53 protein-coding genes and 2 pseudogenes (1 of these 55 running past the window's edge) are annotated in these 57671 nt (G+C 38.1%); 15 read left to right on the top strand and 40 right to left on the bottom strand.

Going from position 1 to position 57671, the window contains the following annotated elements; translation table 11 throughout:
- On the top strand, positions 1 to 468 hold the end of the coding sequence (locus BLT_RS0110040) for an AbgT family transporter (protein ID WP_017727664.1). Its footprint begins 1074 nt before the window's first position; only the last 468 of its 1542 coding nucleotides appear in the window; its start codon lies beyond the left edge, outside the window; it ends in the stop codon at positions 466 to 468.
- A 25-nt stretch (positions 469 to 493) separates the two neighbouring features.
- Positions 494 to 1789 carry a Zn-dependent hydrolase gene (locus tag BLT_RS0110035; RefSeq protein WP_017727663.1) on the top strand — a complete coding sequence of 432 codons (1296 nt, stop codon included), beginning with the start codon at positions 494 to 496 and terminating at the stop codon, positions 1787 to 1789.
- A 40-nt stretch (positions 1790 to 1829) separates the two neighbouring features.
- On the opposite strand, the gene bioC is transcribed toward BLT_RS0110035, so the two are convergent.
- The 12 genes from bioC to BLT_RS0109975 form a co-directional block, all read right to left on the bottom strand.
- Positions 1830 to 2660: a malonyl-ACP O-methyltransferase BioC gene (gene bioC / locus BLT_RS0110030; RefSeq protein ID WP_017727662.1), complete on the bottom strand. Its 831-nt coding sequence runs from the start codon at positions 2658 to 2660 to the stop codon at positions 1830 to 1832.
- Positions 2653 to 3399, bottom strand: a complete 747-nt coding sequence (locus BLT_RS0110025; protein WP_017727661.1) for an alpha/beta fold hydrolase — start codon at positions 3397 to 3399, stop codon at positions 2653 to 2655. The genes bioC and BLT_RS0110025 overlap by 8 nt, the downstream gene beginning before the upstream one ends.
- Positions 3396 to 4571 carry an 8-amino-7-oxononanoate synthase gene (gene bioF, locus BLT_RS0110020; protein WP_017727660.1) on the bottom strand — a complete coding sequence of 392 codons (1176 nt, stop codon included), beginning with the start codon at positions 4569 to 4571 and terminating at the stop codon, positions 3396 to 3398. Before bioF ends, BLT_RS0110025 begins: the two co-directional genes overlap by 4 nt.
- A 23-nt stretch (positions 4572 to 4594) precedes the next feature.
- Positions 4595 to 5287, bottom strand: a complete 693-nt coding sequence (gene bioD, locus BLT_RS0110015) for a dethiobiotin synthase (RefSeq protein ID WP_017727659.1) — start codon at positions 5285 to 5287, stop codon at positions 4595 to 4597.
- Between the two features lie 47 nt (positions 5288 to 5334).
- A complete protein-coding gene (gene bioA / locus BLT_RS0110010) occupies positions 5335 to 6690 on the bottom strand; it encodes an adenosylmethionine--8-amino-7-oxononanoate transaminase (RefSeq protein ID WP_017727658.1) in 1356 nt (451 codons plus the stop codon).
- A gap of 350 nt (positions 6691 to 7040) precedes the next feature.
- Entirely contained in the window at positions 7041 to 8369 is a 1329-nt protein-coding gene (locus BLT_RS0110005) for a hemolysin family protein (protein WP_017727657.1), read from the bottom strand.
- Between the two features lie 37 nt (positions 8370 to 8406).
- Positions 8407 to 8814: a MerR family transcriptional regulator gene (locus BLT_RS0110000; protein ID WP_017727656.1), complete on the bottom strand. Its 408-nt coding sequence runs from the start codon at positions 8812 to 8814 to the stop codon at positions 8407 to 8409.
- Between the two features lie 167 nt (positions 8815 to 8981).
- Positions 8982 to 9401 carry a DUF4395 domain-containing protein gene (locus BLT_RS0109995; protein WP_017727655.1) on the bottom strand — a complete coding sequence of 140 codons (420 nt, stop codon included), beginning with the start codon at positions 9399 to 9401 and terminating at the stop codon, positions 8982 to 8984.
- Positions 9402 to 9749: 348 nt separating this feature from the next.
- Entirely contained in the window at positions 9750 to 10361 is a 612-nt protein-coding gene (locus BLT_RS0109990) for an alpha/beta hydrolase (RefSeq protein ID WP_017727654.1), read from the bottom strand.
- 25 nt (positions 10362 to 10386) lie between these two features.
- Positions 10387 to 11370, bottom strand: coding sequence for a ring-cleaving dioxygenase (locus BLT_RS0109985; RefSeq protein ID WP_017727653.1), 984 nt, complete (start codon positions 11368 to 11370; stop codon positions 10387 to 10389).
- A gap of 59 nt (positions 11371 to 11429) precedes the next feature.
- A complete protein-coding gene (locus BLT_RS0109980) occupies positions 11430 to 11858 on the bottom strand; it encodes a MarR family winged helix-turn-helix transcriptional regulator (protein WP_035425741.1) in 429 nt (142 codons plus the stop codon).
- A gap of 270 nt (positions 11859 to 12128) precedes the next feature.
- Complete coding sequence (locus BLT_RS0109975; protein WP_017727651.1) at positions 12129 to 13415, bottom strand: Rieske 2Fe-2S domain-containing protein; 1287 nt, start codon at positions 13413 to 13415, stop codon at positions 12129 to 12131.
- A gap of 330 nt (positions 13416 to 13745) precedes the next feature.
- Between BLT_RS0109975 and BLT_RS0109970 the strand changes: the two genes are divergently transcribed.
- Together BLT_RS0109970 and BLT_RS0109965 are read left to right on the top strand one after the other, a co-directional pair.
- A complete protein-coding gene (locus tag BLT_RS0109970) occupies positions 13746 to 13988 on the top strand; it encodes a hypothetical protein (protein WP_017727650.1) in 243 nt (80 codons plus the stop codon).
- 61 nt (positions 13989 to 14049) lie between these two features.
- On the top strand, positions 14050 to 15444 hold the full coding sequence (locus BLT_RS0109965) for a hypothetical protein (RefSeq protein WP_017727649.1): 1395 nt from the start codon (positions 14050 to 14052) through the stop codon (positions 15442 to 15444).
- A 536-nt stretch (positions 15445 to 15980) separates the two neighbouring features.
- On the opposite strand, the gene BLT_RS0109955 is transcribed toward BLT_RS0109965, so the two are convergent.
- Positions 15981 to 16973: a PdxA family dehydrogenase gene (locus tag BLT_RS0109955; RefSeq protein ID WP_017727647.1), complete on the bottom strand. Its 993-nt coding sequence runs from the start codon at positions 16971 to 16973 to the stop codon at positions 15981 to 15983.
- 152 nt (positions 16974 to 17125) lie between these two features.
- Here BLT_RS0109955 and BLT_RS21735 point away from each other — a divergent pair, with 152 nt between their 5' ends.
- The 3 genes from BLT_RS21735 to BLT_RS0109940 all read left to right on the top strand — a co-directional run bounded on the left by BLT_RS21735 (position 17126) and on the right by BLT_RS0109940 (position 19772).
- Positions 17126 to 17887, top strand: a complete 762-nt coding sequence (locus BLT_RS21735; RefSeq protein WP_017727646.1) for an IclR family transcriptional regulator — start codon at positions 17126 to 17128, stop codon at positions 17885 to 17887.
- A 122-nt stretch (positions 17888 to 18009) separates the two neighbouring features.
- Positions 18010 to 19257 (top strand): aromatic ring-hydroxylating dioxygenase subunit alpha, encoded by a 1248-nt coding sequence (locus BLT_RS0109945; protein ID WP_017727645.1) that lies wholly within the window; start codon positions 18010 to 18012, stop codon positions 19255 to 19257.
- A gap of 26 nt (positions 19258 to 19283) precedes the next feature.
- On the top strand, positions 19284 to 19772 hold the full coding sequence (locus tag BLT_RS0109940) for an aromatic-ring-hydroxylating dioxygenase subunit beta (RefSeq protein WP_017727644.1): 489 nt from the start codon (positions 19284 to 19286) through the stop codon (positions 19770 to 19772).
- Positions 19773 to 20126: 354 nt separating this feature from the next.
- Here BLT_RS0109940 and BLT_RS21730 read toward each other — a convergent pair whose 3' ends face one another.
- From BLT_RS21730 to BLT_RS0109875, 12 genes and pseudogenes are all read right to left on the bottom strand, one after another.
- Positions 20127 to 22043, bottom strand: coding sequence for a TRAP transporter permease (locus BLT_RS21730; protein ID WP_017727642.1), 1917 nt, complete (start codon positions 22041 to 22043; stop codon positions 20127 to 20129).
- 44 nt (positions 22044 to 22087) lie between these two features.
- The gene (locus BLT_RS0109925) at positions 22088 to 23098 is read right to left on the bottom strand and encodes a TAXI family TRAP transporter solute-binding subunit (protein ID WP_017727641.1); all 1011 of its coding nucleotides are present in this window, start codon (positions 23096 to 23098) and stop codon (positions 22088 to 22090) included.
- An 84-nt stretch (positions 23099 to 23182) separates the two neighbouring features.
- A complete protein-coding gene (locus BLT_RS0109920; RefSeq protein WP_017727640.1) occupies positions 23183 to 24370 on the bottom strand; it encodes an MFS transporter in 1188 nt (395 codons plus the stop codon).
- Between the two features lie 547 nt (positions 24371 to 24917).
- Positions 24918 to 26012 carry a zinc-dependent alcohol dehydrogenase gene (locus BLT_RS0109915; RefSeq protein ID WP_017727639.1) on the bottom strand — a complete coding sequence of 365 codons (1095 nt, stop codon included), beginning with the start codon at positions 26010 to 26012 and terminating at the stop codon, positions 24918 to 24920.
- Positions 26013 to 26186: 174 nt separating this feature from the next.
- Complete coding sequence (locus BLT_RS0109910) at positions 26187 to 27071, bottom strand: DMT family transporter (RefSeq protein ID WP_017727638.1); 885 nt, start codon at positions 27069 to 27071, stop codon at positions 26187 to 26189.
- Between the two features lie 133 nt (positions 27072 to 27204).
- A pseudogene (locus BLT_RS23095) lies at positions 27205 to 27905 on the bottom strand (IS5/IS1182 family transposase); the annotation flags it as partial.
- Between the two features lie 76 nt (positions 27906 to 27981).
- Complete coding sequence (locus BLT_RS0109900) at positions 27982 to 29262, bottom strand: TRAP transporter large permease (protein WP_017727636.1); 1281 nt, start codon at positions 29260 to 29262, stop codon at positions 27982 to 27984.
- Complete coding sequence (locus BLT_RS0109895) at positions 29259 to 29759, bottom strand: TRAP transporter small permease (RefSeq protein ID WP_017727635.1); 501 nt, start codon at positions 29757 to 29759, stop codon at positions 29259 to 29261. The genes BLT_RS0109900 and BLT_RS0109895 overlap by 4 nt, the downstream gene beginning before the upstream one ends.
- 15 nt (positions 29760 to 29774) lie before the next feature.
- Positions 29775 to 30791: a TRAP transporter substrate-binding protein gene (locus BLT_RS0109890; RefSeq protein WP_026105060.1), complete on the bottom strand. Its 1017-nt coding sequence runs from the start codon at positions 30789 to 30791 to the stop codon at positions 29775 to 29777.
- 434 nt (positions 30792 to 31225) lie between these two features.
- A complete protein-coding gene (locus BLT_RS0109885) occupies positions 31226 to 32104 on the bottom strand; it encodes a LysR family transcriptional regulator (protein WP_017727633.1) in 879 nt (292 codons plus the stop codon).
- A gap of 360 nt (positions 32105 to 32464) precedes the next feature.
- On the bottom strand, positions 32465 to 32941 hold the full coding sequence (locus tag BLT_RS0109880; protein ID WP_017727632.1) for a thioredoxin family protein: 477 nt from the start codon (positions 32939 to 32941) through the stop codon (positions 32465 to 32467).
- Entirely contained in the window at positions 32938 to 33366 is a 429-nt protein-coding gene (locus BLT_RS0109875; protein ID WP_017727631.1) for a disulfide formation protein C, read from the bottom strand. Before BLT_RS0109875 ends, BLT_RS0109880 begins: the two co-directional genes overlap by 4 nt.
- Positions 33367 to 33775: 409 nt before the next feature.
- Here BLT_RS0109875 and BLT_RS0109870 point away from each other — a divergent pair, with 409 nt between their 5' ends.
- Positions 33776 to 34636, top strand: coding sequence for a metal-dependent hydrolase (locus BLT_RS0109870; RefSeq protein WP_017727630.1), 861 nt, complete (start codon positions 33776 to 33778; stop codon positions 34634 to 34636).
- Between the two features lie 149 nt (positions 34637 to 34785).
- Here BLT_RS0109870 and BLT_RS0109865 read toward each other — a convergent pair whose 3' ends face one another.
- The 5 genes and pseudogenes from BLT_RS0109865 to BLT_RS0109840 all read right to left on the bottom strand — a co-directional run bounded on the left by BLT_RS0109865 (position 34786) and on the right by BLT_RS0109840 (position 40186).
- Complete coding sequence (locus BLT_RS0109865; RefSeq protein WP_017727629.1) at positions 34786 to 36342, bottom strand: fatty acid--CoA ligase; 1557 nt, start codon at positions 36340 to 36342, stop codon at positions 34786 to 34788.
- Between the two features lie 149 nt (positions 36343 to 36491).
- Positions 36492 to 36801, bottom strand: a pseudogene (locus BLT_RS23090) (fatty-acid--CoA ligase); the annotation flags it as partial.
- A gap of 100 nt (positions 36802 to 36901) precedes the next feature.
- The gene (locus BLT_RS0109855) at positions 36902 to 38050 is read right to left on the bottom strand and encodes a thiolase family protein (RefSeq protein ID WP_017727628.1); all 1149 of its coding nucleotides are present in this window, start codon (positions 38048 to 38050) and stop codon (positions 36902 to 36904) included.
- 167 nt (positions 38051 to 38217) lie between these two features.
- Positions 38218 to 38562 (bottom strand): acyl-CoA dehydrogenase family protein, encoded by a 345-nt coding sequence (locus BLT_RS0109845; protein ID WP_017727626.1) that lies wholly within the window; start codon positions 38560 to 38562, stop codon positions 38218 to 38220.
- Between the two features lie 460 nt (positions 38563 to 39022).
- Positions 39023 to 40186: an acyl-CoA dehydrogenase family protein gene (locus tag BLT_RS0109840; protein WP_017727625.1), complete on the bottom strand. Its 1164-nt coding sequence runs from the start codon at positions 40184 to 40186 to the stop codon at positions 39023 to 39025.
- 350 nt (positions 40187 to 40536) lie between these two features.
- On the opposite strand from BLT_RS0109840, the gene BLT_RS0109835 reads away from it, so the two are divergent.
- Positions 40537 to 42681 (top strand): ATP-dependent Clp protease ATP-binding subunit, encoded by a 2145-nt coding sequence (locus BLT_RS0109835; RefSeq protein ID WP_017727624.1) that lies wholly within the window; start codon positions 40537 to 40539, stop codon positions 42679 to 42681.
- 141 nt (positions 42682 to 42822) lie between these two features.
- Here the strand turns inward: BLT_RS0109835 and BLT_RS0109830 are convergent, their stop codons facing one another.
- Entirely contained in the window at positions 42823 to 44133 is a 1311-nt protein-coding gene (locus BLT_RS0109830; RefSeq protein ID WP_017727623.1) for a globin-coupled sensor protein, read from the bottom strand.
- Positions 44134 to 44395: 262 nt separating this feature from the next.
- Between BLT_RS0109830 and BLT_RS25065 the strand changes: the two genes are divergently transcribed.
- Entirely contained in the window at positions 44396 to 44518 is a 123-nt protein-coding gene (locus BLT_RS25065) for a TMEM164 family acyltransferase (RefSeq protein WP_449267250.1), read from the top strand.
- Between the two features lie 199 nt (positions 44519 to 44717).
- Here the strand turns inward: BLT_RS25065 and BLT_RS24030 are convergent, their stop codons facing one another.
- A complete protein-coding gene (locus BLT_RS24030) occupies positions 44718 to 44861 on the bottom strand; it encodes a hypothetical protein (RefSeq protein WP_017727622.1) in 144 nt (47 codons plus the stop codon).
- Between the two features lie 258 nt (positions 44862 to 45119).
- Here BLT_RS24030 and BLT_RS0109820 point away from each other — a divergent pair, with 258 nt between their 5' ends.
- Positions 45120 to 46031: a 5'-3' exonuclease gene (locus BLT_RS0109820; RefSeq protein WP_017727621.1), complete on the top strand. Its 912-nt coding sequence runs from the start codon at positions 45120 to 45122 to the stop codon at positions 46029 to 46031.
- Between the two features lie 37 nt (positions 46032 to 46068).
- On the opposite strand, the gene BLT_RS0109815 is transcribed toward BLT_RS0109820, so the two are convergent.
- Both BLT_RS0109815 and BLT_RS0109810 read right to left on the bottom strand, forming a co-directional pair.
- Positions 46069 to 46317: a DUF2187 family protein gene (locus BLT_RS0109815; protein ID WP_017727620.1), complete on the bottom strand. Its 249-nt coding sequence runs from the start codon at positions 46315 to 46317 to the stop codon at positions 46069 to 46071.
- Between the two features lie 152 nt (positions 46318 to 46469).
- Complete coding sequence (locus tag BLT_RS0109810; RefSeq protein ID WP_017727619.1) at positions 46470 to 47426, bottom strand: aldo/keto reductase family protein; 957 nt, start codon at positions 47424 to 47426, stop codon at positions 46470 to 46472.
- A gap of 286 nt (positions 47427 to 47712) precedes the next feature.
- Between BLT_RS0109810 and BLT_RS0109805 the strand changes: the two genes are divergently transcribed.
- The 3 genes from BLT_RS0109805 to BLT_RS21720 all read left to right on the top strand — a co-directional run bounded on the left by BLT_RS0109805 (position 47713) and on the right by BLT_RS21720 (position 50903).
- A complete protein-coding gene (locus tag BLT_RS0109805) occupies positions 47713 to 48954 on the top strand; it encodes an MFS transporter (RefSeq protein ID WP_017727618.1) in 1242 nt (413 codons plus the stop codon).
- A 70-nt stretch (positions 48955 to 49024) separates the two neighbouring features.
- Entirely contained in the window at positions 49025 to 49927 is a 903-nt protein-coding gene (locus BLT_RS0109800) for an aldo/keto reductase (RefSeq protein ID WP_017727617.1), read from the top strand.
- 184 nt (positions 49928 to 50111) lie between these two features.
- Positions 50112 to 50903, top strand: coding sequence for an alpha/beta hydrolase (locus BLT_RS21720; RefSeq protein ID WP_017727616.1), 792 nt, complete (start codon positions 50112 to 50114; stop codon positions 50901 to 50903).
- Between the two features lie 300 nt (positions 50904 to 51203).
- On the opposite strand, the gene BLT_RS23080 is transcribed toward BLT_RS21720, so the two are convergent.
- From BLT_RS23080 to BLT_RS0109780, 3 genes are all read right to left on the bottom strand, one after another.
- Entirely contained in the window at positions 51204 to 51374 is a 171-nt protein-coding gene (locus tag BLT_RS23080) for a YjcZ family sporulation protein (RefSeq protein ID WP_017727615.1), read from the bottom strand.
- A 31-nt stretch (positions 51375 to 51405) separates the two neighbouring features.
- Positions 51406 to 51498, bottom strand: a complete 93-nt coding sequence (locus BLT_RS23075; RefSeq protein ID WP_017727614.1) for a YjcZ family sporulation protein — start codon at positions 51496 to 51498, stop codon at positions 51406 to 51408.
- Positions 51499 to 51786: 288 nt separating this feature from the next.
- Positions 51787 to 52602, bottom strand: coding sequence for a S1C family serine protease (locus BLT_RS0109780; protein WP_017727613.1), 816 nt, complete (start codon positions 52600 to 52602; stop codon positions 51787 to 51789).
- Positions 52603 to 52866: 264 nt separating this feature from the next.
- Between BLT_RS0109780 and BLT_RS0109775 the strand changes: the two genes are divergently transcribed.
- On the top strand, positions 52867 to 53385 hold the full coding sequence (locus BLT_RS0109775; protein ID WP_017727612.1) for a DUF3231 family protein: 519 nt from the start codon (positions 52867 to 52869) through the stop codon (positions 53383 to 53385).
- A gap of 76 nt (positions 53386 to 53461) precedes the next feature.
- Here the strand turns inward: BLT_RS0109775 and BLT_RS0109770 are convergent, their stop codons facing one another.
- From BLT_RS0109770 to BLT_RS0109760, 3 genes are all read right to left on the bottom strand, one after another.
- Positions 53462 to 54643, bottom strand: a complete 1182-nt coding sequence (locus BLT_RS0109770) for a pyridoxal phosphate-dependent aminotransferase (protein ID WP_017727611.1) — start codon at positions 54641 to 54643, stop codon at positions 53462 to 53464.
- Between the two features lie 229 nt (positions 54644 to 54872).
- On the bottom strand, positions 54873 to 55721 hold the full coding sequence (locus tag BLT_RS0109765; RefSeq protein WP_017727610.1) for a DegV family protein: 849 nt from the start codon (positions 55719 to 55721) through the stop codon (positions 54873 to 54875).
- Positions 55722 to 55875: 154 nt separating this feature from the next.
- A partial coding sequence (locus BLT_RS0109760; protein WP_017727609.1) for an ATP-dependent DNA helicase RecQ occupies positions 55876 to 57671 on the bottom strand: 1796 nt, incomplete at its 5' end.

Here is a 57671-nt window from a genome sequence, read left to right as displayed (position 1 = left end):
GCGCAATTTATTGCTTATTTCAATTGGAGCAACCTTGGTGTTATTCTTGCTATCTCAGGTGCCGATTTCTTAAAAAGTATGAATTTTACTGGCCTTCCCCTTTTGATTGGATTTATTTTAATTAGTGCCTCACTAAATATGTTTATCGGCAGTGCCTCTGCAAAATGGGCGATTTTAGGACCTGTATTTGTTCCAATGTTCATGCTTTTAGGCTACGATCCGGCATTTACTCAATTGGCTTATCGTATTGGTGACTCGATTACGAATCCAATTACACCAATGTTTGCTTATTTTGCTATACTTCTAGCGACAGCTCGTCGTTATGATAAAAATCTTGGTCTTGGTTCATTGATTGCTGTCATGATCCCATATACGATTTTCTTTGCAATATTCTGGATCGCACTATTTATCATCTGGTATTTAATAGGCTTGCCGTTAGGACCTGGCTCAAACATTCACTTACCATAGCACAAATTTGAAAGGTTGATTTTTCATGGACAATGTATTTTCAAAAGAACGTTTCCTTACTTCGTTAAATGCATGCAAATCATACAAAAGCTTAGACGCTACTCTATTAGCAGAACGCCTATCAGAGCTCGCTGAAATTGGTCGTACAAAACAAGGTGGAATTAGCCGCCTTGTTTATACAGCTGAAGAAAAGCAAGCAAAGCAGCGATTGACAAAATGGTTAGAAGAACTAGGACTCGTTGTGCGAGAGGATGCAATCGGTAATCTACTCGCTCTCTATGAGGGAGAAAATCCAGAGCTTCCTGTCGTCATGACAGGATCACACCTTGATACCGTTCCAAACGGCGGCGCGTTCGATGGTGCACTTGGGGTTCTGAGCTCACTTACCGCCATCGAAGGCTTAATTAAAGAAGGTAAACGACCGAAGCGTTCAATCGAATTGGTTGTATTTGTAGATGAGGAAGGTACTCGTTTTAAAAATGGTATTTTCGGTAGTCGGGTGATGATGGGTGAAGTGACATACGATGACTTGCTTCGGTTTGAAGATGAAGAAGGAATCAAATTAGTTGATGCGATTAAGGAACAGGGCCTATTCCCTGAAAAAATCAAAGAAACCCACTATCCAAAAGAAAACATCCATGCATTTGTGGAGCTTCACATCGAACAAGGTAAAATATTAGAGGAAAATCAAGAGAAAATTGGAATTGTGAAAGGGATCGCGGGTCCTTCTTGGCATTCTTTCACATTTGTTGGCGAAACAGACCATGCCGGAAATACACCTATGACTCACCGAAAAGATTCCGTTGCAGCAGCTGCAGAACTAATATTAGCTGTGGAGCAAATTCCTCCAAAAGTTAGTAAAACCGCTGTAGCAACTGTTGGAAAAATGAACGTGCACCCGAACGGCTCTAATGTCATCGCTGGTGAGACGACTATTACTGTAGATGCTCGTGACATTGATGAGGACCTTCGTGAACAAATGAACCGTCAAATTATTAATGCAGCCAATAAAATTGCAGAAAAACGGGGCCTTTCTTTAGAGCATAAAACCGAAATTACGATCCCGCCTGTTCTTGCACCACAAGCCATTCAAGATGCAATCAAACATGCATCTGAAGCGTTAAAGCTCCCTTACCGTTATGTCATAAGCGGAGCAGGCCATGATGCGATGATTCTAGGAAAATACGTTCCTTCTGGAATGATTTTCGTACCGAGTGTTAACGGAAAAAGCCATAGTCCAGAGGAATTTACACATCTCGACGACTGTCTTGACGGCATTGCTGTATTAAAAGAAACGTTGTACGAATTAGCTAATCAATGAATCGTGACAGAAATTAGGTCTGACTCTCAATTCGTCAGACCTACCTTTCTATTTTTTCGATTTTTATAAAAAGACAGTGGTAGGTTGCTTTGATCTGCTCATTTTCTTTATAGTTTGTTTCATAAACGTTTACAAGCTCTTTAAATAATGAAGGGCGCTGACAATAAGCTTCTTGATTACTATTATTTGCACCGATTTTTTTAATAGATGTAAAAAAGTCTCTTACTGTTCTAAAAAACTCGTATTCCTCTTTTTCACTCGCTTTAATGTAAGAAAATCGTTTTGCATCCGCTGGTATTGAATTTGTACAAACTTTTTTTAACTCTGTTAAAGAATAAAAGGATGGTCCTACTCTACTATTGTTCTCGATCCTAAGGATTTGAGTTGCTCTCTCAAAACTCGCATGAAGCTCTTTAAATGTTTGACATCCAAAAGTGGAAAAACAAAGTACACCCTCTTTTTTCAATAAAAGCAAAAGACCGTGTAACGTATTTTCCAAGTTATTGAACCATTGAAATGTAGCATTGGAAATAATAACATCGTACTCACCTTGTAGGGCGATTTCTTCAATATCTCCACAAATAAACGAAACCTTTTTCTCTTGAAGTCTTTTTTTCGCTGCTTCGATCATTCCTGGAGCCAGATCGACGGCTGTAATTTTAGCCTCAGGAAATTTTTCAGACAACAAAGAGGTTAAATAACCTGTCCCACATCCTACTTCAAGAATTCTCAGTGTGTTTGAAGATTTTTTCAGGTCAGTTGGAATCAAGTTCATTAAGTATTTGGCCATTCGCTTTTGAACATTTGCATATTGGTCATAGGTTGTTGCATGCTGACTAAACCTCTTTTGTAGTAATTGCTTATCAATCATACAAATCACCTTCTTGAATAAAGCGATTCACCAACAAGAGACATTCTGCCTTTTTTGTATAAAACGGCATATGACCAACCTTCGATAAAAGAGCTAACTTCGTTATTCCACCATGGTTTTCAGCGATATAAGAAGAGGCTTGTGGAGGGCATATGGAATCTTCCTCTCCGTGGATTAACAAAAGCGGAGTTGAGATCATTGAAAGCTTGCTTCGATTATCAATTTTGATTAAATAATCCAAACCGTGAAGTAATGATGGAACGTCTTTATTTTGAAAATGCTTGTTAACAATCTCTTCAGAAAACGTAAGATGACGCTGTTCTTGTTGCTCAGTAAGTGAAAACATTCGTTTATAAAAATCGTTTAATGTAGCTTCCTTGTCCTTTATAAGACGGTGCCTCATTCGTTCAACCATTCGGGTATCCCATCCGTACGTATAGTCCCCTTCGATTGTAAATTTGCTAGTAGCCCCAAAAAGAATTAATCGAGAAACACTACAAGGATACTCTGCAGCTAGCTCGATGGCGACTAAGGAGCCGAGTGACCAGCCGATGATCATAACTTCTTGGTCTTTATGAGCATTAAGCTCTCTAGCTGCTCGAGCCTTGAACTCAGCTGCGGAGCAGATTTCCTGCCAGTCAATAAACAAGAACTCAAGTGGACCTTCCAACCCTTCACAAATTGAGAACCAAACGGCAGCGTCCATCCCCCATCCAGGTAACAACATGATCTTCTTCATAAAATAACCCCCAGTTCTTTTCCAACTGATGCGATCTTGTCTACTGCCCAAGCCAGCTCTTCAGCATCATGCTCAGAAGTTAAAGCAAAACGGATTCTTGCTTCGCCATTTGGAACCGTTGGTGGACGAACAGCAATCGCAGCGATGCCTGCTTCTTGCAAACGCTCGCTAAACTCTATTGTTTTTTCATTCGACCCAATACGAAGCGGAATGATTTGAGACGTACTATTGCATGTGTCAAAACCATATAAGGACAAAGCTTCCCGAAAATCATCTGACAAGGTTTGTAGTCTTTCACGACGATCAGGCTCTTCTTGAACAAAGTAAATGGCCTCCTGAATCGAAGCAAGAATCATGGGAGGTAAGCCTGTTGAGAAAATAAAGCTTCTCATCTTATTTTTTAAATAATCAATGATATATGGTTCTCCTGTTACATAGGCCCCGTAACATCCCATTGCCTTGCTGAAGGTTCCCATCAAAATATCAATCTTTCCCTGTAGATTCACTTCATAGCTATAGCCTTCTCCATTCGGTCCATACACGCCACTACCATGAGCTTCATCGACCATCAATATAGCATTGTAACGCTCTTTTAACGTAACTAAATCAAGGAGTAACGCTTTGTCGCCATCCATACTAAATATTGTATCTGTTACAATCAGTTTACGTTTATCCTTAGGTGTCTTTTTGAGCAGTGCCTCTAAATGAGTCATATCGTTATGCCGGTACCGTTTATGTTCTGCCCTACTTAAAATACTTCCATCTACGATACTCGCATGATTGAATTTGTCACTAAAGACTACCCCGTTTCTCCCTATCACCGCAGAAAGAATCCCAATGTTTGCAGCATATCCACTATGTAAAATAAGACTTGCTTCAGCACGCTTCCATATTTTTAAAGCATTCTCCGCTTTTTCATATAATGGATGATTACCGACAATTAAGCGTGAGGCGGTTGCACCGACACCATACTCTGTTATCGCACGGATCGCAGCTGCTTTTAATCGTTCATGTCCGGATAAGCCTAAATAATTGTTCGAAGCAAGGTTAAGCAAACGGCGCCCCTTCATCGTCAACCACCGTTTGTCCGCATCTCTGACAGTGAATAATTCTCTTTTTTGCGCTTTTTGCTCGAATGCATCAAGTTCATTTAATATGTCTTGTGACCACATTTGTCCTCACTCACTTCATTTTTTTATTGAGTGATCAATCCATTGATTGAAAGTCTCTTACCTACCATCTCAATCATCGTTTTTCGTTCAATCTGGTCCATCCATGGTAACGTTCCTAATACAGGCACATGTCCAAACTCTTCAATTAATCGAGGATTTGTTTCCTCTGCAATGCTTTTTTTCTCTTCATGCAATCCATTTATAATAACTCCATTGACAGTAAGACCCATATTTCGAGCAGCTTCAATGGTTAATAATGTATGGTTCACCGTTCCCAACCCCGGTCTAGCAACAATAACTAAAGGGAAATCAATCATTTTCGCCACATGTCCCGTATAATAGCTTGCTCCCATGGGTGCCATGAAGCCACCAGCACCTTCTACTAGAAAAAATTCGTGCTTGTGATTAATCTCTTTCCAAGCTTGTTCCACCTCTTCCATTGATATGGAAATCCCTTGTCTTTTTGCGGCAATATAAGGAGCCAGGGGTTCGTCAAATTGAAAAGGGTTGATTTCTTTTAATGAACTGGAATCTTTTGACATCTTTTTCAAAAGGGAAGCATCGCTATTTGGGTCCTCTCTTTTCAAACCACTCATCATTGGTTTAAAAACACCTATATCGCATCCTTGATTTTGAAAGTATGCCGCCAAGCTTGCCGCCACAATTGTTTTTCCTACTTCCGTATCTGTTCCTGTAATAAATAATCCTTTCGGCAAACAAAATCCACCTCCTGTCTTGAGCAAATCCTCACGTACTTTCTTTATTAGCTCAAGTTATTTTCAGTTATTTTCCAAACGGATGTTTTCATAATGTCTACCATTGCTTTTAACTCTTCCTCTGTACTTGAGAGGGGCGGCATGAAAACTAAAACATCTCCCATCGGCCGTGACAGCATGCCTTCCTTACGCATTTGCAATGTAACGTGATAACCCAATCTCTCCTCTTTTGAAAAAGGTTGCTTTGTTTTTTTATCCTTTACTAATTCAATCCCTACCATAAATCCAAGCTGGCGAATATCACCCACATGATTTAAATTAAGTAAATCATTTAATTCGTTCTGTAGAAATTCAGCTTTCTTACTGACCTTGTCAACCAACGCTTCATGATCAAATAAATCAAGATTTGCTAATGCCACTGCACAGCCTAGCTGGTTACCTGTATAGGAATGCCCGTGGAAGAAGGTTTTCATTTCTGTGTAATCAGCATAAAAGGCTTGATAAATTTGTTCACTCGTCAAGGTAACAGCAATTGGCAAATAACCGCCCGTAATTCCTTTTCCAGCTGTTAAAATGTCTGGAACAACGTGTTCATGCTCACAGGCAAACATTTTCCCAGTTCTTCCAAATCCAGTAGCTACTTCATCAAAAATGACGAGAACGTTGTATTCTTTACACAAGCGCTTAACACTTGATAAAAACCCTTCTGGCATGCGTATCATACCACCTGCCCCTTGCATCATCGGTTCTACAATAAGGGCAGCCGTTACTTCATGATTTGCCTCTAACGTTTCTTTTAATTCCTGCAAGCACTCTTTTAAGCAAGTTTCCGCGTCTCCGCTTGGGTGGCGATACACATACGGATAACTAACTTTGAAGCTCTCAAACAAAAGTGGTTGATAAATTTGATGGAAAAGATCAATCGACCCTACACTTACGGCACCCACAGTATCTCCATGGTATCCGTTTTTCATCGTAATAAAACGATCTTTCCCCTCTACACCAATATTTCGCCAATATTGAAACGCCATTTTAATGGCAATTTCTACTGCTGTAGCTCCACTATCAGAATAAAACACTCGATCCAAGCCCTTAGGAGTAATGTGAACAAGCCGTTCTGCTAGTTCAGTTGCCGGAACATTCGTCATGCCTAACAAGGTAGAATGAGAAATTTTATCTAGCTGATTACGGATTGCCTCATCCAATTCTTTCTTTCGATGGCCATGGACATTTAACCAGACAGATGAAAAACCATCATAATATTCTTTTCCCTCAGTATCCTTTACTTTGACGCCATCCCCACTCTCGATAATTAGTGGATTTTCATCATAATCTTTCATTTGGGTAAAAGGTAACCAAAGATGCTTTTTACTTGCGTCAACTAATTCAGCATGTGTAAACAAATGAACCACCTACCATTCATCATTTATTACAAACTTTATATGTTAACCGTTTTAATAAATTAGTTAACATATAAATTAATAGTAAAGTTTGTTAGGTTTCCGGTCAAGAAAAGTTTGAAAAGATGGTGAATCATCTTATCATTTGGTTGTCTAACAAAATAGAAAAAGTTCTTTACAATAGATTCCTGAGCATTTTTAATAAACTCTATTTTCAGATAATAAAATTGCATGGATTATTTTTTAGACAAACAAAAAGCTTGTAAAGATAGTCTACTACCTTTACAAGCTTTGCTATTATCTTTCAACCAATACAGGTTGAGTCTGAAAGAAGTTTTTCAGAAAAACTCTCACTATAATATCTCTTCATTATTGTCTGACGGTACGGCTCGTAACTGCAAAGCCACCGTCAATATTTGATAGTTATCCATCTCAAGAACAGTCCAACGATTTTCGCCTTGCTCAATTGAATCGTTTGGCATTGCATCGATTTTCTTTAGTTGGAACCATCCACCTATTGTATCAACATCGTCACTGTCTTCAAACGTAATTCCAAACTGCTTTTCAATATCAGACAGTAAAACACGGCCATTGATATGATAGACGTCCTCACTTTTTTGTTGAATATCTGGAATCTCATCAGTATCAAATTCATCACGAATTTCCCCAACGATTTCTTCCAAAATATCCTCCATCGTAATAATACCGGCTGTGCCACCGTACTCATCAATGACCAAAGCAATATGAACTCGATCTGATTGCATTTTAAGTAATACATCTTGAAGCGAGGTACCTTCGTGAAACACAGGCATCTCGTGAACACATTCAACTAACTGACTATGACGACCTGCTGCGTGGTTTGTAAGCATTTCCTTAACATTAACAAACCCAATGATATGGTCTTTGTCCCCTGCCTCGGTTACTGGGTAACGTGTATACTTATGTTCATCTAGAATCGCAATAATTTCCTCATGATTCATCGTCTGTTCCAACGTTATCATTTGAGTACGAGGAACCATGATGTCTTTCGCAACTCGTTCATCGAACGTGAAGATGTTCTCCATGTAAGATAATTCTGTTTGGTTAATTTCACCACTATTAAAGCTCTGCGTCATAATTATTTTTAATTCTTCTTCAGAATGTGCCTGCTCATGACCAGCAGGTTGAACTCCGAATAAACGAAGTAATACTCGTGCCGATCCATTTAACGTCAAAATGAGTGGATACATGACCTTCCCAAACCAATATAGCGGACGAGCAAGCAACAGTGTCATCTGTTCTGCAAATTGAATGGCTAATGACTTCGGTGCAAGCTCACCCACCACGACATGAAGAAATGTGACGATTGAAAATGCCACTACAAATGATATGACCGTCGATAAAGATTGCGGAACTCCAAAACTATCAAACAAAGGATACAAAAGTCTTTCAACAGTGGGCTTTCCTAACCAACCAAGACCTAATGCCGTTACAGTTATCCCGAGCTGACAGGCAGAGAGATAATAATCTAAGTTATTAGCCACTTTTTTGGCAATGACCGCTTTCTTGTTGCCTTCTGCGATTAATTGTTCAAGCCGTGACATACGTACTTTTACAACTGCAAATTCTGAACCTACAAAGAAAGCCGTTAATGCAATAAGAAGAGCAACTAATAAAAGATTAATAGTTAAAATTATGTCCAATTACTTCCCTCAAAAGAGGGGTTCACCTCCGAAAATTTCAAAGTAATATTAAAAGCTGTTTGACACTTGAAAGTTTTTCCTTAAGCTCCTTATATACGAGCTGTTTTTCATTTTGAGGAATATTTTTCATTGCTTCCTCAAGTGAAGTTAATTTTTTCTGTAAACAATTAATTTCTTCTTGAACTTCGCATAGTATTGGTACAATTTCGTCATTACTTGACTTTTGCATCGTGGCAGCAATTTCAACGAGAGACATTCGTTGTTTTTTTAACAATTTAATTCGCTCTAATGTTTCAAGGACACTGTGATGATAGAGTCGATAATTTGCAGAAGAACGCTCAAATGCTAATAATCCTTCTCGTGTATAATAGTCTATCGTTCTCGTCGATAAACCACTTAACTCAGCAACTTGCCCAATACGAAGTAAACCCTTCCCAAGATCCATCGCCCCCCCTTAATATATACACATATAATCAACATATCATTTTTTTCAAAAACCGTACAGTAAAACGTTAGACTTTAAACTATTATTTCTTATACTATTCAAAACTGCTGAAAAAAAGTCCGAAGAAAAAACAAACCCACCATTAACGTGGGTTTGTTTTTTGCTACTTACTTCGTTTTTAAACGGTAGGAAAGCTTTTTGAATTGAAAGTAAAGAAAGCATCCAACACAAAATCCTAATAATGCAACGGTTGCTGCTGTAGTAACCATTCCGACAAATATCCAAGCAATCCAGTGCCCAGTTGTGATTAAAATAATAAGCGCTATCCCTAATAGGCTTGTTGCAATACGTTGATTAAACTGTTGCAACACTGCAGCTTCTGTTTCATCCTTAGACAAATCCTTTTTGATCAATAATTTTGCTAATCGAAAAGCAACGTTCGCTTTTGGTCCAAAAAGAAGAGATAGGGATGTAAGAATAAACGTCATCGCAACAATCCATACGTTTTGAAAAACAATTGCCGCTAACGTTAGTGTCACCAGCAATGTTTGATTCGCTTTAATCAAAGTTACAGGAATTTCTTTCATACGATTCCCCCCCTTTTTTTAAAATTAATCATTTGACCTAATTGGCTTTTCCTTATTATATGATACTCATTCAAAGAAAAAAACAAATCCAACTTCTCTTATATGAATCTATAATTTTTTTTTAAAGATAAGCAAGGATAACCTTTCAAAGCTGTGGAGCAACTCATAAAAATTCTAAAAAAGCTTACGAAGGGGTTGGGACAAAAGAGTTTTTATTTGATGAGAAATCCGAACGTCATGATCGTTGCTGCATCGCATTCGCTTCGGAAATATACTTCGCTAAGGTTGTGCATTGTTCGCAATTTCAATCATACACGTTCGTTATGTCCCAGCCTCTTTTTTAAGAAATTATGCCCCATAATGCTTGATGAACCACTCTCTAGCTAGTTCTATTTCTTCTCTTGTCAATTCATGACCACCTTCGCCCCAATGCTCTGTTACATTCGCACCAGCAGCTTTTAAGTTGGCAACTAGCTCTTTCGTTTCTGCTGCTGGAATGAGAGGATCACGCTTACCCGCACCAATAAAAATTGGAAGACTCGAAAGCTCAGGTATCTCGACTCCACGACGTGGAACCATGGCATGAAACAGGACTGCACCATTTAGTGATTTGTTATGGTGATAGATGAGACTTGCAGCAATGTTGGCACCGTTTGAATAGCCGATTGCAACAAGGCTCCTGCGATCAAAATGATAATTTTGAGCTGCCTCATCTAAAAATTCATTTAGCTCTTTTGTTCGAAAGATTAAATCCTCTTCATCAAAAACCCCTTCAGCAAGACGATGAAAGAAACGAGCCATTCCGTTTTCAACAACGTTCCCTCTTACTCCTAAAACAGAAGAAGCAGGTGCAATCATATCTGCAAGTGGTAGGAGATCACGTTCATTACCACCTGTACCGTGAAGAAGCAATAAAGTAGGCGCATTTTTATCTTGACCTTCAATAAATACGTGTTCCATTTGTTATCCTCCCCTTTTCGTTGATTTAGTTTTCTTTTGTATCCAATGGTTTTAAGGTTGCTTCAATGTGGCTACGTTGTTTCTCTAGGTATGGAGGTAATGCCAAACTTTCTCCCAATGTTTCAAATGGCTCATCTCCTTCAAAGCCTGGACCATCAGTTGCTAGCTCAAATAAAATTCCATTTGGCTCTCTGAAGTAAAGAGAACGGAAGTAATAGCGTTCAACAAAACCTGAATTTGGTAAACCAACCTGACTCACAAATTGAACCCACTTGTCTAGTTCTTCCTTACTTTCTACACGGAACGCAACATGGTGCACACTTCCTCGTCCAGGACGTTCACGATCAAGATCCGTACGCTCTTCAAGGTGAACTTCTGCACCTGTTCCACCTTCCCCTGTTTCAAATACACGAATGTCCTTTTGACCTTTCACAGGAGAAGGATACACGCCTATTTCACGAAAGCCCAATACATCTTTTAAAATTTTCGCTGTTAATTCTGGACGAGAGACCGTTAATGTCACTGGACCGAGTCCACGAATCGCATGCTCAGTTGCAATTGGGCTTTTTTTCCAAGGGACACCTCCTGACACACCTTTGTTATTTTCATCTGAAACAAGAACAAGACGTTGCCCTTCGAAATCGCGGAAAGAAAGGGCTGCCCGACCACTATCTTGAGAAATCTCGTCATGTTCAATGCCGTTTTCCTCAAAACGCTTTTTCCAGTATGCAAGGGACGCATCCGTTGGCACACGTAAGGAAGTGGCTGAAATGCTATTTGTACCATAGTGAGTTTGTCCCGCATATGGAATTTCAAAAAAGGTTAAATCTGTTCCTGGATTTCCTCTTTCATCTGCATAAAATAGATGGTAAACAGACGTATCATCTTGATTCACAGTTTTTTTCACAAGTCGAAGACCTAATAATTTCGTATAAAATTCATAATTTCCTTTCGCGTTTGCTGTAATCGCAGAGACATGGTGCTGTCCTTTTAGCGGTTTTAATTCCATCGTTTCTCTCTCCTTTTAAATAAATTCGGTTTAATACTAAACTGTTGATTCAAAAAAAATTATTGTTCTTGTTTTTGCAACTTTTTAAGCAAGGTAAGCAGTTGTTTTTGTTCTTCCTTTGTCAGGACATCAAATTGGGCTGCTTGAAATTGTTGTTGGATTGGAACCACCTCTTTGTAAAGCTGTTCTCCCGTCGCTGTTAAAGAAATTAACTTTGTACGCCACACTTGTTTGCGCTGAATCAAGCCTTGCTTTTCAAGCTTTACAACAGCCTGCGTCATGTTTCCCTTCGTTACAAGTAATTTCTCTGCAAGCTCTTGCTGAGAAATCGGCTGATGTGCTCCAATTTGAACAAGAAGATCGAATTGAGAGATCGTAATGTTCCACTTTTTTAAATGATGATTTGAAAGTCTGTTGCTGCGATTATAAAACCGTGCCAAGCGAAACCAAAGTAAAAGTCCAAGCCTCTCTTTGTGGGAAGCATTCATTTTATTTACTTCCAAGTGGTCATCACCTCATTTCCTAATATCTTCTAAAATAAGTTTAGTACTAAACTGATGAAATGTAAAGTAAAAAGAAAAATCATTTTTTTTAAAACAAGCTTATTGTTCTCTCCTCAATTTATTTTACCCATATCACAAGATATGAGCTTTCCGCCATTTAATTAAAACATAAAAAAGTGCATGGATGGCATCCGAATCCTGGATGCTTCACATGCACTTTTTCCTACATAGCTTAGCTTTTATTGAACGATTTCCTTAGACGACTTCCGCTTCAATGTCTTCATCTTTTAACGACAGCTGCTCTTTCGCACCTTCTTGAAATGGTAACCCTTTTTCTAATAAAACGGACGCTGCTCTAATTTGACTACTTTCAGCGCTCAATGCTTCGATTGGGCCTCCTTCCTTAAACTGCTTCATTGCATTTAATAATCTTCGTCTTGCTTTAATAATCGCTGTATCACTTGTACCTAATCGTTCTAATGAACGGTCGGTAATGACGCCTGCACTTTCCTGCACTGCTTGGTCCTCCATTCCAACACCTTTAATACCAACAAAGGATTCACCTCTTTTTTGCATATCACGATCAATTAAATACATATTATCTTTATTGGCAACTGGACGGAAGGTTCCTGGAATTAATTCAGCATGAATCCCTTCACCTCTTGCCATTTGGTCAATTTCTTCTTGTGTAAGTGGACGAGTAGGTGTCCAGCTCCAGCTCCACACCATACAGCTTTCATCATCAATTGGTACCCACGCATGTCCGCCTCTAGGTGCTCCACCAAATGGAGGAATCATTGTATACCATGGCATTAAGAATTGTGTAATTCTCCAATAATAATTTTTATCGTCTGCATTTCTTCTAGCACCTATTAACATTCCGTATTCCGTATCCACTACTTCAAATTTTGGAGCCGTATCTTTAGCAAGCAATTCTGGACTACTACTGTTTTTCGAGACCCCTAAACCACCGACAGAGCCTGAGTGCAAGATGGAAACATGGCTTGAGTCAATTCCACCTTCTAACGCTTGGAAATAATTACATTCTTGTATTTTTTTCGAAAGGAAGCGATGGGAGTCAGGTACAAGCATCCATTCTTGTAACGGCAGCTCTGGCTTTTCTTCTTCTGGTCCCATGTACGTCCAAATTACGCCACCTTTTTCCTCACAAGGATACGATTTGATTTTCACTTTGTGTTTAAATTCACTTTCTGGCGGCTCTGATGGCATATCGACACAGTTTCCTTCTGTATCAAATTTCCACCCATGGTAAGGGCATCTTAATCCACATTGTTCATTTCGACCAAAGAAAAGGGATACTCTTCGATGTGGGCAAAATTCATCAATTAAACCGATATTTCCATCTGTATCGCGAAAGGCAACAAGTTCTTCTCCTAATAACTTCACTTTCACTGGTGGGCAATCTGGCTCAGGGAGCTCTTCTGATAGCAAAGCTGGAATCCAAAATTTCCTCATAAATTGACCCATATCCGTTCCAGGGCCAGTCTTTGTTAATCGAATATTATCTTCTCTTGATAGCATTTCAATTACCTCCTGAACAATTTTTCAAATATTCTTTATAGTTTTTATAATAACGCTTACAATATGTCCCTTCAAATTGAATGTTTATATATGACATATAAATTAATTAAATAACATCTTTGCTGAAAGTCCGTTTACTGCAAGGTTTCTTAAACCCTTGATCATTTAAAAGAGTAAGAAAATCATCATGCTATCCTTTTGAACTATCCTATTAAACGTATTTATAGTTTTTTTAAATAGGTCCAATATAAATTATTAATTTGTATGCGTATTATCTGAATATTATAATTAAAGTACGATTTGAAATTTAACGTCAAAGGAGCATGCGAGATGGATACATTTAAATATGAAGAACTAATCATTTCTTTATACAAAGATAGAACAGTAGCAATTCTTGGTTATAGAGAAAATGGTGGACAGCAACGTGCAAAATTGCTAAGAAAGCATGGTATACGTGTTGTGATCGGCTTAAGGAAGGAAGATGAGTATTGGGAAGTAGCTGAAAAGGATGGGTTTGTTGTATTACCAGCGTGGGAAGCGGCCGAACAAGCCGAAGTTGCGCAAGTGTGGTAGCCATGTATCAAGATACTGGCTGCTTTTTTATTAAGAGAAAGAAAAAGGAAAAGGATTGACGATGAAAAAGAACATTCAAATTACCACAATACGCGTGGTTGTCTTTAATCTTTTATTTATCCTTTACCTATTACAACTGATTTTACCTATACCTGGTGTAGAACTGATTTTAAGTCTATTATGTTTTTTTGCTCTCCTTCTATCGATACCTGGAACACCTATCTTTTACAAGATTATTATTTTAGCTGCTCTCTCTTTCTCTCTAATGCTTATGGTCGACTATGATCTCTTTACATGGGATGCCGTTTATTATTTTTCAAGTTTGACAAATGTTCTTGTTTTGATCGCCTATGCACCTCTGATTTCAATCCCGGTTCGTCTTGGAGCTTACCCACAAAAGATTTATTATTTTTTTAAACCGAGAATCACGTCGATGAAAGGGCTCTATGCCATGTACTCGACTGTAACTTTTTTCCTTTCGTCGATTATGGGAGTAGCAGCTATTCCTTTAAGTCAATCAACACTGGTTAACTTTATAAAAAACGCTTCTGAAGATTTTCAAAAGAAATTTCAGACACTTACTTTTGTTCGCCCTTATATTATGACATTATTTTGGACGCCAGTTGCGGTAGCACCAACGATTGTTATTGCAGGAACACACTCCAATCCAATAATTGTCCTTTCGATTACATTCACAATTGCCTTAATTTTATTAATTAGTGATATGATGATTAGTTATAAAAAATTTGAAAACGTTAACAAAAGCAATTTTTTTGTTCATGAAAATAATGAATTAAGCTCTACAAGTAAGCATAAATTTGCCTTAATCGTACTTCTATGTAGCATCTTTGCTTTTTGTATGATCGTATTGGCTTTAAATAATTGGTTTGACTATTCCATGATTGATGCCGTTGTTCTAACCGTTATTCCATTTTCACTATGCTGGTCTTATTTATTAAAAAAACCGAAAACCTTTACGATTTTATTCAAAAGTCACCTAAAGCAACAAGTACCAAAAACCTCTGCTCAGGTTGCTTTATTTGTAACAATTGGTTTAATGATTAATGTGATTGAACAAACACAATTAAGTGGGCAAATTAATGACTCCATCCTTTTTCTTAAAGAGATCATCGGACCCTTCGTATTGCTTGTTATTGGACTTATTGTTTTTGCACTAACGTGGATTGGAATTATTCCTCAACTGGTCGTTGTACTTGTTACACAGACCATTAATATAGAAGTGATTGGAATTATGCCTGAATGGTTTGCGATTGCAATATTAGGTGCTGCTTTAACCGGTTCCGCTTCTAGCCCTTTTACTGTGAATGCAAATGTTGTCGCTGTAACAATCAATGATACGCCAATGAATGTCGTCAAAAGGAACATCTTTTTTGCTTTAAGCATCATCGCAACAACATCCGTTATTTCAATACTATTGCAATACCTTATTTCCTAAAAAGTTAGTCTTGTTTAAGAGTAAAACTGTTTATTCACTATAATCTGAAAAAAATTTATTAAAAGAAAAATGAGCTAAATAACTTCCTGTTAACAGTCTAAATCATACAAAAAATAGAAGTGCGACCAGCTATCCATACGGATGGGTACGCACTTCTATTAAAAAGAAATCTTAGTGAGTTTATAAAACCATGTCCTTCTTAAAGCGAACTAATCATTTCTGGCTGAAAGGTTTTAAAAATTCTTTATACTTATCCCTAAATGTAATCTTTTAAATACTTTTTCAAAACAGGAGTTGTAAAGTATATTTTATACTCGGAATGATTATTACAGAAACTACAACGTTTTAATAATGTTTGTTTTTTAACTTCCTTTATATGAGGAGTATCAAAAATTTTCAACCCTTCCTTAACATGGTTTTTACAAACAAACATCATCTATTTCCCCTCCCTTAGGTGCTACGATTTTATATATTGCAAAAATCAAACTACATTTAGGAGTGAGTTCGAACAATCTCTAGAGTGTTTGATCTAATCGTTACATCAAACGTTCGATTGTTTTTAATAAGCTTTCAGGGCTTGCTTCGCCCTTTCCAGCAATATCTGGAGCACTCCCATGACCGACTGTGCAAAAAATGATTGGGGTACCGATAGTCATAGCCGATATTTTTCCAAACGATAGTGCCTTGATTGGAATATGCGCTTGGTCATGGTACATGGCAATATACGCATCATATTTATTTTTGTCATATTCTAATAACATCGTGTCAGGGCTAAAAGGTCCATCCACGTTTATCTCTTCTTCTCTCGCTTTACGTATCGCAGGAACTATCTCTTCTATTTCTTCCGTTCCAAATAGCCCCCCTTCACCAGCATGGGGGTTTAATCCAGAAACAGCGATTTTGGGAGAATGTATTCCTAGATTTTTTAAAGTCTGATAGGTTGCCCGAATCGCATGATAAATCAATTGTTTGTTAATCATCGTTAAAGCTTTACGTAAAGAAACATGTAGCGTTACATTCACAATCCTTAAGTTATCTGAAACAAGCATGAGGAAATGTTCATTTTGAGGCGTGTTTGCTAATTTTGATACAAACCCTGGATATCCATCAAATGGAACTCCTGCTAGTTCTACTGATTTCTTCGTATGAGGGCCACCGATCACTGCATGTACTTCTTTTTTTAATGCGAGCTGAACTGCAGATTCGGTATATTTAAGCATCGCTATGCCGTTCATAGGGTTGCTTTCCCCCGGTTTTATTTCAGGAATAGACACATGCTCCATATTGAAAACATCCACAGTCCCTTTGATAAATTTTGCGTTCTGAATATCGTTAATCAGATGAAAGTGCAAACCGACATCTAACAGTTCGTTATAAAATTTTAAAACTTCTACATTGCCTATAATGACTGGTTTACACTGGTCAAAAACTTTCTCCGTTTTCATTGCCTTAAGAACAATTTCGGGGCCAATACCTGCCGGATCACCAATTGTTATTGCAATAATCGGTTTTTCTTTAGATTCATTCATTCTCTTCCTCCTCTAACTCTTTTATCACAAATTTGAGTTAAATCTTAACGTTTCATCCAAAGAAAAGAAAGGTATTTGTTCGAATATATCGAACATTAAAATAACTATCTATATAAAAAACTGTATTCTCTCATTAAGGAGGTCATCACATCATGAAAACAAATCAGTTATCTTCCGTTCATAAGGCAATTCGAATTTTAAAAGCTTTCACACAAGAAGAGCCGGAATTAGGAATTAGTGAATTAAGCAAGCGATTTGGATTAGCGAAAAGCACCGTAAGTCGATTAATTCAAATATTGTGTGAAGAAAATTTGGTACAAAGAAACGAAGAAACGAGGAAATATCATTTATCTTTAGGAGCCTTTGAAATAGGCTCGGTCGTCTATCATGAAATAGAAGTGGCGCAAGTAGCATTACCTTTGTTAAAACAAATGCTCGATAAGGTTCGTGGTGTCATTCAAATGGTTACCTATGATAAAGGTGAGATCGTTTATTTGATTCGTTTACCAGAAGATCGAGATTCTAAAGTCATCAATACAATGGGAAAGCGCCTCCCTTCCCATTGTACAGCCGCTGGAAAAGTATTATTAGCTTATCAGGACGAACAAGAAATTGCACATTATTTACAAAAAGACTTAAATGCTTTTACGGAGCGCACGATAACGTCCAAAGAAGATTTATGGAACGAACTCATTAAAATACGCAGGAAAGGTTATGCTCTATCCCACGGAGAATTTCGAACAGGCGTCAGTTCTGTATCGGTTCCTGTTTATGATGAGTTCGATCGGGTCGTTGTTGCTTTAAGTGTGACAAGACCTACTGAATTAATGTCCTCAGGCCAAGTTGAAAGAGTAAAAGGAGAAATGGAAATATACAGCCGTCTCATTTCTGAAAGCTTAGGTATGATTTCTTAAAAATTCAAAAAATTCTTTTTATATGTTCGAGTATACTGAACAACGCCTAGGAACACCTCCCAATCCCCGATAGAATAAAGGCAAGAACAAACTAATTTAAATTTTGAAAGGAGTAAGTTGCTATGACAAATGATGTTTTACACAATTCCGAAAATTTAATTTGGCCAAAAGAAGACGTTACGCGTGTTCCCTATGATGTGTATATGGATAAAGCCATTTATGAGAGAGAACAAGAAAAAATTTACCGTGGTTCGACTTGGAACTATCTCGGTTTAGAGGCTGAAATCCCAAAAGCAGGCGATTACAAAGCAACGTTTGTCGGAGATACCCCTGTCGTCGTAACGAGAGATTCCGATGGTTCAATCAACTCCTTTGTAAACCGTTGTGCCCATCGCGGAGCTAACGTATGTATGGATACTTGCGGTAACCAAAAAACCTTTACCTGTGTTTATCATGCATGGGCTTATGATGCAAAAGGAGATTTAATTGGAGTCCCCTTTAAAAAAGGAGTGAACGGCAAAGGTGGAATGCCTGATAGTTTTGACCAATCCAAGCATTCTCTGCAAAAGCTTCGCATAACAACATACAAAGGAATTATTTTTGGAACTTTCGCTGAAAGCATGGAACCCATTGAAGAGTATTTAGGAGAAAAAATGAGGTATTATCTCGATCGGGTATTTAATAAACCGATTCGAGTGCTAGGATATAATCGTCAAATGATGGAAAACAATTGGAAGCTTTATTTCGAAAATGTAAAAGACTCCTATCACGCAAGTTTGCTTCATACGTTTTTTACAACTTTCGGTCTGAACAGGCTGTCACAAAAGGGAGGTATTGACCTTGATGAAACAGGCAGACACCACACAAGTTATACGTACGGCGCTGCGACAGAAAAGGAAAATTCCTATCAGAAAGAAAAAGTACGCTCCTACAAATCTAAATATACATTAGACGATCCGTCCTTACTTGATGGAAGACCTGAGTTTGATGATGGAATTACGCTAGCAATACAATCTATCTTTCCTGGGATGGTGCTTCAGCAAATTGGAAATGCCTTAGCTGTCCGCCAGTTACTTCCTAAAGGCACGGGTAAAAGTGAGTTAGTGTGGACGTATATCGGATTTGAAGATGATGATGATGAAATGACAAAAATGAGATTGAAACAATCAAATCTAGTAGGGCCTGCAGGCTTTGTCTCACTAGAGGACGGTGGTGTCGGAGAGCTTGTCCAAAAGGGAATCGTTCGGGACAAAGACAAATTCTCCATTATGGAAATGGGTGGAAACGACGTAAAAAGTGTGGAATACCGTGTAACAGAAACATCAATTCGTGGCTTTTGGAAGCACTATCGCGAACTGATGGAACTGTAAAAAGATATTAGGAGAGGTGATAAGTAATGAACAAATCTGTGTTAAGCTTACTCGAAGCCAAAGAACTCATCGAAGAGTTGAATCATCAATATGTTGAGGCGATTGATGATGATGAGTTAGAAAAGTGGCCGGAATTTTTTACGGATGATGCTTTATACCAAATCATTTCAAGAGAAAATTATGACCGAAACTTCCCACAAGCTGTCATTTATTGTGATAGTAAAGGAATGCTAAAGGATCGGATTACTGCTCATCGCCATGCTAATATTTATGAACCCCATTTTTATCGGCATCTTATAAGTAATATTCGAATTGTAGGAGAAGAAAACGGCGTCTTTACCGTCCGGTCTAACTATGCAGTATTCCAAACAAAATTAGATGGAGAAACAAAAATTTTTAATACAGGAAGATACTTTGACGAAGTTGTTTTCGAAGATAGTCAACCAAAATTTAAAAAGAGAACGGTCGTATTTGATACTTTATCCATCCCAACGCTTTTAGTAACCCCGATTTAAAGCGCTTCCAATTTCTATTTGTAAGAGATGAATAACAACAAATAGAGCGAGTCCTTCCTATTCAACGTAATGGAAGGACTCTTTTCATTATATGAGTTTAACCATGTGCTTTGCACGTGTGAAAACAAAACTTCTGGGGTGGTAAAGTGACAGAAAAAATCTCCAATCGTTATAAGAGAAGATGGCCGTCAAACCAACTTCTAAAAAACGAAAGGAGATGTACTCATGTGGACTTTCCTTTGGTCGCTCAGTCTATCCTTGGCATCTTGTTCCCGTATATAGCTCCATACTTACTCTTGAACATAATCTGGATCAGTAAAATTATTAATTTTTTCATATTGATCTTAGAGATGATTAAGCCTCTGTATTAATTGGATTTTGAATCCTCCCGTTTTTATATATTAACGAAGTGAATAAAAATAGAAGGATTAACACAATCCCTATAATATTTGTAATGGGTAAAGGAATAAAAATTAACAGAGCTGCACTTAGTACATAAAATCTACTCAACCAACCTATCTTTTCACTTAAATACCCTTGAAATCCAATGCCCAGCGCCAACACACCAAGCACCCCACCAACAATTGCTAATGAAATTTCAAATAAGGTACCTATCATTAAATAAGCCGGATTCAACACAAACAAAAACGGAATAAAGTATGCGACAAAAGCTAATTTAGAAGCTGTGAACGCCGTAAGCATTGGTGGAGATTTGGCAATTCCTGCTGCCGCAAAGGATGCAATGGCATCTGGAGGAGTAATGACTGCTATAGCAGCAAAGTACATTACAAACATATGGGCTAATAACAGGGCGTTTGCAGATACTACGTCAACTTCATAAGCCTCTAATACTTGCACCAAAGCAGGAATGGTAACCGCGATTTGAATAATGTATGATGCAGATGGTGGAAGCCCTAATCCCAGGATAATCGACACAAAGGCTGTTAACACTAGAGCCAAAATAATATATCCACCGGAGAGATCACTTAGCGAGGTACTAAAACGAATTCCTAAGCCTGTGAGTCCAAAAACGCCACTAATCATACCTGCTGTGGCTGTTGCCACGGCGATCATTAACATGCCTTTGACACCATCTTGTATTGCTCCGCTAATTTCTTTAATCCCCATTCTAGTTTCTTTGCGTAATGAAGCAATGATCACGATGCTTAGTATTGAATAACTAACAGCATAGGATGGACTAAATCCTTGTATTAGCAATGTGAGCATAATAAAAATTGGTGCAAGCAGATGCCACTTCTTTTTTAAACCAGACTTCCAATCTGGGAGCTCTTCTTTGGGCAATCCTTTGAGTTTTAACTTAACTGCTTCATAATGTACCATGACACCTACGCCCCAAAAATATAAAATGGCAGGTAGTAAAGCATATCCTGCAATCTGAATATAAGGAATACCTGTGTATTGAGCCATCATAAAAGCAATAATTCCCATTACCGGAGGCATGATTTGACTTCCAGTCGATGCAGAAGCTTCAACACCCGCTGCAAAATGAGGCTTATAGCCGATTTTCTTCATCAAAGGAATGGTAAATGTCCCAGAAGTTAACACATTGGAAACAGCACTCCCACTCATGACACCAGTAAAGACACTGGCCACGACCGCAACTTTCGCAGGTCCTCCACTAAACCGCCCAGCTAACCCCATTGCTATATCCATTAATAATGATCCAACACCTGATCGTGCTAAGAATGCTCCGAAAATAATAAACATTGCAATGTAATTTGCGCTCGCTCCTAATGGAATACTAAATATACCTTCAGTGCTCATGTAATTCATATCAATAATGCTACTTAATGTATATCCGCCATGTCCTAATATACTGGGTAAGAAGGGCCCAGTAAAAGCATATATTACGAATATAATAGCCACAAGCGGCAGTATGGGTCCCGTTAATTTCCTAGTTGCTTCTAATACCAATGCAATGAAAACAATTCCTAATATCATTTCTCCTGTCGTCAGAGGAGTAACAAACGGAAATCTACCTGTCATAACGTAATCATAATTAAAAAACAAAAAACCTAAAGATATAAATAAGGCAATTACAATGCAACTATTTAAAAAAATAGTTAATGTGCGGTGACTTGTTTTGTAGGGATTCAATAAAAAGATAATGAGTAAAGCCAACGCTAGATGGGTAAATCGTTGATAAAATGTTTCGAATGTTCCAAAGAAACCTGTATATAAATGAAAGATACCCATTGTAAAAATAACAATGATCGTAAACCATTGTATTATTTTTTTGCATTGGTCCATAATACCCTCCCTGAAATAGATAAAGAATCTAATTAAAAGATTGTTTATTGAAGTAACCCTTGCTCTCTAAAGAATTTTTCAGCACCTGGATGAAGAGGAACACCTATATCTATTGGTAAATCAACCTTTGGATCAAGCGTACCAATTACCGGGTTGATTTGTGCCAACTCCTCTATACCTTCATATATGGTTTTTGTTGTCTGATAGATCAAATCCTCAGATGTCTCGTTACTTGCAATAACAACAATAGGTGATTGTATCGTTGCAACATCATAATCCACTCCGTTATATGTTCCTGCATCCAAAGACGTTTTAAAAAAACCTGCGTTTTGTGAAAGCAGTTCATCAATCGTATCCTTCGGCAATTCAAGAAAATCAATCTCCATACTTTGACTTAAATCGTTTAGTACCGCAAATGGTGCTGGTACCGTCCAAAATAGGACATCTAAACGTCCGTCTTTCATTTGTTCAACAGAATCTGAAAAAGATAGGTTTTGGACACTTTGCATATCTCCATAAGTCATACCATGTATCTCAAGAATTCTACTAGCAATATCTTCACTTAATAAGCCTTGTGTACCTACATTTATTCTCTTTCCTTTTATATCTTCAATCGTAGCTATCCCTGAATTCTTAGGGACAACGATATGTGTTTGATGAGGAAATAATGATAATAAATATTTGACGTTTTCCATTTTCTCCTGAAAAGGCGGGTTTCCTAAAAATCCATCTGCAGCTGGTCCAGCCTGAGAAAATCCAATTTCTCCAGTACCATTATTTAACGCAATCACATTTGATACCCCACCTCCTGGTTGGATACTAATGTTCCCCAAATTATCGATATTTTTTTTCATCATCTCTGTGATACCTACAGCTAATGGATACCAAGCACCAGATTGCTGAGCAGCCATAAAGGTAAGATTTATCGTTCCGCTTGTTGAATTACCATTACTTATTGCTTCCTCATTAGCTGCTTCTTCCTGACCACAGGCACCCAATAATATTGATAAACTTATGAACAATACAGTGATAAGAAGTGAACGACTTAAGCTCATTTTAAAATCCCCCTTTTACAAAATAGTGAAAGCGTTTTCTTTTTTGTCCATTTTCCTTTCCACCAGTTTAGACAAATAACAAATTCATCTACTTACTTGCATTTCTACTTTTTGTTTATTATCTGATGGTAACCATAGGGATAGAAAGAACCCAACCAGAGGAAATATAACTAGCAATTGAATAACTATAACAATTCCAACAAAATCCGCAATTATTCCGAGTAGTAAGGCGCCAATTCCTCCAGCTCCAATTCCAAATCCTAACATTAGTCCTGAAGTAAGTCCAATTTTACCTGGAACTAATTGATGAGCATAAACAACAGTGACGGCGAAACTACTAAATACCAGCAATCCCAGTAAAAAAATATTTACATATGCGATTAATCCTTCAAAAAAAGGAATTAATAATGTAAAAGGAATTGCAACTAACATTGAGTAAGTCAAAATTATTTTTTTACTTATTGTGTCGGAAAGATAACCCCCTAGAAAAGTCCCCAATGCACCCGCGAACAGAAAAACAAAAGCATATATTTCAGCGACTGCAAGACTAGTACCTCGATCATTTATTAAATACAGTGGCAAAAAACTAACTACACCAAAATGAATCCAGGAACGCATGATAACAAAAATAACAAGCAATCCAAGAGCTTTATATTGCTTTGCTACATTTTGTGAATGTAGATTCTTTTTAGATAAGCTTACATTTAATTGATTGCACCAGCAGGCAACCCGTATCAAACCTAACATCATTAAAATAGAAAAGAGAACAAACCAAAGCGCACCTTTTTGACCGAATGGAATAAAGAGTAATATTACCATTAAAGGACCTAGAGACTGCCCGACATTGCCTCCAACTTGAAAAATAGATTGAGCTAACCCTTTTCGATTCCCCGCTGATAAATAAGCAACTCTTGATCCTTCTGGATGAAAAATAGCTGCACCTATTCCAATTAAACCGACCATGAATAAGATGAGATAAAACGAAGAAGCTTGTGATAAACCAATTAGTCCCACTCCAGTTATCACACTACTGATGGGTAATAATAAGGGAATTGGTTTTTTATCTGCTATTAAACCAATTAAAGGCTGCATCAGAGAACCAGTAACAGTGACGACAAACACCACTAAACTTAATTGAAAATAAGTGAGCCCATGATTGTATTGTAAGATTGGTAAAAGAGCTGGCACAACAGCAGTTGTGGTATCAATAATAAGATGAGAAATACCGACTATCCATAAGATCTGCAAGTTTACTTTAGTAGGATGATTCATTTAAATCTCCATTCTCATTTCGAAATCGCAGATTCCATTTTAAACGTTTTAGACCAAAATTCTTTTTTTATTTACTCAACTTTCGCACCTTAAAAATCGATGTTTGTACAGACCTACCAAAGCTTTGAATTAGAACAGTATAATGGTAACCCATACTTTCTAGTTTCCAAGCCAAGATTTCTGCTTCACCTTCTTTCATTTCTCAATTTTCTGTTTTATTTATTAATTCTGATTTTATAGGCTTTGTATTGAACTTCAAAGAGGATGTTCAATATGTTGGAACAAATATGATTATTTTTTAGTAACATTCAAAAAGGATTCTTTAAAGCTATGTAGGCTTCTTGAAAAACAGGAGGACATCATTATAACAAAGGGACATTAAAGAAAGATTCTTAATTAAGCAAAGGGGTTATACCAAAAAAGTAATATACAACATTTTTATTCAGAAAAAGGGTGGTCCAATCGTCGAAAATTCGACTTGTGAGACACACCCTTTGGTTTTGGAGAAAGTCAGATTCTCATGTTATTTTTATTTTAAATAAAAGTTTCATAACCACGGAGAAACCGTAACCAATAGCGGAAAAGGCTCTCCTTCTCCACCAGCAGTTTTTAAAGCCATGTCTGTTTCACTTAATTTGTAGTTATGTGAATTCATTATGCCAAGTGGAAATTTACCAGAAGAAATAAACTCTACTGCCATCTGTACCGATTTATAACTATGGCCACGAACACCTTTTATCGTCAGATTTTTATTGTAAATAACATCTAGATCGAAATCTTGAAAAAGGTGGCCTTTTGACGCGCCAAGCAAGACAGTTCCTCTCGTTTTTGCGACATGGAGAGATGAAACGACAGGCTCTGTCCCTCCACTTGTTACATCGATTACAAGATCAGCCATTTTTCCACCCGTTATTTCACTAACTCGTTCAACCAAATCTTCAGTTGAAACATTTACCGTGTAATCGGCTCCTAATTTCCGAGCCAATTCCAACCGTTTGATACTCGTCTTTCTTCCTGTAACGATGACGGTTTCAGCCCCTGATGCTTTTGCTGCTAATGCACAGACTAGCCCCTGTTGACCAGGCCCTTGAATGACAACAACAGACCCAGGACCCGCTTTTCCAATTAAGCTCATCCATTCAAAGCCATTCGATATTGGTAAGGTTAAGGCCGCTTCAACGGCTGGAACATGATCAGGAAGTGGATGCAGAACAGCATTTGGATGCAAATACATATGTTGACTAAACCCACCATACAAGGCTGGTTCAACCGATGTAGGGGTCACACCGTAACGGATCCCGTTTCGTCTTGGATCTGTTTGCGAACACAAACGAAAATACCCTGTACGACATAGTTCGCATTGTCCACAAGGAATATATTCCTCCATCACTACACGATCCCCTTCTTTTACACCCCAGCGTTCAGCGGCAACTGGACCTATTTTTTCGATGAAACCGACAACATGATGCCCCAAAATCATCGGGGTACTTATTTTCTTATAATACGCAACATCTGTCCCACACACTCCAACAATTTCCACTTTTAAAAGCGCTGAATCTTCGGAAATTTCAGGAAGTCCAATTTCCTTTATTTCTGTTTGCTTCACACCTGTTGCAACTGCTGATAATGTTGTTCCACTCATCTTTTTGCCTCCAATATATTGTTAATAACTGAATAAAACAAATACGCTTGATAAATAGATTCTTTAATAAGAAAATTGTCACATAGAAAGATAGCGTTTTCCAATTGGTTGTTTCTATCCTACCTATTTATTCTATTAATAAAGAAACACAATTAACCTTCCATTTTCTTTGCATTATCCAGTTAATGCAATGGTACCTGCTCCTAAGAAAATTAAAACCGCAGACACAATTAACGGACGAGAGAACTGCTCTTCTGCCTTTAAAAAAATTGAACTTAATATTATCGTGATAATAGGCTCAATTGCTACAATCGCCGAAATATAAGCGACTTTTGTGTACCAAAGTGCGACAAAGAAACTCAAGACAGCGAAGCTTGTTCCAATTCCCGCAATTAAGTAATATTTATTAAATGAATAAACGTTTCGTTTCACTGTTTCTGTTAACGTTTTTTTACGAGCTTCAATACATACAAAAATAAGGATAGCGACACACGCTCCGATTAAAGCCCCAGCAAAAGGGTCATTAAAGGATGTGATCGCTTGTTTACGAACACCTTGACCAACGCCAAAACCACAGGCAGCTAGAAGTGAAAAAATAAAACCAATTTTATTTAGATCCTTTTTAGGAATTGTGAACTGTTGATACCCTTGGATAAATAGCCCTAAAAAGATCATTGAAATGCCAATCCATGGATACAGGCCCAGCCTTTCTTGTAAAATAAAAATGGCAAAAATCAAGGTGAATATTGGCTGAGAATTCTTGATTGCAACAGCAGGAGAAGGTCCGATTCTGCGTATTCCTGAAAATAGCATTGTTCTTCCGAAATAGGTTGTAAGAAAACCAGCAACAGCAAAAAACATCACACCCATTACGGTTGGTGGAGAAGGGTTTTCAGCTAAAATTCGGTAGAGCAAAAAAGCGATCGTTAAAATGATAATGTTTGTACTCATTGTTAAAAAAATGCCGTTATCCTTCTCTGATAGTCGCATGCCTTTTTTTAAGCAAATATTACTAATCGCGAAAAACAACGCACATAAAAATGAAAATAGAAACCCCATTTTTTGCTCCTTGCCACGTTTAGTTTATTACTTTGTATTTGAATCAATTTCATAAAGCCTAGCTAGCGAATCATAAAAGAACCGAATATTTCGTTTTTCTGTTTCTAAAAATGAATTACCCTGTCTGCATATGCATTGAAAGGCGCTCTTGAATGCCCTTTAATAAAGGAATTGCCGTTTTTCCATCATTGAGATCCCCAAACGAAAAAAGAGATTGAAGAATGTACTGGCTTTTGTGTCCAACGGCTACATGTCCTTTGTAGCCAAACCAAAAAGCATTCTTTCCTTGACTGTTTTTCTTAATCTCCTATTTAGGTGCAAGTGGCTCGTAACTCCTTTAAAGGGTTATCAAGAGGGCTTCAATCGTTTTTTCAAAAATCGGCAGAGCTGCTTCACGTTCAGCTTGTTCTTGAAGCCACTTTTCTTGTTCTTTCTTTGATTTACGAACGCATTTTTTCGGAAACCCTTCTAAAATGGCTTGAGAAATTTGCGTTTCTTGAAAACGCTCAAGAATATCTGATTCACTTATTTTTATGCATTCTTGAATAGATACTTCAGCTGAAATCGCATCAGAAAGAAGGAATCCATAATCTAAACGGAACACAAACATTCTATCAGATCTTTATTGAAATTCATTCGAGAATTCTAGCCGCCAGTGAGTAAATCATAGCGGCATAGTTTAGCAGAACAGGCGCACCATAAAGGGCTTTTTTGAAACAACCGTAAAATCGTATAGATATCAATGGTCGAGTATACCCCTTCAAAACGATGGGCAGGTTCTAAATCATATAAATCTTACAGGTTAAATAGGCTTTCTTGTCGTATAATAGTCATAAGGGAGTCTTCCACCAGTTTGAGAGCTAGAGTCGTTACTTACTCTTATCAACATCTAATAGTAGTTACATGTAAATTACGTACTTGCAGTAAACATTTGCGGTAACCATAATACAAGGTCAGGCCAATATGTAACAATAAGTAACACAAATAATGCAACTGCTAAAAATGGCAGAACAGCTTTGACTAAAATTTCAATTTTAACATTTGCTACAGATGAAGCTATAAATAATCCAGCCCCAACTGGAGGAATTAGACTTCCAATCACAATATTCAAGCAAAGAATAATTCCAAAATGAATCGGATCAATCCCAAATAATAGTGCTATTGGAACAATGATCGGTGTAATAATAATAAGCGCAGCAATTCCATCTATAAACATTCCAACAATTAATACAAATAAATTAACTAATAGCAGAAAAACAAGTGGATTATCAGTTAACGTTGTCATCCATTCAGCAAGAAGTTGAGGAATACGCTCAAAGGTGATAACGAGCCCGAATAACTTAGCCATTGAAATAAGCAATGTCACTGTCGCTGTAGTTAACGTTGTATTTATTAAAATTTTAGGAAAGTCAGATATTTTGAGTTCTTTATAAATAAACAATCCAGCAATTATTGCGATCACACATGCGATAGCAGCCGATTCAGTCGCAGTAAATACCCCACTTAATATTCCTAAAATAATGACAGTAGGTACGGATAATGCAGGTACAACTTGTAAAAAAGAGCTAACAACTATCTTTAACGGTTTTTTTTCTGATTTTGGTAGGTTTAGACGATAGCCAAAATATACGATTAGTAACATGAACGATATTGCCAGTAATATTCCAGGGATAATGCCAGCTAAAAACATTGAACCTATTGAAACACCTGCACCGACACTATATATGATAAAAATCATACTAGGCGGAAGTATGGCTCCCAGCATTGCCGATGAAGCAGTAGTGGCAGCACTAAATTCACGTTTATATCCCTCTTTTTCCATAGCTGGAACCATAACACGACACATCATGGCTGTTTGAGCTAATGACGATCCTAAAATTGAAGCAAGAAATGTATTTGCAGTAACATTGACATATGCTAGTCCTCCTTTAAAATGTCCGACAATGGATTGAGCAAAACGAATCAGTCTGGTTGTGATCCCGCCTGAATTCATTAGTTCGCCTGCCATCATAAAAAGAGGAATTGCGATGAGACTGAACGCTTCCATACCTGAATATATTCTTTGGGGGACAATACTAATCAATTCTATATTTCCACTAGTAAAAATGTAAATAATACTAGTAACACCAAGAACAATTGATATAGGAACTCCAATAAGCAGCAATATCATAAACGCTAGTAATGTAATCATGCCTCTTTACTTCCCCCCTCAGAATATTTAAAATTCTTAAGCAGAAGTTCCAAAGAGTGAATGGTTAAGAATAAAAAACCAACTGGTACACTTAAATAAGGATAAATCATAGGCATTTGCATTGCCAACGATTTTTGAAAAGCTATATTTGGAGATAGAATCCAAGGAATAGAGAAACAAAAAACAAACAAGCTAAATACAAATATCGTTAAATAGGACAGTAGATTTAATAAATAATACGTCCTTCCCGATAACCGTTCCATCAAAAAGGTCACGGCAGCTGTTTGCTGCCGTTTAATTGTCATACTCCCACCAATAAACGTTAGCCATGCAAGAGTAAAAATCGCTACTTCCTCTGACCAATGAAGCGGATTATTTAAGAAATATCGAAATACAACACCGGCAGTTAGCGACAAAAACATTATACTGAGTAATACAGTAACAAGAATTTTTTCTATATTTAAAATAAAATCACTTATCTTACTTATCCACACCATAAACAATACCTCCTATTATTGTTTCTGAGCTTCTTCTATCAGTTCCTTAATCAAGGGATCCTTTTCTGAATACTTATTATAAATGCTGTCTCGAACATCACTAAAAGCCTCGAAATCATCCAACTCATGAACTTTGATTTGTTGTCTCAGCTCTTCAAGACCTTCATAATCCTTTTTTATTGCTACTTCATTGCCGTAATCAATGGCTACTCTCATTGCCTCTAGTACAATTTCTTTATCTTCTTCTGATAACTTCTCAAGGGTAGCAGTGCTCATAACTACAGCTGCATTAAAAGCAAATTGATTTAAAAGTGTAAAATCGTCTGCCACTTCATGAAATTTTTCTGTAAATATTGAATCGACACTTGCATTAATGCCATCAATGACCCCCGTTTGTAATGAAGTGTAAACTTCTGATACTGGCATTGGAAGAGGACTTGCGCCTAGTTGCTGGTAGAAGTCATTAATGACGACAGAACCAGGAGCTCGAATTTGCTTTCCAACAAAAGCCTCTGGGGAATCCATAACCCCTTGTTTCATTAAAATGCTATGGCTTCCTGTAAACAACCAATCTAATCCAGTAATCTGTTGCTCTTCCAGGGTATCTAATAACTTTCTTGAAATTTCCGAATCTCTCATCCTAGCTGCATCTTCAATTCCATCAAACAAAAAAGGCATAAACCATGCATTTAAAGAATCGACTCTTGAAGCTAAATATGCATTTGTAATAAATCCAAAGTCTACTGCACCAACAGACATAAGTTGAATAACATCAGCTTCCGGTCCTAATTGACTGGCAGGATAAATTTCAACCTGCATTCTACCATTTGTTCGTGTTTCTAACTCCTCCTTAAACTTTTCAGCAGCTGCTACCCAAGTGTGGCTAGTTTGTACAATCGTTGATAATTTAAATTCATGAATGTCACTTGATGCTGCTTGAGCACTGTCTTTAGTTCCCCCGGATGTCTGTTGATTACAGGCGCCTGCAATCAACAAAAAGAATAACAATAAAAAAGGTAATAACTTCTTCATTCTCACTTAATCTCCCCCTACGTTATTAAAGTTTGATTACTGTTGTTTTGTTAACGCTTTCAGAACAAAGACTTTTTGGAATAATTAGTTTTAAGAGTCTTTGACAAAACAAGTATTAAAAACATTGGATATTTTAGAAATTTATTTAAAACCCTTCTGCCACTTAAGTCTCCAAACTAATTTTTTCTAATATTCTTTATAATCTTTATAATAGCGCTTACAATTTAACCATTCAAATTGATTGTTTATATATCAGTCATAAATAAAGTAAATGGCATAGTATAAAAAAATCCTTAGTGTCTACTAGTCTATGATTTATTCAACAGATGCTTTAATCATACGTTAAGAAAAGAAATGAACCAGCCAATCGTGTCTTAGCTGGTTCTTGTCTTGTTTACAAAAGCACATTTAACAACATCCATCTTTTTATGAGCTTACATCAAATTCTCCGCAGCTTTTATCACTGTCTGCCGCAAGTCTTTTGCAATGTTTTTCTTAAAGATTAAGTAGATTGGTGTAGGTGTTAGTGGCTCTAAAAGTGGTACTTCAACTAGTTTTTCACTTTTTAATTCGTCATTGACAATCATTTTTTGCAAAAAGGCGACACCAAGGCCTTTACGTACCATCATTTTAATCCAGCCTACATTGTTAATTTCAACTGTTTTATAATTTTTGACACCTTGATTTAGTAAATACTGTTCGATTAATTTAGTCGTTGAGAAGTCACGATTATATACAATTAGTCGTTCTTGTATTAAATCAGAAGCAGCAATATGCCCCCTCTTTGCAAAAGAGTGATCAGGTGCACAGACAAGTGTATTGATTTCATTCGAAATCTTCACCATATTAATTTCATCAATGTATTGATCTTCCGACTCAAGATAGGCGAAAGCGAATTCAATCTCACCATTTCGAATCGCCTTTAAACTTTCATCAGTAGTGGCAATTTTCACCTCGAAATCAATCGTTGGAAACTCCGCATAAAGAACTTTTAATAATTCTGGGAGCACCTCTACCCCCATATGATTTGGACAAGAAATGGTGACTTTCTTCGTTCGATTCGAAAGAGCGTTACAGCCTTCCTCAATGAGATGACAGGCTTCTTTAAAATATGGGTAAATTTTCTCACCTTCAGAAGTTAACATAATCTTCCTTCCACTTACTCTTTTAAAAAGCTTTGTGTTTAATTGGTCTTCTAAATGCTGAATTCTAATGCTTATCGTTGGTTGAGTAATGTTTAAATCGTTCGCTGCCGCTGAAAAACTCCCTTTTTCAACAATCTTTAAAAAAGCTTCAATATATTTTAACTCCATTTTTTTAGCACCCCGCTCTAGATGTTTGATTTAAGTATAGCTCTCTATTAATTTTAGCATTTTTTGAATATAACAATAATTAAAATAAAAAATAAAAGGAACAATTTTATCTGAACTGCTCCATTTCCCTTTCAGAACCAAGCGTGTAAAGCTCAGTAAAACAAAATAATATGCTCTTTAATTAAATTTTGTGACGAATGATAAGTCTCCATTTTTTACAGAGAAGCAAGACCCTTTTACGTTAAACTTATTTCGCCAATTGTAGCACGATTAAGGGTTTTTCTTTCAGATTCTCGAAGCGGCCTTCTGCTTTTAGTAAAAACGAGACAATCCCTTAAAAGAATTGTCTCGAACAAACATTTATCTATTTTTTAATACATGTTCACTAAAAAACATTGCGTATTCTTCATTTTGGGCACTGCCAACGACTCTCGCTACTTCCTTACCATTTTGATAATGAACAACGGTTGGTGTCGATTGAAGATTATAATCAGACCAGCCCTGTTCAAATTCCAAAAGGTTATATTGAACTAAATCAACGTCCATTTGTTGAGCCAGCGGCGCCAAACGCGGCGTCGTTTCTTTGCAAAACGAACACGTTGAGCTATAGAAATAAACCGTCACATCATCCCCATTTGTTAAACGCTCTTCTAATTCATCTGGAAGGATGACATTCTGGTAATTTGGATCATCCATAATATCAATCGTAGCAGGGTGTAAGGTACTTTTCCCAAAGGGGTTCCCCTCCGCCTTTTTAGTTTGCTGCATAGTTGATACAACAGCTAGACTAACAAATAAAAGAACGACGATTCCGCCAAAAATGATCACTTTTTTCATGATTTATCCTCCTCCGCCTGTATCAAAATAACAAGACTACAAATAAAAATGATGACAAAAGCTGTGCCTGCGAGAAAAGGAATGGTAACAAAACCAAACCAATTTATATATTCACCTGTACATGGTATACGACCGCATGATGGAGCTGCCTCAGCAAAGAAATCAAGCTTTTGCAATGCATAATGGTAGGCTGAAAGACAGAATCCAATCAAAGATAAAACCGCTGAATAGACAGCAACTTTTACATCTTTCTGAATCATTCCAATAAGTAAAATAATCACGAGTGGGTACATGAAAATACGTTGATACCAACAAAGTGTACAAGGCTCATACTGACGAATTTGTGAGAAATACAACGATCCTAGTGTTGCAACAAGTGATGTCAACCAAGCAAAAAGCAATATATTTTCAAGTTTTTTGTTCATATTCTAACCCTCTACTCTGCAAACTTTATCATCTTACTTCCTGTTCATGTAAATCCATCTCCTCTATTATACATAATCTAGAAAAAGATTGGTTGTCGAACACGTGAATTTTTCCTAGTATTCTACTCCTATTTCTCAATTTAAGATGTAAGTGTGAGGATAATTCATCTCAATGCATAAACAAAGTTAATCTATGATTGCCAGATTATATTAAAAAAATTCTCTTTCAATTTCAGCGCCATACTTTCAAGTTTTCTTCAATTATACAGCTAAGCTTTTTAATGAATCACGATGAAAAGCAGGTAGAAAATAGGTACATAAGTTACTTTTTGCACATCTTTGTTTTGGGTCTTTTAATAAAATGTATGGTATTCTACAGGTGAAGAACTGGCTGAAAGGAGTACATAGGTTGGATACGGTAACCCACACATTATTTGGTCTTACAATTTATGGTGGTATTAATAAGGAAGGCATGTCTGAGAAACTAAAAAAAGCGTACTTTCTAACTGCAGTGGGTGGAAGTCAAATTCCTGATATTGATGTGATTTCTCAGCTCTGGGATACAGAAGGTCAATACCAAATGTGGCATCGAGGCATTACACACTCCCTTTTTATGGTTCCAGTATGGGCTCTTATTCTTATCATAATCTCCTATCTCATCTGGCGGGTGAAAGACAGGCGCTTGTTTTATATTGGCATGCTTGCCGTGTTTATTCACAATACGAGTGATTTATTTAATGCATGGGGCACTGGCTATTTTGAGCCAATTTCGTCAACTCGAATTACCTTTGGAACCTTACCGATTGTTGATGTCGTCATCTGGGTAATCATTCTTGGAGGATACCTTTATAAACGACACAAGAAAGCAACATACCGGGTTTATCATATTATTTGGCTTCTCATTCTTCTTCATGTTGGTATACAATCGGCACAAGGCTATTATATTTATCAATCGTATCATGATGACTATGAGCAGCATGTGCTATCAGCAAGCTTTATTCCATGGAACTTTTCTGTCATTGGAAAAAATGAGGGAACAGTTGAAATTATCTCAACGAATCTATTTGGTCATGAGGAGCTTCAGTACACCTTAGAATCTGCTGAAGAGGCTGATCTTTCGTCTCTTTTTGAAGAACGACCTGAAGCAAAGACACTCTATGAATGGGCGCCTTTTGTGGTGATTGTCGATGACGATGACCGTATTGGTGTCTACGATCCTCGTTTCTATCAAAATGGTCAATCCTTTTTATTTGAATATATAATGAAATAACTTGTATAACAAAGCAAGGTTGACTTTAAGAAGTCAACCTTGCTTTCTTATTAAAAAAAGCGATGTAGCTTTTAAAATCATCTAAATAAGAAGCCTGTCGCTCTCACCCCTTGATTGAAAGGGTTCACTTAATGATTGACGAACTTGTTTTATCCCTGTTGAAAGGGAGGGGTGTCTGTCCTTAATTTATACTTTTGCAGCTTCCCACTTGCGTTTCTTGGTAATTCGTTCACAAAATAATAGCGCCGAGGCCGTTTGTAATTGGCAAGCTTATCACTTAATCTACAAAAGTGCTCAAGTTGTTGTTCTGTTAGCTTTGGGTCCTTTTTCACAACAAATGCGACGACTCTTTGGCCCCAGTGTTCATCGGGTTCACCAACAACAGCGACATCAAGAACCCCTGAATGATCGAATAAAACATCCTCAACCTCTTTTGAATAAATGTTTTCTCCTCCGCTTACAATCATGTCATCAACCCGGTCACAAACCCACAGAAACCCTTCATCATCAATATATCCAATGTCACCAGAATAGTACCATCCCTTATAGATCGCTTTTTTTGTTGCATCTTCTCTGTTGTAATAGCCTAGCATCATACTCGGTCCCCGTACAATGATCTCGCCTCGTTCACCGACGTCAGCTACCGCTTCCGGTTCGGAGAGATCCTCATCATTTGTTCGAACGATTCTTATCTCATGGTTTATTAATGGCTTTCCAGCAGAACCGGCTTTTTGTAATTGTTCATCTTCCATTAAAAATGTAATCGCTGGGCCCATTTCTGTCATTCCATAGGCTTGAAGCAACTGAAGCTCCATTCTTTCCGTGATCGCTTTTACCAAAGCAGGCGCCATTGGTGCACCTCCATACAGCCCTTGTCTTAATGAAGACAGTTGATAGGAAGCGATATTTTCCTGCAGCAGCATATTCCACATTGTCGGTGCTGCAAAGAATGTTGTAATCCTTTCTCGTTCAATGAGCTCCAATACTTTTTTCGCTTCAAAATGATGCAAGATCACCTGGCTTGCTCCAATGTGAACTCTGCTCAAAAAGGCACAATGAAGCTCTGCACAATGAAACATTGGTGCGACTGATAGTCCTCTGTCTCGATTGGTTATCCGCTGCATGCCAATCATAATCATGCTTTGATCAACCATGTCACGATGGGTGTGTAAAACCCCTTTTGGCCGTCCAGTTGTTCCACTTGTATACATCATGGCATAAAGATCATTTTCTGTAAGCACTATGTTCGGTCGCTCATGTGAGGCCAAAGCAATCTGTTGATGATAACTTTTTGCATATTCTGGTGTGTCGTCATCGATATACCAAAGCGATGTAGCTTTAAGCTTATCGGCAATCGGTGTGATCTGTGATTTAACTGCTTTTTCAAATAGAACGATTTTTGGCTCAGCGTCCTGCAAAATGTACTCAATTTCCTTGGACGTAAGCCGAAAGTTTATAGGATTAAAGACAGCTCCAATTTTAATGCATGCAAAATAGGCAGTAGCAAATTCACTCGTATTAAACAAAACAGCGGAAACACGATCCCCTTTCTCTACCCCTTCGTTTATTAGTGCTTGTGCAACCTGATTGACTTTCTTATCCCATTCCATATAAGTCAAACGTTCATTTGAACGCACATCGTACAGCGCCTCTTTATTCGGATATTTTAGCACCGATTGTTCAAAAACATCTCGTAATGTAGTCATCCTTTCTCCTCCTTTATTCGAATTTTTATTTCTAATCTCTTACCTACGAAAGTTAATCTGAATGGTTAGGTGAACTTTTTAGACGCGCTCACAACTCTCTTTTTGAAAAATTTCCGAACAACGACACACGCAACAGGACGCTCCTGCTATTCCTTCTCAAACAACGCAACAACGGCTGCTTCAAGCACAGCTTCGTATGCCATCAAGTCGTTTTCTAGATCAGCGAACGAAATCCATTCGCCCCCACTTTTGATTCGTTCGATCGACGATTTTAATAAAACCTTGTTTATCACTGGTTACACCATCACCAGTATGAAGCCATCCTTCTCGAAAAGCCACTTTGCTGCGCTCGTCATCCACGTATTCGTCAGCAATCCACGGGCCACAAATGAGAAGCTCGCCCATTTCTTCTCCGTTCCATTCGACTTCCCCATTTGCACCGATGACTTTAATTTTAAGGTCCTTGTTTTGCTCGGATTGAAGGTGTTTCATGCTCATCTAAATCTAGCACTAGAGCAACACAGTTTCTTATCTCTATAAATTTCCCCCATTCGTTTCATCAATCAAGCCTCTCAACAATCGTCGCATTTGCCATTCCGAGCCCTTCACAAATGGCTTGAAGACCATAACGGGCTCTCCTTCGTTCTAATTCATATAGCATCGTTGTCATAATGCGGGCTCCACTCGCCCCTAACGGATGGCCAAGGGCGATTGCTCCTCCATTTGGGTTAAGCTTTTCTCGTTTTGCTCCCGTTTCTTTTAACCATATGAGCGGCACTGAGGCAAATGCTTCGTTCACTTCAAAAACATCCATCTCTTCAATTTGCAAATTTGCTTTTTGTAGAACTTTTTTCGTCGCTTGAATCGGTCCTGTCAGCATTAAGGTTGGGTCTGAACCAACAACGGTCCTTGCAATGATTCGAAAGCGAGGTTTTAGCCCAAGTCTATCGGCTTTATCACGAGACATTAACAGTAACGCAGCAGCACCGTCACTAATTTGGCTAGCATTCCCTGCTGTAATCCTTCCATCCTCTTTAAAAGAAGGCTTTAAGTTAGCTAACTTCGCCAAAGTCGTATCTTTTCTTGGTCCTTCGTCTTCTCTGACAATCTCAACACCTGTGTCTGTTCTCACATCAATTTTCATCATTTCTCGCTCGAATCGACCCTCCGCTTGTGCTGTTAAGGCTTTTTTATGGCTTTCAAACGAATACTCATCTAGCTCTTCTCTTGAAAATCCCCATTTTTCTGCAATACGCTCGGCTGATAGTCCTTGGTTGATCATTTCGTATTTACTAGTCAATTTCTCGCTATAGGAGACGCCCTGCATACTTGAAAACATAGGCACCCTTGTCATACTTTCAATTCCTCCAGCAATCACAACATCCATATCTCCACTTAAAATCGCTTGAGCAGCGAAGTGTACAGCTTGCTGGCTTGAACCACATTGCCGGTCAATGGTTGTACCTGGGACTTCAATTGGAAAACCAGCAATCAAGCTTGAGATTCTTGCAATATCCGATGCTTGTTCCCCAACTTGTGTCACACAGCCAATGATGACATCTTCAACCTCTTTTTTCTCAATCCCGCTTCGTCTCATCAGTTCATCTAATGCCAACGCTAATAATTCATCGGAACGGATCGTACTTAATTTTCCAGCTCTTTTTCCAATGGGGGTGCGGACAGCTTCAACAATTGCAACTTCTCTCATGAAAGGCCTCCTTTATTTCAAAACGAATAATTCTTTCGTTTTGTAACCGCTTAATTTTCGTTTGAAAAATGTTTAAGATACCGGTTAATAATTCTGCAGCTTGCTCACCTACTTCTAGTGTTCTAGTTACTGTCATATTCAGAAAAGAATGATAGGTGGAAACCTGCTTATGAGACATAACGAAGATCCTTTGTTTTATAAAGATAATAGCGAACTACCTTCCCAGCGAGCTCGAGTACGATATCGTTGTGAAGTCCGATTCCAAGTAAGCTTGATCCTACTTTTTCGCGTTCTTCAATCAGTACAACGGAATAGCTAATATCAGCTCCTACACCACCGTTCATCTCGCCAAGGACATAAAAATCCTCTCTACCCATTTTATGCCATGGTTCTCTTGGAATGATTCGATCTTTCTCCCACTGAGCATAATGAGGATAGGCTTCTTTTTCTAAAAAATTTCGTAAAGCTTTGCGAAACATTTGATGTTCCGCCGTTAAATAAGAAGCATTCAATTGAATCCCTCCCGTTTTGTTTCTATCTTTAAAGGTACTAAGCAACAAAATGCAATTATTATTTATAGAAGCTGTTTTTTTGACGGATTTTCGTTACTGGTTTACATATTATAACATTGAACAAACAAGTATTTCAGAAAGTTATAAATTAACAGAAATTTCTTACTATTTTTAGCATACGTATTAATCGAAAAAAGGACTGAGACAAAAGAGTTTTTATTGAAGAGAAATCCGAACGTCATGATCGTTGCTGCATAGCAATTACTTCGAACATATCCTTCGCTTTCCGCGGGCGGCTGGTGAGCCTCCTCGTGCTTTTTGCACTGTTGGGTCTCACCCTTGCCATTGCTCCCGCAGGACTCTACGTCTATTTCCTCCGCTAAGGTTGTGCATTGTTCGCATTTTCAATCAAACACGTTCGTTATGTAACAGCCTCTAGATGAACACTTTCCTGAAGGTATCACGGTTTCTCACCAATCCTTTCCATCGCTTCTTTTGCTAACAGCATTACCGTCATTTCATCCATCGGTGGATTGTGAAGACCCGCACGAACATCACGATAGTAACGCTGCAATGGATTTTTATTTGATAAGCTTAGCGCTCCCACCACTCGCATGGCCAGATCGACAACTTCAATGGCATGACTCACAACCGCATGCTTCACTGCACCAAGTTCAGCGTTCATTAATTGTCTTTCTTCAAACGGAGTCTGATCCCATTTATTAGCAATGGCATGAAGAAAAGAACGTGCTTGAAGTAATCGCAATTCCATCTCACCGATTTTTTGCCGGACATGAGGGAGGTCACTAATGGTTCCTTGAATGCTGTTTGGTGAATACTGTTTTGCAAAGCTAATGGCGTATTCCTGTGCAGCACGGGCAATACCAAGATAACATGCCGGAATATGTAGCAGCCATCCAGCAGCCGGTTTATTTCCTGGTGTTATATATTCAACAAGGCCCTCTTCCCCAATTTTTACATTTTCTAAAACGAGATCATGACTTCCAGTTGCACGCATGGCCATCATATCCCATGTTTCTTCAATTTGTAATCCTTTGCTTTCTTTCGGAATTAGAAAATTAGCTACATCATCTGTCCCTTCTATTGCTGCGCTCACAATAAAATAATTTAGAACTGGTGACATTGTTGTAAAAATTTTTCTTCCTGAAATGTACCAATTCCCTTCCATTTTCTTAGCTGTCGTTCCAGGCTTTCCCCCGCGGGTAGGGCTTCCTGTTTGCGCTTCCGTTGCTGCTGCATTTATAAGTGCATGTTTGTGCAGAACGTCCTGACAAACCTTTTCATAAATCGATTCATCCCAAACCCTTGTTTCACCCAAATGCTTAATGAGTCCTATATGCCAACCGATTGATAAAGAAGTGGCACCATCTGCTGCTCCAATTGTTTCTTGGTGCTGAACCATTTCAAAAAGGGAAATTTCTTTGCCACCATATTGTTTTGGAACCGTTAATGAAGTATAGCCAGCTTTTTTTAAATCCTCAATATTATCCTTTGGGAATGTTGCTTCTCTGTCATGCTTCCAAGCTCGTTGCTTAAAAGGCTGGACAACCTCTTTTAATAACTGTACTCGCTCTTCCATTGTCTCTAGTTGCCTCAGGTTCATCATTCGACCTCCTAAAATCCAGCTTTCAAGTGAAATGTTCTTGTTGTTTCAACTTACCATATCAAATTTATCACGCTTTTACTATTAAGCTGTTTTGCACCAATTAATTTTACAGCAGTGTCTTTTGAAACTTGGACGTAAATTTTACAATTTTCCATAAGAATAGCTTTATTTGCTACCTTAAACACTTGATTGCCCTTTTAAAAAATCCTATTGACGAACAAAAGGTTATTATTTAAAATAAAGGTCAAAGATAGTCAAAGTCAAAGATGCGGTATAATTCCGCTACTTTTTTTCACTCTAAGGTCAAAGATAGTCAAAAACACTACGTTTAAAAGGAGGAATTTCAAATGAAATGTCAAAACTGTCAAATCCGTGAGGCAAATGTAAATATGAGCTTAGTTATCAACTATCAAAATCACAAACTTCATTTGTGCGAGCAATGTTATCGCCAAGTAAAGCAGCCATTTGGATTCGGTGGTGATTTTTCTTCCTTTGATGACTTCTTTAAAAAATTCATGAATCAATCTTCATTTAATCATACAAACGGAATGAATCCATATGCTACACAAGTTCGAACAAAACAGACAACGGGTGGCAATGGATTTTTAGACGAACACGGAAGAAATATTACAGCTGAAGCAAGACAAGGGCGTATTGACCCAGTCATCGGACGGGATGAAGAAATTGAACGTATGATTCAAGTGCTTTGCCGTCGTACTAAAAATAACCCTGTATTAGTCGGTGAAGCAGGTGTCGGTAAAACAGCCATTGCAGAAGGCTTTGCCCTTCGTATTGCTCAAGGGAATGTTCCAACAAAAATGAAAAATAAAGAAGTATACGAACTTGAACTATCTTCATTAATTGCTGGTACAAGCTATCGAGGGCAATTTGAAGAGAAAATGAAACAGCTTGTTAGTGAACTTGAACAAAGAAAGAACATCATTTTATTTATTGATGAGCTTCATATGGTTGTAGGGGCAGGCTCTACTTCAGACGGGTCCATGGACGTAGGAAACATTTTAAAGCCTGCACTTGCTCGAGGGGAGCTACAACTCATTGGTGCGACAACGTTAAATGAATACCGTAAAATTGAAAAAGATCCTGCTCTTGAACGGCGGTTCCAACCAATTACTGTGAAAGAACCTGCTTTAGACAAAGCGCTGGAGATTTTGAAGGGCATACGTCCAATCTATGAAAAATACCACCAAGTACACTATTCAGACGAAGTGCTGCAAGCATGTGTTCAGCTATCAAATCGTTATATCCAAGATCGCTACTTACCAGATAAAGCGATTGATTTAATGGATGAAGTGGGCTCCAAGCTTGCGTTAGCAAATGGGAACTCAACGAAGGATGATTTACATCAGCGCCTGCAAGCAATTGAACGAGAAAAGCAGGAAGCGATGAAAAAAGAAGAGTATGAGCGTGCTGCGGCATTGCGAGATGAAGAGCATGAGCTTCGTCAAAAATTAGCAAGTGAAACGAGTGAACCAACGATTGAAGTGACCGTTGAACATATTCAGGATCTTATTGAAAAGCAGACGGGTATCCCTGTGAAAAAGCTACAAAGTGCTGAGCAAGAAAAAATGAAAGACTTACAAAACAGACTTGCAAGCAATGTAATTGGTCAAAAAGAAGCTGTTGAAAAGGTAGCTAAAGCCGTAAAAAGAAGCCGAGCCGGATTAAAGCCTAAAGATCGTCCAATCAGCTTTATGTTTGTCGGTCCTACTGGGGTAGGTAAAACAGAATTAACGAAAACATTAGCAAAAGAACTTTTCGGTGACAAAAATGCCATGATCCGACTTGATATGAGTGAGTATATGGAAAAACACTCCGTCTCTAAATTAATCGGCTCTCCTCCAGGCTATGTGGGACATGACGAGGGTGGACAGCTAACTGAACGAGTACGCCGCAACCCTTACAGCATTGTTCTATTAGATGAAATTGAAAAAGCTCATCCTGACGTGCAGCATATGTTCTTGCAAATTCTCGAAGATGGTCGCCTCACTGATAGTCAAGGTCGCGTTGTGAACTTCAAAGACACGGTGATGATCATGACGTCCAACGCTGGAGTTGGCACAGTGAAGAAAATCGCCGTTGGTTTTGATAAGGAACCAAGTATTCCTAAAAAAGCAGGGATTCTTGAATCACTCAATCAATACTTTAAGCCTGAATTCCTCAATCGTTTTGATGCGATCATAGAATTTAACCACCTTGAAAAAGAAGACCTCATTAAAATTGTCGATCTTATGCTCAATGAACTCCAGGAACGACTTGATGAGCAAGGAATCGTCATGGATGTAACCCTTGAAGCGAAGGAAAAGCTTGCTGAACTTGGTTACGATCCAGCTTATGGAGCACGTCCACTGCGTCGTGTGATTCAAGAAAAAATCGAGGATGAGGTTACCGAATTAATTATTGACCAAGGAAATATAGATTCAGTTTATGTTACCCTCAGCAATAATGAAATCAATGTTGCAATGAATAAATAACTGATAATAGGGGCTGTCTCACGAAACGAGACAACTCCTTTTTTATTCAAAAACAACTGCACCCAATTATTAATAATTGGAGGTGCAGTTCCAGATTTCCGATTGATTTTTAACATTGTGATTTTGTCATTTTTCTATGTTTCATTGAGTAATCGTGTTTAAATTATCGGATGACACAGCCACTTGCTTCACAGCATTGCTCATATCCTCTAATGTTTTTGTTAAATTTGTCATTTCATTCGAGATCGTAACATTCTTTGCTTTTAAATCGTTCATCGACAAAACAATCTGATTAAAAAATTCACTTGTTGCTGCAGATTCTTTCGAGCTTTCTTCAATGCCTTCTATGCCTTTTGCAATCGATGAATTAATCGAATTTGTATAGGAATTAATGTCATTAACAAGCTTTACAACTTCAGATACTGAGGACTTTGTATTTTCCGCAAGCTTACGAACTTCGTCTGCCACGATGGCAAATCCTCTTCCGTGCTCACCAGCTCTTGCAGCTTCAATGGCAGCATTAAGTGCCAATAAATTGGTTTGCTCTGCAATCGATGTAACAAGATCTGCAATTTGTTCAATTCTTTTTGATGTATTCGTAAGATTGCCCATTCCTGTTGCAATGGTTTCAATGGTTTCCTTTGTTCCTTTGACCAAGGAACCAAGATGACCAATCCGGTCTTTCCCCTCCATTGATTTCTTTTCAGTTGCCACTGCTATTTCAGATCCTACTTTTGTAAGACCTTCTACTTCATTGCATTTTACTAAGATATCTTCGATTGCAGCACTTGACTGTTCACTTATTGCCGCTAATTCCTCAGCACTTCTACTAATTTGTTCATTTATTTTTTGTTTTTCTCGCTCTGCCTCGTTACGAATTCGTTCATTTCCCGATTCATAGGCCTCTAAAACAATTTGTTGTTCTAGGTTTAAGATTTTCGTTAAAGCGAGCGTTAGTTCACGATATTCTTCGATTGTCGTTACATGTGGCTCTAAGATGGTCAAAAAAGATTTTAATAAATCTTGGAATGCACACATGTACCACTTTGGCTGCAAACCAATCTTCACATGGATTTCTGCAATACGAATTCGTTTATCTATGTATTTTTGATCAATATGACCTGAAAACATCTCATGTATATGTGTTTTCAATGTTCCTTTTAATCTCTCAACGGAACTATGATCAGAAATAATGGTTAGAAGAGATGCTTCATACTCTAAATTTTGGTAAAATGTTGTAACAATCTCATCTAGATAAGGTTCCAATTGCTGTTGACATGCATGCATAATAGATAAATCTTTTTCCGTTAAGTCGATCATCTTAATTTGCTTTTCAAGCTCTGATCCTTTTACTAGATCGGGCTGTATGTAGCCATTCTCATTCAAAGAGGAAAAAATCGACTGTTTCGTAGAACTGTTTCTTTTTTTGGAGCCTGCAAAAAGTTGCTTCACAAAATTACCTACTTTCTATAATTATTGATTGGCGATTTTTCTCCTAGACTATTTCTAATATTATACAAGATATAGGTAATCGGCAATAACAATTGGTGAAATTTGTAGGAAATTAGATTATTTCCATAGTGCTTGTTGTAGAAGATGCTTCAAAATACTTGTAAAAGAGGTGATTGGAATATGTTTGCAGAATTCATTAATCCAGAAGCCTATCTGAAAGGTGCTTATTTTTAACTCTTCATCACATTGCATCATTTTATCTATGATTTGGGTGTTAAAATATGAAGTAACATTGATGTCCGTTGTAAAATCCTTTGTTAGTTTAAATATAATAGCTATTTTGGTATTTATCGTTAATAAAATAAATGGATCAAACTATACATAAGGCTGATTCCATCGGGACACTTTTATTTTTTTATTAAGGGAATATAAACTAAATAAGAAGGACGCGGTAAAACGGGCAAAAGAGATTGCACAAAAGAAAGAAACGGGTGTCATTTTTTTTAAAAAAGACGATAGCGCCCAGAAGAAAATCAATTATCAAGAGGGTTCGGGCTCCTAATTTGAGCCACGACCCTTTTTCCTTACTCCTTCATCCCTTCAAGCCATTCTTTGTAGCATTCTTCGCAAAGTGGCTTGTCTACATGTTCTTGCTGAAGAAAAAAAGATGCGACAAACTGGTTCTTTTCTTCGATCCGCTCACTACAATAAAAGCACTGTACGTCCAATTCTCAGTCCCCCTTTTTTTAAAAGGCTTAATCATTACGATTGTCAAATGATAATGAGTTTATGCCATGTAAGATGAAAATGACCTTCCAAATAAAGGGTCAAACTTTAATGGAGAAAATGTTTTTTGAAAATTGTCCTGTACGTTTGATGCTACAAAAATCATCTCTTAAAGCAAACAAAACATTCGCATGAAATCGGTCAACCAATGTCATTTATGATAAAATTAAAAGATACATATTTGAAAAGGAGTTTTCCCTTTGAAACAACCAACCTTACTTCTAATAGATGGTTTTAACCTGTTAAGCCGCGGATATTTTGCCACAGCTTACGGAAAAGACGAAAGTCAATTGTCGAGAAATGAAGACGGACTATACACTAATGCTTTGCGTGTCTTTTTTCAAAAGCTTTTTCAATTGCTTCCCGCATACGATGTAACCCATGCTGCTATAGCTTGGGATGTAAAACGAGAAGATACGATTCGCCGTCAAGAATTCGAATTTTATAAGGCCACCCGTGGAGACTTACCAGAAGCGCTCATACAGCAATATGAAACAAGCACGGTTATTTTGGATAAACTTGGCATTCATCAGCTGATTGTACCACCTTATGAAGCAGATGATGCGATTGGTGCTCTTTCACGGAAATGGGGAGCCTCGACAGGCCGACCTTGCTTTATTTATAGCAATGATCGAGATTTGCTCCAGCTATTAGATAAGCAGACTACTCAAATTATCGCTGGAAAAAAAGGGGATCATGTATATGATTTAGTACAGTTCCAAGAGGAATACGGGATTACACCAAGTCAATGGGTCGATGTTAAAGCCCTTCTTGGTGACAAGAGTGACAACATTCCTGGTTGTCCTGGTGTTGGCGAAAAATCTGCCTTACCCCTTATTCAACAGTACGGTACGGTTGAAGCACTTTATGAGGAATTTGAGACATTGGATGCTAAATTTAATCGCTATCGAAAAAAACTCTTAGAAGGGAAAGAGACAACCTTCATTAGTAAAAAACTGGCTCAAATCATTTTTGATATCCCTGAAATCGCGCAACTTGAGCTGAACGATTTACAATTACCTTTCTCACAAGATGAGGCAATTGATTTACTTAGCCAATTTGGGCTTCGAATAAAATACGAACCCGTTCAGGAGCAATTAAAATTGCTATAAAATATAAAAAAGAAGCCGATTTGGCTTCTTTTTTACATTAATCATCTAGAGATACAACCTCTCCGTCGATTGTTTTAAATGTACGTTCGTATCTTTTGTGGTTAATCACTGTTCGGGAATAAGGGAACGCATCCTCTTCTCCTTTAATTGGATAATCTAAAAATTCAGCAACAACACTATTTGTATGAACCGCAAGCACTTTCATCTCGTACCCTTTATGAATAATGACTTCTTTTATTTGAGCAATATTTAATTGTTCCAAATGATCCTTCTCTTCTTGAGCCATGGGAACCTCCTAGACACTATCATCACTTTTTCTTTTTTCTTATTCCACTTTCTAAACTTGTAAAACTTTTTTATTTGATAATTTCATATATTATAAATGAATTGCTTATCACTGTAAAGAATGACGTCTGCAAAATAATAAGTTTATATAGATCATCTTTCCTTTTCTAAAATACGATCAATCTCAATAAGAGTATCAATTGAAAGTTTTCGGTCTATTGCTTTTACATTCGCTTCAATTTGCTCAGGTCGACTTGCTCCAACAAGAGCACTTGCTATATTTGGTTGGCGCAAAATCCATGCTAACGCAAGTTCAGAAAGCGACATATTTATCTCATTTGCAAGCTTTCCTAATTGTCCTATTTTCTCAAATGTGTCCTCACTCATATACCGACGCTTTGCCACTCGATTAATTTCATCATTTCCTAAGCGGCTGTTTTGAGGAATCTGTCCATTTTTATATTTTCCAGTAAGTAGACCTTGGGCTAACGGCGAAAAAACGACTTGAGCAATACCAAGCTTTTCACAAACAGGAATCACCTCTTCCTCAATCGAACGGCTTAAAAGATTATAGTGTGGCTGATTCACAACAATACGATCGAGTAAATATTTGTCAGCCACAGTGATTGCCTCTTGGATTTGAGCAGCTGTCCATTCACTTACGCCTGCATACAAAATTTTCCCTTGGCGTATTAAATCATCGATAGCTCGAAGCGTTTCTTCAACAGGTGTTTCTGGATCGTACCGATGACAATAAAAAATATCTACATAGTCCAATTCCATTCTTTTCAAGCTCCCATGAAGCTGTTCTATTACATGCTTACGAGACAATCCGCGATCATTAGGTCCTTCTCCCATTGGCCAAAAAGCTTTCGTCGTTATGATGTAGGAAGTTCGAGGAAACGATTTGAGCGCTTTTGCCATCACTCGCTCCCCCTCACCATGTTCATACACATTCGCCGAGTCAAAAAAATTTACCCCAAGCTCATAAGCACGGTGAATGATTTTTTCTGCGGTATTGTCAGCAACAGATTTCCCATACGTTAGCCAGCTTCCCAAACTAATTTCGCTCACCTTTAATCCTGAGCGGCCTAGTCTACGATAGTTCATATACATCCATCTCCTTTTTGTTGTTAAAAGGGCGGAGCTTCCTCACTATTAACGCTCACACCATTTGTTATTAAACGTTTTACAGATTTACAAAAACTATTTCCTTACTATGTAAAAAGAGTAAATCCTGTGAAAATGTTTGGACCAAAAAATACTTTCGGCAACATTCATTCATATTCCTTCAAGCACCGATATATTTTAAATGATTATCTAGGCTTTTTTCTTAACCTCATAAAAGTATTTCGTGGTACGATAAATCTGGACGTTGAAAAGGTGATGATGGTATATGCAAGCATCTGTAAAATTGCAAGAAAAAGGTGTTTCCAGCCAACAAACGATGTATCGGATATTGTTTATAATTGGCTTTGTCCACCTATTAAATGATTCAATCCAAGCCGTTGTTCCCGCTATGTTTCCAGTCTTGGAACAATCAATGGGTTTAAGCTTCACGCAGCTTGGTTTGATTGCTTTTGCTTTAAATGCAACTTCCTCTCTTATTCAACCACTTGTTGGCATCTATACTGATAAGAAACCGTCACCGTATGCTTTGCCCATTGGATTATGCTTTACGTTTTTTGGTGTATTAGGCATCGCATTTGCATCATCCTATCTGCTTGTGGTCGTTTCCGTTATTTTTATCGGACTGGGCTCCGCCACCTTTCATCCAGAAGGATCGAGGGTTGCCTACATGGCTGCTGGGAAGCGACGAGGATTTGCTCAATCGATTTATCAAGTGGGGGGAAATGCAGGTCAAGCGCTCGCTCCTCTAATTACAGCTCTTATTCTCGTCCCTTTTGGGCAGTTTGGAGCCATTTGGTTTACGATCGTTGCAGCTCTTGCTATCGGACTTCTTATCTATATCGCACGTTGGTATTCTGAACAGATACGTACCCATGTTCAAAAACAAGAAAAACCAAAACAACGTAAAAATCAAACGTCCACCCATCGTAAGACGATTGTCTTTGCCGTAACACTCTTGGTTTTCCTTGTTTTTGCCCGCTCGTGGTTTCAAGCTGGAATCACGAACTTTTATGCGTTTTATTTAATACAGCAATATTCAGCAACGATTCAACAAGCTCAAATCTATTTATTTTTATTTTTAGCAGCGGGTGCACTAGGTACCTTTTTTGGGGGCCCTCTTGCCGATCGCTTTGGTAAGCGAAACATGATCATGCTATCAATGCTTGGCTCTGCTCCACTCGCTTTATTATTACCTCATGTAGGAGCAACTCTCGCCTACCCTCTTGTTGCAATGGTCGGCTTTATTATTTTGTCTAGTTTTTCAGTTTCTGTTGTCTACGCACAAGAACTGGTTCCTGGAAAAATTGGGTTGGTTTCAGGGTTAATTATAGGGCTTGCATTTGGAATGGGTGCTGTTGGTTCCATTGCCTTAGGATTGCTTGCTGATTCAATTGGCATAACAAATACCATTCATTTTACGGTTGCTTTGCCGCTTATTGGATTGCTTACTTTCTTTTTACCAACTGATCAAAAGGTTGCTGAGATGAATGAACCTGAAACAGAATAATCCTTTCTTAAAAGCTCAGGATATTGGAAAACCTATTCACGATTTTTTTAAATGATTTGGAGGCTAGTAAATGAAACGAATACAACTAACAGAGGAATTAAGTTTTTCTCAAATGATCCATGGCTTATGGCGTTTAATGGATTGGAACCTAACAAAAGAAGAATTACTTTTCTTGATTGAACAAATCATGGATTTTGACATTACAACTTTTGACCATGCTGATATTTATGGGAGTTATCAGTGTGAAGAACGTTTTGGAGAGGCCATTTCATTAAAACCGTCTCTACGAGCAAAAATGGAAATCGTCACTAAATGTGACATCAAACTTGTTTCTAATCGTAGACCGGAGCATCGTTTAAAGCATTATGATACGAGCAAACAGCACATCATTCAATCGGTCGAACGGTCATTAAAGAATTTCCGTACAGATTATATAGATGTACTCCTCCTCCACCGACCTGATCCATTAATGGATCCGGCTGAAGTGGCAGAAGTCTTTTCACAATTAAAGCGAGAAGGAAAAGTTCGAGCATTTGGCGTTTCAAATTTTTTACCCTCACAAGTGGACATGCTTAGTGCTTATTTGCAAGAGCCTCTAGTCACAAATCAAATTGAACTATCGGTGATAGAGCTTAAACATTTTCATGATGGCACCATCGACAAATGCTTAGAAAAGCGAATGCCGCCAATGGCTTGGTCCCCTCTTACTGGAGGCCGGATTTTCAAAGAAGAATGCGAACAAGCAAAACGATTAAATAAGACCCTTGCAAAGATAGCAGAGGAACTAAACACTCGATCAATTGATTCAATCCTCTATGCGTGGTTATTGCATCATCCTGTAAGAGTGATGCCAATCATCGGTTCGGGTAAACTAGAACGTATTCAAAAAGCAGTTGAAGCAACAGAAATCTCTCTGACACGAGAGCAATGGTTTGAGATTTGGATCAGCTCACTTGGTCATGACGTATCATAATAAGGATTACATTAAGCCTGCCCTATTTTGTGACAGGCTTGCTTTAAATATAACAGGTGTTAAAAGCGATAATTTTTTATTTATGGATCTCCTTTATAAAAAACTTGCAATCCACACCATTTTTCGCTATGATTAATCCATACTAAACTTATATGAATTATAAACTTTAAGGCAGGTGTAGAAGATGACGACAGAGTCTGTAACATTTAAGGTAAGAGAGGACATTTTATCTGCAGTTATACACAAATCAAAACAGTATAACCATCCTGCTGCAATTATTGTATTTGTTCATGGATTTGTTGGTAGCAAAGTCGGTGAACATCGATTATTTGTAAAGGCGGCCCGCCGTTTGGCAGAAAAAGGATATACTGTCATGCGATTTGATTTTGTCGGGAGTGGCGAAAGCAGTGGAGATTATAAAGACGTAACCATTTCTAGGCTAATCGAAGAATTAAAAGGCGCGATTGAGTATATTTTATTAAAAGAAAACCAATCAGAATTAACTCTTATTGGTCATAGTCTTGGTGGTGCAATTTCAAGCCTAGTTGCTGGGAATGATCCAAGAGTGAAGCAACTTATTTTATGGTCGCCAGTGGCTAGACCGTACGAGGATATTACTCGAATTACTGGAAGCGAACGAGTAGAACAAGCAAAGAATTTTGGCACGACCGACTACCAAGGGTTCGGGATAAGCGATTTATTTTTTGAAGATTTAAAGAAGCATCAACCTTTACGTGCAATCACTACGTACAAAGGTGCTTTCGCGATTTTTCACGGAGAAAATGATAAAGAAGTGCCTCCATCGAACGCTTTTGATTATGCGGCAGCTTTTACTAAACACAACCCATCTTATCATGTACCTGTATCATTTATTAAACATGCTGGGCATACATTCTCCCACACCAAATGGGAAGAGGAACTTTTTGAAAAAACGGAACAATTGCTTTATTCCCATACTACCGTTCAAAGCAAATAAAAAAACACGTGCTCCGAAAGATTTTTTCAAAGGGCACGTGTTTTTTTATTTTACGCTGTTTTTATAGAGATGTATCTTAATCCACCGATTAGAAAGACAAGCATAAATAGACTAGTCAAAGTAATGAGAGTAACGAGTCCGACAAAAGACGTTTCTCCCTCTCCTACCACAGGTCATGTTAATTTCGAGTGTCAAGCCATAACAAATTAATTCAGGTGGTGGTTTTCCTTTTTCTACTATGTGTTAGACAGTTAATTTTATAAAAAGAAAGAGATCTCTTGGACAGAGATCCCGTTGGCTTTAAAAACTTAAAGAAGCACCAATGATGATAAGAAGGATGAAAAGCACCACGATTAGCAGGAAAACATTACTTCTTCCATAACCTGCGCCTGCTACTGGACCGTAGCCATAACCGTATCCTCCATAACCGACCCCGTATCCACAGTCGTATCCTCCGTATGAATAATCCATGTCTAACACCACCTTTTCTTATCAAGGCACATTACCAGACGTAAGCGGAACCTACAATAATTAGTAAAATAAACAACACGACGACGAGGGCAAAGCCACCGCCAAATTGCCCGACTCCATCCATCACGATTCACCTCCTCACCATCTACACTGATACCCTATGTTAAAAGCGCTAAATGTGATTGGGTGATTCGAATAAAGATTAAAATTTCAGCCCGAATATTTTTTACTCCTATATGGAGAATGTCACTCCCAAGAAAAGCTAAAGCACCTTGTTCACTCGCGACAAGCGCTGGAGACTCTGACTAGAAAATGTTTTTGCTTTCGTAGGAGGAGTTGAAGTGACCTCAGGTCGCTGTCACCTGGAGATAACATGCTTTTAAAAAGAAAAGTAGGTGCAACCCACTTCCTCTTATTTTATATTAAGCTCCTCTAACCTTTCCAAGACCTCCATTGCTGGAATCGCCAACCCTCTTGAGTCTTCACCTGAACCAATACCTGGAATCGTTCGAGCATATACCACTCCAACAACTTCTCCTTGATCATTAAGCACTGGGCTTCCGCTATGCCCACTATAAATTGGATTACTAATTTGGATCACATCATGTTCTTGCGTTTGTTCCAAAATGACTCCATCGTTCACAATTTGCGTTTGAGAAAGAGGATTACCGATTACATAAATCTTTTCATTTATATGCCCTGCAGTTTCACTCAATGGTAAAAAGGGAAGATCTTCTCCTTCAATTTTTAAGAAGGCTAAATCAATATCGGGATACGATTCAACTACTTCTCCTTCAAAAAGTTGACCATCTGGAAATGCAACAACAATCGAGAGCATGCGGTCGATTACATGATGATTGGTTACAATTAATCCATCTGGACGAATGGCAAACCCCGTCCCCCTTGACTGCTCACCTCGAATCGTCACAACAGCTTCACTCATTTCTTGAATATGTTCATGATCAGAAAATTCATTTGAGGCTTGCCATAAGCGATAGGTATCAAAATTAAAAAATGAAAGCAACAAACCAAACACGTTCAAAATAAGAAATCCAGCCACTGCAATGGCGACCATTCGCTTTATTCGTGCATGCTTTTTCTTTTTCGCAATTTCTTTTTCGTCTTCTTCCTCTTCAACCAAAAAGTCTTCTAAAGAAGGCTCATTATCTGTATGTAGCTCTTTCTGTTCATTCTTTTCCTTCTTGTCTTGCTGCTGCCACTCAGTCATGCTTCATTCGCTCCTAATTACATTAATTTCCCTTTACATGAGGATACCATATATCTACCCTTTTCTCAGTGATTTGAATTTATACTTTAAATTAAATATAGTACGTGAAATTATTTAAACGTTTTTATATAACTTATTTTATTAGTCCCATCAAGATGGAATTTATTGTTCATCTTAAAACGGCAGTAGGATGGGGAGGATAATAAATGGTCAAATGAAATTAAAGGAGACCATACTAACATGCAAATATTAAGGGGGATAATTATGGGTATTTTAAGCGGCGATCAGAAACAAGAACCGATGCACTATGGTGAGGTTTTTTCAACGTGGAGCTATCTTTCTGCTGCAAAATCAATGATTGCAGGCTATGAGACGTTTTATAACCACGCTGGTGATGTTGATCTTAGAAAGTTTTTAGAGAACTCGATAAATCAATCAAAACGGGAAATTGAAGAAATCGAGGTATTACTAAAAGAAAATGGCATTGGTTTGCCCCCTTCACCACCAGAGCGTCCGGAAGCCAATGTTGCATCAATTCCTGCAGGGGCTCGCTTTAACGACCCTGAAATAGCAATGGCTGCCAGTCGGGATATTGCAACTGGACTCGTAACATGCAGTCAAATTATCGGGCAATGTACTCGTGAAGACATTGCAACAATGTTTGGACAGTTTCATATCCAAAAGGCAGCACTAGGTGGAGCACTTTTGCGCATAAACAAAGAAAAGGGTTGGCTAGTACCACCACCTCTTCATATGAGCGTTCCCGAACTTTCCCATGCTTAACCATTTAAAAACCACACGCTTTTTACGTGTGGTTTTTAACATTGTTTACATTCGGTTTTGTTATTTCATGCCTAGATTAAGCAAAATACTCCTTTACTTGTTTGAACACATTTGCAGATTGCTTAATCTGTTCAAGTGGCACACTATAGGAAAGTCTAAAATGGCCTGATCGACCAAACCCTGTCCCTGGAACGAGCAATAAATGAAATTTCTCTGCTACAATTTTACAAAACTCCGTATCATCGTCAATTAAAGATTTCGGAAAAATAAAAAATCCGCCCTTCGGAAAAACAAAATCAAAGCCTGCTTCTTGTAAAACCTCTACCATCGCATCACGGCGCATTTTATACTCACGCTGTTCCTGTGTTAGCGTATCCAATTGACTAATCATCCGTTGAACGGTAACACCCGCATTACCAAACCCTAATGTGCGATTTGCAAAAATAAAAGCGGCCATATAGCTAGCAGCATGGGGAAGCTGTTCACTAATCGCTAAGTAACCTAAACGTTCGCCAGCAAGACCAAGATCTTTACTAAACGACGAAACATAAAATAGCTTATCAATAGCTGTAAAAGGATTTGGTACGTCGCCATCGTAAATTAACTGACTATAAGGATCGTCATAAAGAACATGAATGCTGGTCCCCAGCTCCTCTTCCTTCTGCCGAAGAAGCTGATTGAATGCAATTAAATCCTCTTGTGGAAGCAATTGTCCTGTTGGGTTATGGGGATTATTAACAATGATTGCCTTTGTTTTACTTGAGAGCTTTGTTTCAAGAAGCTCAAGATCGAAGCTAAAATCTTGCGCTAATGGACAGTAAACAGCCTCCCCATTCGCATTACCTACATAAAATTTATATTCAACGAAATACGGTGTAAAGATAACAACCTCATCACCTGGATTTATGATACTTTTTAAGGCAACATTTAACGCTCCTGCCGCTCCAGACGTCATTATTACCGTTTTTTCACTTACGCCCATATCACCATACCGATTGGTCAAATGCTGTGCCACTTTTTGTCTCGTTTCAACCAAGCCTTGATTAGGGATATAGCTGTGTCCGCCTTGTATCGGGTTGTTTGCATAATTTCGTAACGCCTCAAAATATTTTTCAGGTGGATCAATTATCGGGTTCCCTAATGAAAAGTCGTAGACATTCTCAGCCCCATATATCCCTTTTAAACGCTGCCCTTCTTCAAACATTTTACGAATCCATGAGCTTTGCGTTAAATTTTGTTCGATTTCCTTCGCGATCATGTTTACACCTCGATTTTATCTCTTTGTCACTAGTCATTATATCTCTTTAAAGGAAGCCTGTCATTGTAAATACCGACTCTAAGTATGATATTTGACGATACGAGCATTCACTCAATCCTCACATTGTATGTCCGCAATACGCATTTCATCTTTTCCAATTAAGAAAATGAGAAAACGATAGACTCTAAACTTGAGCTAATTTGTACCCATGCAGACTTCTTTATCAATATTATGACTCTGTATAATACATAAGGGCAATCGCTCCTGGACCTGTATGAGTACTAATAATCGGGGACGTTTCCGTGATAAAGATGCTCGTCTCCTTACAAAAGGACTGGATTGCATCCTTAAGCTTTGTCGCTAATCCTTCAGCTTCGATATGAGCAATCCCCACGCCTAGAATGTTTTTCTCTTTTGTTTCCTCGATAAATTTGATTTTTAAGAGCTCAATCATTTGCATATGGGTACGCACCTTCGCAACAGGGGTATACACACCATCTGCAAGTGAAGCGATCGGTTTAATCTTTAATAATGACCCGAGAAGAGCTCTCCCTCTACCAATCCTCCCACCTTTGGCTAAATACTCTAACGTATCAACCATGATGTAAAGCGAGGTGTTTTTCTGAATTTGTTCTAAATGCTGCACAATATCAGCTACCGTGGCCCCCTGCTCCGCCTGTTTCGCTGCTTCCACAACTTGAAACCCAAGAGCGATTGAAATAAATTTTGAGTTTACGACGGTTACATTGGCATCTGCCATCTTAGCCGCTGTTTGAGCGGCATTAAACGTACCGCTCATCCCTTCCGTTAAATGGATCGAAAGTACTTCTGTCTCCTCATCGCTGCTCAGTTCTTCATACTTCGCAACAAATGAACCAACAGATGGTTGCGAGCTCTTTGGAAGCTCCTCAGACGATACCAGTTTTTTTGCAAACTCTGCTTTTGTCAAATCGACACCGTCTATGTACGTTTGACCATCGATTGAAATGGACAAAGGAACGACGTGAATCTTGTATTTTTCAATCATTTCCGGTGTTAGATCAGCGGTTGAATCGGTTACAATTTTTATCTTTCTCATACATCTTTTCTCCTTATAGACAATGGCAGCAAAAAAATTATTCATCACGCACGCTTCGTAACATGCTGCCTTTGCTTGTTAAACAATTAAAGCAATCATACCATAATCTTTATCCACCCTCGTTTGATCGACACTGAATTGTCATAAGCTACGTTTATTTCCCTATCACAAAACGAATGTCCTCATACGTAATATGGTCTGGTAAATACTCTTTCAATGGTTTTAGTCGTTCTGAGCCAACCTTTTCAGCAGCGGCTTCGATTAATTTGCGCTTTTCTTCTTCTACGTACAACGCTAGATCGAGAGGATGTCCTTCTCTCTGTGCCTTGAGCAAATGATTTTGGACCGTTATTTCTGTTAATGCCCTTTCACCTGCAATTTCACCTACTGATTTTCCATCTTTAAAAAGCTTGGCGGAAAGGAGGTAGCTCTGTTGGTCCGTTCCAGTTGGTTTTCTAGCCTCTGTCCCTTGTGGAAGTGGTGCTGTAAGCGTCTTTTTCTTTTTATCTTTAAACGTTTGAAGCTCTTTTAAAAATAACGAACCGAATCGTTCAATCTTATGATACCCGACACCATGAATCATTAATAGCTCTGAAGTTGTCAAAGGGATTACTTCACTCATTTCCCTTAACGTTTTATCAGAAAACACAACATACGGTGGAACATTTGCTTGTTCAGCGATTTGCTTACGAAGATTGCGAAGAGTCGTAAAAATTTCATCATGCTCAATGGTTCGGACAGGTGCTTGTACTACTTTTCGATAAATTGACGCCTCACCTAGTAAACTGGGAACAGCTTTTTCTGTCAGAGCGAGTGTAGGATAAGCTCCTCCTGTAAGCTTCAAATATCCTTCCGCTAGAAGGAAGTCAATAAATTGCATCACCTGTTTTGCCGAGTGTTGCTTCATTAAGCCGTATGTACTAAGGCTGTCTAGCTTAAGCTGTTTTATTTTTTGATTTGAAGACCCTGTTAAAATTTGGGCAATAATTGTCTTCCCAAAACGCTCCCTTACCCTCTTTATACAGGAAAAGACCATTTGGGCATCTCTTGTAACATCCATTGCTTCTTGGTCATTTTCACAGCTAGAACAGCGGTTGCATGTGATTTCACGCTCATCGCCAAAATACTGAAGGATGTAGGATTGAAGGCATTGCTCTGTATGACAATAGGCAGCCATTTGTTGAAGCTTTTCATACTCTCCTTCTTTTCGTTCTTCTTCCATGTGCGATTGTTCAATTAAGAACGTTTGAACTCTAAGATCCTGAGGGGAATAATATAATATACAAACACTTGGCTCACCGTCCCTTCCAGCTCGCCCTGCTTCCTGATAGTAAGCCTCAATTGAACGAGGTAGCTGATAGTGAATCACATATCTCACATTTGATTTATTGATCCCCATTCCAAACGCATTGGTTGCTACCATTATAAAAATCGAGTCATTGATAAACGCGTTCTGATTTTCCGTTCGTTCCTGTTCACTCATTCCTCCATGATACTTTCCCACTGCAAATCCCTTCGCTCTCAATCGTTCATAAATGTGTTCTACCTCTTTACGAGTTGCCGCATAGATGATCCCAGACTCATCTACAAACGCACCGATATCATCCTCTAAAGCATGGAGCTTGTCGATCCCTTTTTTAATTGAGAAATGCAAATTTGTTCGCTCAAAGCCTGTGACAACAGCGTTTTTAGAATCAATGTTTAATCGTTCACATAGATCTTGCTGAACGTGTGGTGTTGCAGTAGCAGTTAACGCAAGCACAGTTGGGTTGGCTAAAAGCTCATCAAGCCAGGTTGAGATGTTTAAATAGCTCGGTCTGAAATCATGCCCCCATTGTGATAGGCAATGTGCCTCATCAATCGCAACAAATGAAATAGGAATGTTCTTTAACGTTTCATGAAAATCCGGTGAAAAAAGCCGCTCAGGAGCGATATAAACAAGGGTATACT

The organism is Halalkalibacterium ligniniphilum, assembly GCF_000334155.1.
Taxonomy (GTDB): Bacteria; Bacillota; Bacilli; order Bacillales; family Bacillaceae_D; genus Halalkalibacterium; species Halalkalibacterium ligniniphilum.
Note: the sequence above shows the minus strand (reverse complement) of the source record. Positions and strands in the feature narration are given on the sequence as shown.

What these genes read in the sequence shown, in the direction of transcription:
- BLT_RS0110035 (WP_017727663.1), top strand. Translation starts at nt 494, where the DNA reads ATGGACAATGTATTTTCAAAAGAACGTTTCCTTACTTCGTTAAATGCA.
- bioC (WP_017727662.1), bottom strand. Translation starts at nt 2,660, where the DNA reads ATGATTGATAAGCAATTACTACAAAAGAGGTTTAGTCAGCATGCAACA.
- BLT_RS0110025 (WP_017727661.1), bottom strand. Translation starts at nt 3,399, where the DNA reads ATGAAGAAGATCATGTTGTTACCTGGATGGGGGATGGACGCTGCCGTT.
- bioF (WP_017727660.1), bottom strand. Translation starts at nt 4,571, where the DNA reads ATGTGGTCACAAGACATATTAAATGAACTTGATGCATTCGAGCAAAAA.
- BLT_RS0110000 (WP_017727656.1), bottom strand. Translation starts at nt 8,814, where the DNA reads ATGGATCTTGGGAAGGGTTTACTTCGTATTGGGCAAGTTGCTGAGTTA.
- BLT_RS0109995 (WP_017727655.1), bottom strand. Translation starts at nt 9,401, where the DNA reads ATGAAAGAAATTCCTGTAACTTTGATTAAAGCGAATCAAACATTGCTG.
- BLT_RS0109990 (WP_017727654.1), bottom strand. Translation starts at nt 10,361, where the DNA reads ATGGAACACGTATTTATTGAAGGTCAAGATAAAAATGCGCCTACTTTA.
- BLT_RS0109985 (WP_017727653.1), bottom strand. Translation starts at nt 11,370, where the DNA reads ATGGAATTAAAACCGCTAAAAGGACAGCACCATGTCTCTGCGATTACA.
- BLT_RS0109980 (WP_035425741.1), bottom strand. Translation starts at nt 11,858, where the DNA reads ATGAATGCTTCCCACAAAGAGAGGCTTGGACTTTTACTTTGGTTTCGC.
- BLT_RS0109975 (WP_017727651.1), bottom strand. Translation starts at nt 13,415, where the DNA reads ATGCTATCAAGAGAAGATAATATTCGATTAACAAAGACTGGCCCTGGA.
- BLT_RS0109970 (WP_017727650.1), top strand. Translation starts at nt 13,746, where the DNA reads ATGGATACATTTAAATATGAAGAACTAATCATTTCTTTATACAAAGAT.
- BLT_RS0109965 (WP_017727649.1), top strand. Translation starts at nt 14,050, where the DNA reads ATGAAAAAGAACATTCAAATTACCACAATACGCGTGGTTGTCTTTAAT.
- BLT_RS0109955 (WP_017727647.1), bottom strand. Translation starts at nt 16,973, where the DNA reads ATGAATGAATCTAAAGAAAAACCGATTATTGCAATAACAATTGGTGAT.
- BLT_RS21735 (WP_017727646.1), top strand. Translation starts at nt 17,126, where the DNA reads ATGAAAACAAATCAGTTATCTTCCGTTCATAAGGCAATTCGAATTTTA.
- BLT_RS0109945 (WP_017727645.1), top strand. Translation starts at nt 18,010, where the DNA reads ATGACAAATGATGTTTTACACAATTCCGAAAATTTAATTTGGCCAAAA.
- BLT_RS0109940 (WP_017727644.1), top strand. Translation starts at nt 19,284, where the DNA reads ATGAACAAATCTGTGTTAAGCTTACTCGAAGCCAAAGAACTCATCGAA.
- BLT_RS21730 (WP_017727642.1), bottom strand. Translation starts at nt 22,043, where the DNA reads ATGGACCAATGCAAAAAAATAATACAATGGTTTACGATCATTGTTATT.
- BLT_RS0109925 (WP_017727641.1), bottom strand. Translation starts at nt 23,098, where the DNA reads ATGAGCTTAAGTCGTTCACTTCTTATCACTGTATTGTTCATAAGTTTA.
- BLT_RS0109920 (WP_017727640.1), bottom strand. Translation starts at nt 24,370, where the DNA reads ATGAATCATCCTACTAAAGTAAACTTGCAGATCTTATGGATAGTCGGT.
- BLT_RS0109915 (WP_017727639.1), bottom strand. Translation starts at nt 26,012, where the DNA reads ATGAGTGGAACAACATTATCAGCAGTTGCAACAGGTGTGAAGCAAACA.
- BLT_RS0109910 (WP_017727638.1), bottom strand. Translation starts at nt 27,071, where the DNA reads ATGGGGTTTCTATTTTCATTTTTATGTGCGTTGTTTTTCGCGATTAGT.
- BLT_RS0109900 (WP_017727636.1), bottom strand. Translation starts at nt 29,262, where the DNA reads ATGATTACATTACTAGCGTTTATGATATTGCTGCTTATTGGAGTTCCT.
- BLT_RS0109895 (WP_017727635.1), bottom strand. Translation starts at nt 29,759, where the DNA reads ATGGTGTGGATAAGTAAGATAAGTGATTTTATTTTAAATATAGAAAAA.
- BLT_RS0109890 (WP_026105060.1), bottom strand. Translation starts at nt 30,791, where the DNA reads ATGAAGAAGTTATTACCTTTTTTATTGTTATTCTTTTTGTTGATTGCA.
- BLT_RS0109885 (WP_017727633.1), bottom strand. Translation starts at nt 32,104, where the DNA reads ATGGAGTTAAAATATATTGAAGCTTTTTTAAAGATTGTTGAAAAAGGG.
- BLT_RS0109880 (WP_017727632.1), bottom strand. Translation starts at nt 32,941, where the DNA reads ATGAAAAAAGTGATCATTTTTGGCGGAATCGTCGTTCTTTTATTTGTT.
- BLT_RS0109875 (WP_017727631.1), bottom strand. Translation starts at nt 33,366, where the DNA reads ATGAACAAAAAACTTGAAAATATATTGCTTTTTGCTTGGTTGACATCA.
- BLT_RS0109865 (WP_017727629.1), bottom strand. Translation starts at nt 36,342, where the DNA reads ATGACTACATTACGAGATGTTTTTGAACAATCGGTGCTAAAATATCCG.
- BLT_RS0109855 (WP_017727628.1), bottom strand. Translation starts at nt 38,050, where the DNA reads ATGAGAGAAGTTGCAATTGTTGAAGCTGTCCGCACCCCCATTGGAAAA.
- BLT_RS0109840 (WP_017727625.1), bottom strand. Translation starts at nt 40,186, where the DNA reads ATGAACCTGAGGCAACTAGAGACAATGGAAGAGCGAGTACAGTTATTA.
- BLT_RS0109835 (WP_017727624.1), top strand. Translation starts at nt 40,537, where the DNA reads ATGAAATGTCAAAACTGTCAAATCCGTGAGGCAAATGTAAATATGAGC.
- BLT_RS25065 (WP_449267250.1), top strand. Translation starts at nt 44,396, where the DNA reads ATGATTTGGGTGTTAAAATATGAAGTAACATTGATGTCCGTTGTAAAA.
- BLT_RS0109815 (WP_017727620.1), bottom strand. Translation starts at nt 46,317, where the DNA reads ATGGCTCAAGAAGAGAAGGATCATTTGGAACAATTAAATATTGCTCAA.
- BLT_RS0109810 (WP_017727619.1), bottom strand. Translation starts at nt 47,426, where the DNA reads ATGAACTATCGTAGACTAGGCCGCTCAGGATTAAAGGTGAGCGAAATT.
- BLT_RS0109805 (WP_017727618.1), top strand. Translation starts at nt 47,713, where the DNA reads ATGCAAGCATCTGTAAAATTGCAAGAAAAAGGTGTTTCCAGCCAACAA.
- BLT_RS0109800 (WP_017727617.1), top strand. Translation starts at nt 49,025, where the DNA reads ATGAAACGAATACAACTAACAGAGGAATTAAGTTTTTCTCAAATGATC.
- BLT_RS21720 (WP_017727616.1), top strand. Translation starts at nt 50,112, where the DNA reads ATGACGACAGAGTCTGTAACATTTAAGGTAAGAGAGGACATTTTATCT.
- BLT_RS23080 (WP_017727615.1), bottom strand. Translation starts at nt 51,374, where the DNA reads ATGGATTATTCATACGGAGGATACGACTGTGGATACGGGGTCGGTTAT.
- BLT_RS23075 (WP_017727614.1), bottom strand. Translation starts at nt 51,498, where the DNA reads ATGGATGGAGTCGGGCAATTTGGCGGTGGCTTTGCCCTCGTCGTCGTG.
- BLT_RS0109780 (WP_017727613.1), bottom strand. Translation starts at nt 52,602, where the DNA reads ATGACTGAGTGGCAGCAGCAAGACAAGAAGGAAAAGAATGAACAGAAA.
- BLT_RS0109775 (WP_017727612.1), top strand. Translation starts at nt 52,867, where the DNA reads ATGGGTATTTTAAGCGGCGATCAGAAACAAGAACCGATGCACTATGGT.
- BLT_RS0109770 (WP_017727611.1), bottom strand. Translation starts at nt 54,643, where the DNA reads ATGATCGCGAAGGAAATCGAACAAAATTTAACGCAAAGCTCATGGATT.
- BLT_RS0109765 (WP_017727610.1), bottom strand. Translation starts at nt 55,721, where the DNA reads ATGAGAAAGATAAAAATTGTAACCGATTCAACCGCTGATCTAACACCG.